A 56,011-nucleotide genomic window follows, 5' to 3' on the forward strand; every position below is an offset into this window, starting at 1 on the left:
GCCGACAACCCTCGAGCAGGTCCAGCGGCTCGAATCCGGTGACCACGATCGGAACGTGGAATTCGTCGACCAGCGGCCCGTATTCGCCGGTGCCCATCACCGTGCAGACGTGTCCGGCAGGCCGTCGACCTCCTGGAGGCGGGCACGCCGCAGCTGCGCAACGCCTACCCGCGTGCGGTCACCGCCGCGGGCAACGCGGTCGCGCAACAGACCCTTGCGGACGTGTTCGTGGTGACCGATCGGCAATGGCGCGGCATCGGCATGATCCCCAAGTCGGGATGGACACTGTCGCCGCGGTACGCACAGTTCGATGCCGAACTGAAGTTCGGGGTGGGGCAGCTGCGGGTGTCCGAATCGGCGGAATGCCACAGCGGGGAAGTGCTGCAGGGACTATTGAAACCCAACGAGTGCCCGGCATTCGGGAAATCCTGCACGCCGCGCACGCCGCTGGGCGCGACCATGGTGTCCAGCGAGGGCGCCTGCGCGGCGTACTACCAATTCCGCCGGTTGGAAGCCGCCGCCCATGCCTGAGTTGCCGGTCGCGATCGACCCGGCCGACTGGGTGTGTCCGCTGCCGCTGCGCGAGACGAAGCGCATCGTGCTGGGCCACGGCGGTGGCGGGGTGCTCTCCGAGGAATTGATCGAGAATCTGTTCCTGCCCGCGTTCGGCGGCGCGGCCGGCGCACCGCGCGATTCCGCGTTGGTCGACATCGCGGGCGGGCGCATAGCGCTGACCACCGATTCCTATGTGGTGCAACCGCTGTTCTTTCCCGGCGGAAACATCGGCGACCTCGCGGTCAACGGCACGATCAACGATCTGGCGTGCAGCGGAGCCCAGCCGGTCGCGCTGACCGCCGGGTTCATCCTGGAAGAAGGACTCGAGCTCGAGGTGCTGGGTGCGGTCGCCGAAACGATGGGCAAGGCGGCCGACAACGTCGGTGTCCGCATCGTCACAGGCGACACCAAGGTGGTCGCGCGCGGCGGTGCCGACCAGCTTTTCGTCAACACCGCCGGGGTGGGGGTGGTGCCCGCGGGCGTGCACATCGGGCCCGAGCGGGTGCGCGCCGGAGACCACATCATCGTGTCGGGCAACCTGGGCGAGCACGGCGTGGCCATCATGAGCGTGCGGGAGGGCATCGACTTCGGCACCGTCGTCACCACCGACAGCGCCCCGCTGCACCGCATGGTCGCGGCCATGCTCGACGCCGCCGGTGCCGCGGTGCACGCGCTGCGTGATCCCACCCGCGGCGGCCTGGTCGCCGCGGTCGTCGAGATCGCCCGCGCGGCAGCGGTGGGCATCGAACTCGATCAGGCGAAAATCCCGATTCCCGAGACGGTTTCGTCGGCCTGTTCGTTCCTCGGGCTGGACCCCCTGCAGGTGGCCAACGAGGGCAAGATGGTGGCGTTCGTCGACCCCGGCCACAGCGAAGCGGTGCTGAACACGATGCGGGCGCGCGCCGAGGGCGCGAACGCCGCGATCATCGGCCGCGTCGTCGCCCAACATCCCGGCATGGTGGTGGGCAGGACGCCCTTCGGCACCACGCAGGTCATCGAACGTCAACTGGGTGAACAACTTCCGCGTATCTGCTAGGAAGCCCACCAGTTCCGGTGGATGGCGCGACAGTCGTCGGCCAGCAGCTGGCCGGGGCTATCGAAGCCGGGCCGCACCGCCGCCGCGCCGGTGAAGTCCTGGCCGACCGTGTAGCCGTTGGTCACCACCAGGGTGGCCAGTCCCGCCGCCCGCGCGGCCCGCAGGCCGATCGCCGAATCCTCCACCGCCAGCGCCGATTCGGCGGGCAACGCAAGCGCATCGAGTGCATTGAGGTAGGCCTCGGGTTCCGGTTTGAGCCGCTCCACATCGTCGCCGGTGACAATCACCTCGGCAACTCCCGTCCCGACGACGTGGCGGACCAAGGGTTCGACCCAGCGCCGGCGACCGGTTGTCGCGATGCCGACGCGAATGCCGGCGGCGGCGAGATCGGCGATGAGCTCGGCGAGCCCGGGCCGTCCGGAGATCTCGCCGTTGAGAATGCGGTCGGTGAACAGTGCCGTCTTGGTTCGGTGGATGTCGTAGGCCAGCCGACCGGCGCGCCCGCCGAAACCTCGCTGCCGCAGGTCATACGCGATGCGGCGCCGGCCGCCCGCAATGGCCAGCAGGCGACCGTACGCCTCGGGCGTCCAGGCGATGTCCAGCCCGTGCCGCGCGAATGCGTCGTTGAATGCCAGCCGGTGCCCGTTCCTCTCGGTGTCGGCCAGCGTGCCGTCGACGTCGAAGATGACCGCCTTCAGCGCCACGAGTCATCCGGATCGCGCGGCGATGCTGCGCAGCGCGGCGTCGAAGACCGCCGTCGCGGTCAGGCCCACCTGTGCTGCCACCGCGGGTCCCGGACCGCTCTCGCCGAAGCGCTCGATGCCGATCACCGCGTCCCCGGGGCGCGCCAGTGCTCGCCAGCCGGTGGTCACGCCGGCCTCGATCCATACCACCGGTAGGTCGGGCAGGGCGGTGCCGTCGGCCACCAGGGGGGCCGAGATGCGTTCGCGCCACATTACCGAGACGACGATCGCGCAGATTCCATGCTCGCTCAACATATCGGCGGCTTCGAGGGCCAAGGCGACCTCCGAGCCGCTGGCCGCCAGCATGACGTGGGCGGTGTCGGCGACCGGTCGCACCACCCGCATGCCGTAATAGCGGATGTCGTCGAGCCCGGCACCGCCGAGTACCGGCAAGTCCTGGCGGCTGAGCACCAAAGCCGTTGGGCCATCGACGTTCTCTATCGCCAGCCGCCAGGCCAACGCCGCCTCGGCGGCATCGCCCGGACGCAGCACGGTCAGACCCGGAATCAGGCGCAGCGACTCCAGCTGTTCGACCGGTTGATGCGTTGGACCGTCCTCACCGACGTGGACCGAGTCATGCGTGAACACGTAGATCACGGGCAGTTTCATCAGGGCCGAGAGCCGCAAGGCCGGGCGCAGGTAGTCGGCGAAGACCAGAAAGGTGCTGCCGAAGGGCCGCAGCCCTCCGTGCAGGGCGATGCCGTTCATCATCGCCGCCATCGCGTGCTCGCGAATGCCGAAATGGATTGTGCGACCGCTGAAGTCGTCTGGCGTGACGTCGCCGCCGGGGATCGCGGTGTTGGTGGAGGCGGCCAGGTCGGCGGATCCGCCGACCAGCCCCGGATAGGCGGCGGCCATCGCTGCCAATGCCGTTCCGGATGCCTTGCGGGTGGCGCACTTTCCGCCCGAAGGCAACTCATCGGCCAGTGGTGTCAGCGCGGACAGGTCGTCGGGGATGGGAACCGAGTCGAGCGGGAAGTCCGCCGAGCTGCGCGGGTGGTCGACCTGCCACGCGGCGTGCGTCTGGGCCCAGAGCGCGTGGGCCGCGGCACCCCGCGCGGCCGCCGCGGCCGCGCTCGCGCTGACCGCGAGCGGCACGTGGAAGCGCTCGTCGGGCCAGTCCAGACGGGCGCGCATGGCGGCGAGCACTTCCGAACCCAGCGGGCTGCCATGGGCTTTGGGCGTCCCTTCGACCCCGGGCGCCCCGAAGCCGATCGTGGTGCCCACCCGGATGAACGTCGGCCGCCCGTCACCGTGGGCCGCCTCGGTAAAGGTGCGGTCGAGAGCGGTCACGTCGTTGCCGTCGGCCACCGCGAGCACTCGCCAGCCGTATGCGGCGAACCGCCCCTCGACGTCGTCTGCACAACTCTGCGATGCCGGTCCGTCGATGGTGATGTCGTTGTCATCGAAGATCACGATCAGCTTGCCCAGCCGCAGCCGGCCGGCCAGCGACGCGGCCTCGTGGCTGATGCCCTCCATCAGGTCGCCGTCCCCGGCCAGGACCCAGGTCCGGTGATCGACGACGGTGTGCTCGTCGGTGTTGCATCGGGCCGCCAACATCCGCTCGGCCAAGGCCATCCCGACGGCGTTGGCAAGTCCTTGTCCCAGTGGGCCCGTGGTGGTTTCGACACCGGGGGTGTGTCCGTGCTCGGGATGCCCGGGGGTCGACGAGCCGAGCTGGCGGAACCGCCGCAGTTCGGCGACAGGCAGGCCGTAACCGAACACGTGCAACAGGGCGTAGAGCAACATCGAGCCGTGGCCCGCCGACAGCACGAAGCGGTCGCGGTCCGGCCAGCGCGGGTCGGCGGGGTCGTGGCGCAGGTGCCGTGACCACAACGTCCAGGCGATGGCGCTGGCGCCCAGCGGCAGCCCGGGGTGTCCGCTGTTGGCGGCTTGCACGCCGTCGGCCGCCAAGAACCGCAGCGTGTTGATCGCAAGATCATCTAAATCATCGGTGCGATAAGGAGTTTCGATGGCGTTGGGTGCGATGCTCACTGTGGCACCAGCCTTCCGTTGGTCTCGCGGATGGCCGCGCGCAATGCGTTCGCCCGGTCGGTCATGTTCGGTCCGGCGAACAACGCCGAACCGGCGCAGAACACGTCGGCCCCGGCCGCCGCGGCACCGGCAATGGTGTGCGGTCCGATCCCGCCGTCCACTTCGAGTTCGACATCCAGTCCGCGCCCGTCGATTTCGGCGCGGGCGGCCGCGATCTTGGACTCCATGCTGGCCAGGTAGCCCTGACCACCGAATCCGGGGTTGACCGTCATGATCAGGAGCAGGTCGGTGATGTCGAGCACGTTGACGACCTCGCTCAGCGGGGTCGCCGGGTTGAGCGCCACGCCGGCGCGGGCGCCGAGTTCGCGGATGCGCGACAGGGTGCGGTGCAGGTGCCGGCACGCCTCGGCATGCACGATGACGATCTCGCAGCCCGCCTCGACCCATCGCGGCAGCATGGGGTCGGGATCCTCGACCATGAGGTGCGCCTCGAAGCCCATCGTGACCCGGCTGCGACAGGAGGCGATCACGTCGGGGCCGAAGGTCAGATTGGGCACGAACCGACCGTCCATGACGTCCCACTGAATGCGATCGATCCTCGCCCGCTCGATCGCCGTGACGTCGCGGCCGAGCTCGGCGAAGTCGGCCGGCAGGACCGACGCGACCAAAACTGGGCTCGTCACTGGGGCTCCTTCCTGCAAGTCGTTGCCGACAGGTTAGGGGGCGCGTCGGAAATGCCGGATCCCCCAAAGCGGGGAAATTCGGGGGGTGAGTGATTGAAAAAGCGGGTGATGGTAATCGCTTTCGCCATTATCGTGTTCGGATGATGCCGGTTACCGCGGCGCCGATTACGGGGCCCGTTCGAGTGGTGTTGGTCGACGACCACGAAATGGTCATCGAGGGGCTCAAGGCAATGCTCGCTGCTTTCAAGAACCGGGTGCGGGTGGTCGGGGAGGCGGTGGGCGCAGAAAACGCGCTGAAGGTGATCGCGAGCCTGCAACCCGACATCGTGCTGTGCGACGTGCGGATGCAGGGCGCGAGCGGACTGGACCTGTGCCGCGACATCCGGGAGCACACCCCGACCAGCAAGGTGATCCTGCTGTCGGTCTACGAGGACGAGCAGTATCTGTTCCAGGCGCTGCGCGTGGGCGCGTCGGGGTATCTGCTCAAAGGCATCAGCAGTGACGAGCTGGTGCGCCAGCTCGAATATGTCCAGGGCGGTTCGACCGCCATCGATGCGGGCCTGGCGGCACGCGCCGCCGATACGGCCGCCCGGCTGCAGCGCGACGAATTTTGGCCGGGTGCCCGGCAGGGTCTGAGCCAACGGGAGAGCGAGATCCTGTCGTTCGTGGTGGCCGGCCTGTCCAATCGCGGCATCGCCAGCAAACTCGTTATCGGCGACGAGACGGTCAAGAGCCACCTGCGCTCGATCTACCGGAAGCTGGGCGTCAACGACCGCACCGCGGCCGTCGCGGTGGCGCTGCGCGAGGGCATCTACCAGTGACCGGATCGGTGCGGGGCCTGGTGGACGCCGACCGTGAGGTGGCTCTGCTGCTCGACATCGTGGCGGCCACCGGCAGCGGTCCGGCGGTCGAGCCGGTGGCCGCGGCCGTCGCCCGGCTGATCACCGCGGCCACCGCCTCCGATGTGTGCTTCGTGCACGTTCTCGACGACTCCGGGGAGTCGCTGACGCTTGCCGGCGCCACGCCGCCCTTCGACGAGTGCATCGGCCAGGTCCAGCTGCGCCTGGGCGAAGGCGTCTCCGGTTGGGTGGCTCAACACCGCGACCCCGTCGTCATCACCAGCGGAAAGGAAGAAGACCCGCGCTACGTCCCGATACCGGCATTGCGCGGGTCGGACTTCACGTCGATGGCGTCGGTGCCGATGGAGACCGGGTTCGGCGGTCTCGTCGGCGTCCTCAACGTGCACACCGTGGCGCGGCGCGACTTCACCGACCGCGACATCCAGCTGTTGCTGGTCATCGGTCGGCTGACCGCCGGCGCGCTGGATCAAGCGCGCGTGCACCGGCAGCTGGCCGCCCGTGAACGCGTGCACGGCAGCTTCGCCGAACAGGTGATCGCCGCTCAGGAATCCGAGCGCAGGCGATTGGCGGGCGACATCCACGACGGAATCTCCCAGCGGCTGGTGAGCCTGAGTTATCGGCTCGATGCCGCCGTCCACGCGGTCGAGGTCGAGGACCGGGCCGAGGCCGCCGAACAGCTCGACAAGGCCCGCGACTTGGTCGATCTCACGCTCGCCGAAGCGCGGTCCGCGATCGGCGGGCTGCGTCCGCCGGTGCTCGACGACCTGGGCCTGGCCGGCGGTCTGGCCAGTCTGGTGTCCACCATCCCGGAGGTAGATCTCGACCTCGAGCTGGCCGACGAGCGCTTGCCCGAACACGTCGAGGTGGCGTTGTACCGCATCGCGCAGGAGTGCCTGCAGAACGTCGTCAAGCATTCTCGCGCGATGACGGCCAAAGTGCGCTTCGCCGTCGAGGCGGGGGTCGCCCGACTTGAAGTCGCCGACGACGGCGTGGGCATCCACGGATTTGACCCGCTCGATTCCGTGCCCGACCGGGCCCTGACCAGCTACGGCATGTTGTCCATGACGGAGCGCGCGGAGCTGGTGGGCGGCCGGTTGACCGTGCGGTCGGTGAACTCCGGGCCGAAGTCTGGCACCACGGTGACGGTGACCGTTCCGCTGGGCGATGGGCGCGGCGCCGGTCAGGCTGACTGAAGCGACGCGCGCAGCTGGAGGGCGGCGGAGTTCGCCACCACGTGCGCGGACAGCGCCTCCTGAGCAGCGGCGACCTTGGTCTCGTCACCCCTCCAGGCCGCCAGCGCCGGCGACACCAGAGCCCGGCCGAAGGAGAACGTCAACGGCCACGGCGTGCGGTGTGCCTGCATGGCCACCAGGTTCGCGGTGGCGCGGCTCGGCGACTGTCCTCCCGAGAGGAATGCGACGCCGGCGAGTTTCGCGGGCCACCCGCGCAGCACCGACACGGTGGCCTCGGCGACCTCTTCCGGGGTCGCCTTGACCGGATGGTCGTCGCCTTCGATGACCATGTTGGGTTTGAGCACGATACCGGCCAGATCCACTTGTAACAGGCCCAGCTGCTGGCGCACGGCGGCGTGCACCTCGGCGGTCACTTCGGCGCACCGGGCAAGGCTGTGGTCGCCCGTCATCAGCACCTCGGGCTCCACGATCGGCACCAAGCCCGCGTCCTGGCAGGCGGCCGCGTAGCGCGCCAACGCATTGGCGTTGCACGCGATGGCCCCCCAGCTGGGCGTGGTTTCGGTGATGGCAAAAACGGCCCGCCACTTGGCGAACGCCGCGCCCATCTCGGTGTAGCGGGACAGCCGGGCGGGGAGCTCGTCCAGCCCCTCGGTCACCGTCTCTCCCGGTAATCCCGGGCAGGGCTTGGCGCCGGTGTCGACCTTGATGCCGGGCAGGATGCCGAGGTCGCGGACGGCCTGTGCGAACGGGCGCCCGTCGCTGAACACCTGGCCCAGGGTTTCTTCGCAGAGGATGATCCCGGACACGCCGTCGGCCAGGCCGGGGGTGGTGGCCAGGATCTCGCGGTAGCTGCGTCTGCTGTCGGCGGTGGCGACGACGCCCGCCTGTTCCAGCCGCGCGGACATGGTCGCAACGCTTTCGTCGGCGGCGAGGATGCCTTTGCCCCGGGCCGTCATGGCCCGGGCGATCTGTGCGCATGTGTTCATCGGCGCTCCCTGTCTCTTCGGTCTGCGGACACGGTAGGAGCAGGCGTGATGGACGGCGTCACCCGAATGGTGGAGCTGGTGGGGGTTATTTAATGCTTAACTATTCACCTAAGTATTAGCCGCCTATTCTCGATAGACAGATTGATTATCGTGTTGGGACCATTCGAGCCATGACTGAGAGATGGAACGCGGGAGTCATCCCGTACGCGGAGATGGGTTACTGGCAGCCGGACTACGTGCCGAAGGACACCGACGTCCTGTGTGCCTTCCGAATCACCCCGCAGGAGGGGGTCCCGCCGGAGGAGGCGGGCGCCGCCGTCGCGGGGGAGTCGAGCACGGCGACGTGGACGGTGGTGTGGACCGACCGGCTCACCACCTTCGAGCATTACCAGGCCAAGTGCTATCGGGTCGACGCGGTGCCCAACGCGGCTGGACAGTGGATCGCCTGGATCGCCTACGACCTCGACCTGTTCGAGGAGGGCTCCATCGCCAACCTCACCAGTTCGATCATCGGCAACGTGTTCGGGTTCAAGCCGCTCAAGGCGCTGCGCCTGGAGGACATGCGGATTCCGACCCACTACGTCAAGACGTTTCAGGGCCCCGCCCACGGGATCGTCACTGAACGCGAACACCTCAACAAGTTCGGTCGGCCGCTGCTGGGCGCCACGACGAAGCCGAAGCTCGGGCTCTCCGCGCGCAACTATGGCCGGGTCGTGTACGAGGCGCTGCGCGGTGGACTGGATTTCACCAAGGACGACGAGAACATCAACTCCCAGCCGTTCATGCGGTGGCGGGACCGCTTCTTGTTCTGCATGGAGGCGGTGAACCGGGCCCAGGCCGCGACCGGGGAGATCAAGGGTCATTACCTCAACGTCACCGCCGGAACCATGGAGGAGATGTACGAGCGGGCGGAGTTCGCCGCCGAACTCGGCTCGGTGATCGTCATGATCGACCTCACCATCGGCTACACCGCGATCCAGTCGATGGCCAAGTGGGCCCGCGACAACAGCGTGCTCCTGCACCTGCATCGCGCCGGGCATGGAACCTACACCCGGCAAAAAAGCCACGGCGTCAGCTTCCGCGTCATCTCGAAGTGGATGCGGCTGGCCGGCGTCGACCACATCCACGCCGGAACCGTGGTCGGCAAGCTTGAGGGCGACCCCAACACCACCGCCGGCTTCTACGACACGCTGCGGCTGAACAGCATCGCCGCCGACCCGGTCAAGGGGCTCTATTTCGACCAGGAGTGGGCATCCATGCCCGGGGTCATGCCGGTCGCATCCGGCGGTATTCACGCCGGTCAGATGCACCAGCTCATCCACTACCTGGGCGAGGACGTCGTGCTGCAGTTCGGCGGCGGCACGATCGGTCACCCGATGGGAATCGCCGCCGGCGCCGAGGCCAACCGCGTCGCGCTGGAGGCGATGATCAAGGCCCGCAACGAGGGCCGTGACTACTACACGGAAGGCCCGGAGATCCTCAAGAAGGCCGCGTCGCGCAATAGGGCGCTGGACACCGCGCTGGCCACCTGGGGCGATATCACCTTCAACTACGAATCCACCGACACTCCCGACGTCGTCGCGACACCGACGCGGGTCTGACCGATCCGAGAGGAGCACGCCATGCGGATCACCCAGGGCACGTTTTCCTACCTGCCCGACTTCACCGACCAGGAGATCACCGCGCAGATCGGCTATGCGCTCGAGCACGGTTGGCCGCTCTCGGTGGAGTTCACCGACGACCCTCATCCGCGCAACACCTACTGGGAGATGTGGGGGCTGCCGATGTTCGACCTGAAGGACGCGGCCGGGGTGCTGCTCGAGGTGAACGCCTGCCGGGCGGCGAATCCCAACAGCTACGTCCGGCTCAACGCCTACGACGCCGGCCTGGGCCGGCAGACCACGGCGTTCTCGTTCATCGTTCACCGGCCCGCCGAGGAGCCGGGGTTCCGCCTGGAGCGCGCCGAGCGAGCCAACCGCCAGATCGGCTACACCACCTACGCGTACGCAACCGCGCGGCCGGTGGGGCAGCGATACGAATCGCCATGACCGCGTTTGGTTTCCGGCCCGGTGAGGTTGCTGAGGAGACCGAACCCGAGGTGCTCGGCGCGGACGCCGTCGTCGACCTGACGGCGGCCCGGGCCACCTCGGGTATCGATGAGGTGCTGTCGGCGCTGGACCGCGAGCTGGTCGGCCTGGAGCCGGTGAAGACCCGTATCGCCGAGATCGCGGCGCTGCTGTTGGTCGACCGCATGCGGGAACGGTTCGGCGTGCAGGCAGCCCAGCCGACTCTGCACATGTGCTTCACGGGCAACCCCGGCACCGGCAAGACCACGGTGGCAACGCGGATGGCCGACCTGCTGCACCGGCTTGGCTACCTGCGCCGCGGCCATCTGGTCAGCGTGACCCGCGACGACCTGGTCGGCGAGTACGTGGGGCACACCGCTCCCAAGACCAAGGACGTCATCAAACGCGCGATGGGCGGGGTGTTGTTCATCGACGAGGCCTACTACCTCTACAAGGCCGAAAACGAGCGCGACTATGGCGGCGAAGCGATCGAAATCCTGCTGCAGGTGATGGAGAACAACCGCGACGACCTGGTGGTGATACTGGCCGGCTACGCGGACAAGATGGACCAGTTCTTCTCGGCCAACCCTGGCATGCAGAGCCGGATCGCCCACCACATCACGTTCCCGGACTACACGGTCGGCGAGCTGGAGGACATCGCGGGGCTGATGATCGCGGGCCTGGGTTATCGGTTCTCCGAAGAGGCGCGCGGCGTGCTGCGCCAGTACCTGCAGCGGCGGCGCGACCAGCCGTGGTTCGCCAACGCGCGCAGCGTCCGCAACGCGCTGGAGCGGGCCCGGCTTCGGCACGCGCGGCGATTGCTGGAGCGGACCGACCCCGACGCTGAAACGAAGGTCGGGTTGCCCGAACTGACCACGATCGAGGCGGTAGATCTGTTGGCCAGTCGGGTGTTCGACGCCGACACACGGGAGAGCGCATGACGACAAACGCGCGCCTGCGGGCGCTGGTCGAAGTGGCCGATACGGGTTCGGTGCGTGGCGCCGCGGAACGCCTGGTGGTCACCGAATCCTCGATCTCGTCGGCACTGCGGGCGCTCAGCAGCGATATCGGCATCACCCTGGTCGACCGGCACGGCCGGGGAGTCCGCCTGACGCCGGCGGGGCTGCGCTACGTGGAGTACGCGCGGCGCATCCTCGGGCTGCACGACGAGGCGATCCTGGCCGCGCGCGGGGAGGCGGATCCCGAGAACGGTTCGATCCGGCTGGCCGCGGTGACGTCGGCCGGGGAGCTGCTGATCCCGGCGGCGCTGGCGTCGTTCCGCGAGCAGCACCCCGGCGTGGTGCTGCACGTCGACGTGGCCGCGCGTGGCCCGCTGTGGCCGATGCTGTCGCGACACGAAGTCGACCTGGTGTTCGCCGGCCGCCCGCCCGAGGACCTACGCACGAAGGTCCGGGTCCGCGCGATCAGCCCCAACACGCTCATCGTCGTGGGCGGGCCGGACATCGCCGAGGACTTCGAGCCGGCGAGGGCCACCTGGTTGTTGCGCGAGCCGGGTTCGGGCACCCGCTCGACGCTGATGACGTTGTTCGAGGAACTCGACGTCGCGCCGCCGCAACTGGTGCTGGGCTCGCACGGAGCCGTGGTATCGGCGGCCGTCGCGGGACTGGGTGTCACGCTGGTGTCGCGCCAGGCCGTGCAGCGCGAACTCGACGCCGGCGCGCTGGTCGAGCTGCCGGTGCCGGGCACCCCGATCAAGCGGCCCTGGCACGTGGTCAGCCAACCCACCCCGCCGATGGCCACCGAACTGCTCATCGGCCACCTGGTGTCGCACCCGGAACTCGGCTGGCGGCAGGTCAGCGCGGTGCGCCGGGCGTCGTAAACGCGCCGGACGCCCGGTCTTTCTGCCGAGAATCACGCTAGCGTGGCTGCCGCCGTCGAACGTTGCACTGGCGTGACGCTCGGCGAGCGACGGTGGCCGTCAGCGCCGCAGCGTGTCGGACGGCGCTTCTCCCCAACGCTTGCGGTACTCCACCGCGAAACTGCCGAGGTGGTTGAAACCCCATCGCTCGGCGACGGCCGTCACGGTGATGCCATCGGTGGGCATCGCGTCCATGAGCTCCTCGTGCACCCGTTCGAGCCGGCGCTCGCGAACGTAGGTCATCGGCGTCATGTTCAGCTCCTCGCGGAAGCCCTGCTGGATCGACCGAACACTCATGTGCACTGCCCTGGCGAGCTCGTCCATCGTGATGCGCTCGGCGAGATGGTCGTCGATGAAGTTCATCGCGTCATGGACCACGGCCCGGCGCGGGTCCGGCTGGGCGGGCTGCAGAAACTCCGCGTAGTAGTTGGATGGCTGCAACTGCAGCAGCGTGCTCATCACCAACTCCTCGATCGCGCCGATGCCCTGGCCGCGCTGAATCAGCGATCCCGGGTGGAACACCTCGGTGTGGATGAGCTGTACCGCGGTGTGCCACCGCATCGCGGCCTCGCTGGCCAGGTCGAAATCCGGCTCGAATTCCAGCGGCTTGGTCAGGCTCTTGCCCAGCAGCCGGGTCAGGTGGGCTGCCATGGCGCGCTGTTCGATCCGGATCAACAGCTGCGGGGAGTCGTGGTCGAACTGGATCCGCAGCGTCTCGCCGGGGCTGGTCACCAGCGCGCGGATCGTGTTGGCCTCGAAGCTGCGGCCGCGGTGTTCGACCAGCGCCCGCCCGTTCATCGGCATATGCACGCCGAAGTATTGGCCGAGTACCGGAATGTCGATGGTGGCCGCGACGTGCACGTCGAGGTACAGCATGCTGACGTTGCGTAGCCGCACGCCGTGCATGGTCGCAGCAAACCCCCCGGCGTCATCCGGACCGACATGCAACGACAGCGGCGCCAACGCCTTGGCCATCAGTCTCATGGCCTCGGTCGGGTTCTCCGTGTAGAAGATCTCGTTGTCGGCCAGCGCGGGCGGGACCCCGCGCGAACGCACCTTTCGCCGAACCGGGTTGGCCGTCCGGCGGACGTCGATGTAGCCCAGTCGGGTTAGCCGCGACACCGCGTATCGCCTGCTCGGTGCCGCGCCGGCGCGCCCCGGAAAGGTGAAGCGTCTAGTAAATAATCGATGGCGATCATGCAAGTCTCCGGCCGACTGAGCGCGCGTCAACGCGCCTAACTCTTCGCAATCCTGACAGCTGCTGCGCGAAAGCGATAGGCAGAACCGGAACGGGCCGCTATTTTTGTGATCGAGACCACAGCCTGCTGTGGCTCTCTCGGTATCGGGACTCAGCCCACCCGATTCCCCAAGGAGGTGCCATGTCGGCAAACGGTCAACTCGTCGAGCTGTCGCCGGCCGACCAACTGCGCGGCCGACTCGACGACCCCGCGGTCGCCGAGTCGCTCAACAACCTGCTTGACCATGCCGATCTCCTGGCGATCCTGCTGAGAGGTCTGGACGGCTTCGTCCGCCGGGGTGACGAGATCAGCGAGACGCTGGCATCGGCGGTCGACGAGCTGCGCGCGGGAGCGTCGAGCGCCAACTTGCCCAGTTTCGACGGTGTGGCATCCGAGCTGCGGTCGGTCGATCTGCAGGCGCTCGCGGCGAGCGTGTCGTCACTGGCCGCGGCGATCGTGACGGCGACTCCGGCCTTGAACAAGATCCTGCAGTCGCCCCTGGTCGATCCCCAAGCGGTCGACGTGCTGGCGGAGTTGAGCCGTGCCCTGGTCGAAGGCAAGGCCGCCGCCGCGGCGGACCCGGGTGGTCCCAAGGGATTGTTCGGGCTGTGGCGGGTGAGCAAGGACAAAGACATCAATCGGGGCGTTGGCTTTCTGGTGCAGGTAGCCCGCGCGTTCGGCAAGCACCTCCCGCAGTAGCAGACCTTCGGCCCACGATTACCAATGCGGTCGCGCCCTCGACCGTTATTTCGAGAGGAGTTTCTATGGCTTCCGTTTTATGGTTTCAAGGCGGGGCATGTAGTGGAAATACCATGTCGTTTCTCAATGCCGAGGAACCGAATGTCGTCGATCTGATCGTCGATTTCGGCCTCGATTTGTTGTGGCACCCGTCGTTGGGGCTGGAACTGGGAAAGAATGCGCAAAAGGTCTTCTGGGACTGCGCCAACGGCGCCCGGCCGCTAGACATTTTCGTGTTCGAGGGCACGGTGATCGAGGCGCCCAACGGCACCGGCCGCATGGACATGTTCGCCGACCGCGCGATGAAGGACTGGGTCACCGACCTCGCGGCCGCCGCGCAGATCGTGGTGGCCATCGGCGACTGTGCGTGCTTCGGCGGCATACCGGCCATGGAGCCAAACCCGTCGGCGTCGACCGGCCTGCAATTCCACAAACGCGACAAGGGCGGGTTCCTCGGCCCGGACTTCCGGTCCAAGATGGGCCTGCCGGTGATCAACATCCCCGGTTGTCCGGCACACCCCGACTGGATCACCCAGATCCTCGTCGCATTGGCCACCGGGCGGGCCGGCGACATCACCCTTGACGAGTTGCACCGGCCGGAGACGTTCTTCAAGACGTTTACCCAAACCGGTTGCACCCGAGTGCAATTCTTTGAGTACAAGCAGTCGACGATGTCGTTCGGTGAGGGTACCCGCACCGGTTGTCTGTTCTACGAATTCGGCTGCCGGGGGCCGATGACGCACTCCCCGTGCAACCGGATCCTGTGGAACCGCCAGTCGTCGAAGACCCGCGCCGGCATGCCGTGCCTGGGCTGCACCGAACCGGAATTCCCGCATTTCGACCTGGCGCCGGGAACCGTGTTCAAGACGCAGAAGGTGAGCGGCATGATCCCGCGGGAGGTCCCCGAGGGCTCGGATCACCTGACCTATATGGCCCATGCCGCGGCCGCCAGGATCGCTGCGCCGCAATGGTCCAAGGAAGACATGTTCGTGGTCTGACGACCCGGCACGCCCAGGTACTGCACCGAATTCAGGAGGACTATTCATGACTGCGCTCGACCTCTATGTCAGCCCGTTGGGCCGCGTCGAGGGGGACCTCGACGTTCGCGTCACTGTTGAGGACGGCGTTGTCACGTCGGCCTGGACCGAGGCCGCGATGTTCCGCGGCTTCGAAATCATCTTGCGGGGCAAGGACCCTCAGGCCGGCCTCATCGTGTGCCCGCGCATCTGCGGCATCTGCGGTGGCAGCCACCTGTACAAGTCGGCGTATGCGTTGGACACCGCGTGGCGAACGCACATGCCGCCCAACGCCACCCTGGTGCGCAATATTTGCCAGGCCTGCGAGACGCTGCAGTCGATCCCGCGCTACTTCTATGCCCTGTTCGCGATCGACTTGACCAACAAGAACTATGCGAAGTCAAAGCTTTACGATGAAGCGGTGCGCCGGTTCGCGCCCTACGTGGGCACGAGTTATCAACCGGGCGTGGTGCTTTCGGCGAAGCCGGTCGAGGTGTACGCGATCTTCGGTGGGCAGTGGCCGCACTCGAGCTTCATGGTTCCCGGCGGGGTGATGTGCGCGCCAACGCTGTCCGACGTCACACGCTCGATCGCGATCCTCGAGCACTGGAAAGACAATTGGCTGGAGGCCCGCTGGCTCGGGTGCACCATCGACCGGTGGCTGGAGAACAAGACCTGGGACGACGTGCTCGCCTGGGTGGACGAGAACGAATCCCATTACAACAGCGACTGCGGCTTTTTCATTCGCTACTGCCTGGACGTCGGCCTGGACAAGTACGGCGCCGGCGTGGGCAACTACATCTCCACCGGCACCTATTTCGACCCGTCGCTGTACGAGAACCCGACCATCGCTGGGCGCAACGCCGCGTTGATCGGCCGCTCGGGTGTGTACGCCAAGGGCCAGTGGTACGAGTTCGACCAGGCCAACGTCCGTGAGGACGTCACGCATTCGTTCTACGAGGGCAGCCGCCCGCTGCACCCGTTCGAAGGAGAGACGATTCCCATCGATCCCGAACAGGGCCGCAAAGAGGGCAAGTACAGCTGGGCCAAGTCGCCCCGCTACGCCGTCGGAAACCTGGGCAACATCCCGCTGGAAGCGGGCCCGTTGGCGCGCCGGATGGCGGCCGGCGGACCCAACGCCGCCGCCCACCAGGACAACGACCCGCTGTTCGTCGACATCATGAACAAGATCGGGCCCAGCGTCATGGTCCGCCAGCTGGCCCGCATGCACGAGGGCCCGAAATACTATAAGTGGACCCGGGAGTGGCTCGACCAGCTCGACCTCAAGGAGAGCTTCTACTCCAAGCCGATCGAACACGCCGAGGGCATGGGCTTCGGTTCCACCGAGGCGGCCCGTGGCGCGTTGTCGGACTGGATTGTCATCGAGGACAACAAGATCAAGAACTACCAGGTGGTCACGCCCACCGCGTGGAACATCGGCCCGCGGGACAGCGGGCAGGTGCTCGGGCCGATCGAGAGCGCGCTGGTCGGCTCGCCCATCGTGGACGCCGAAGACCCGGTCGAGCTGGGCCACGTGGCCCGTAGTTTCGACTCCTGTCTGGTGTGCACGGTGCACGCCTATGACGGCAAGACGGGTAAAGAGCTGTCCCAGTTCGTGATCAACGGGATGGTGTGATTCTGACGTCCTATGATTGCGGCTTGGGCGCCAGAGACGACTTGAACGCCGACATCGACATCGACCCGCCGGGATGCGCGGTGTTGGTGGTCGGCTGCGGCAACCTGTTGCGTGGTGACGACGGTGTCGGACCGGTTCTGGTCCGCCACCTCTGGGAACGCGGAGTCCCCGACGGGGCCCGCCTGGTCGATGGTGGGACCGCGGGCATGGACGTCGCGTTCCAGATGCGTGGCGCCGACAAGGTGGTGATCATCGACGCCGCCGCGACGGGCTCCGCCCCGGGCACCATCTTCAAGGTGCCGGCCACGGAGCTGGCGGCCCTGCCGCCGCTGCAGGGTCTGCACACCCACTCCTTCCGCTGGGACCATGCCATCGCGTTCGCCCGCTGGGCACTTGGCGAGGACTGTCCGACCGACATCACCGTCTACCTCGTCGAGGTGGCGGGCGTGGAGCTCGGCGCGGACCTGTCGCCACGGGTGCGGGCGGCCATGGAGCTGGTCATCGACCGCATCGAGGCCGACCACCTGGCCGCCCTTCGGCCGGCCGCCGCTCCCGAGGTCACCGTGGAATTCACCGCCGACGGTTACTTGCGGCTGGATGCCGCGTTGGCCGCCAGTCGATTTCCCTCCGACGCGGTGGCCGCGGTAATCCGCGACGAGGACCTGTGGCTGATCCCGTTGCGCGGTCCGCGCAGCGGGGGACTGCTGCTCAAGCAGCGCAACCCCGCGGGGGACCGGTCGCTGCTCATCCGCGAGGTGATCGCTGACCGCGCAATGTCGGGCGTCGCTGGTGCATTCTGGGACGATGCAACCAAGTCGCTGCGTATCCCGTTGCAGGGCCGGCGGGAGCCGCCGGGGTGATTCTGATGGCTGAGCGGCCGACGGATGGGGGGCAGCGCGAACGCCCGCCGACGGTGGTGCGCGCCGACAGTTCGGCCGACGAGGCGCTGGACGTGCAGACCGTCGTCGTCGAGGAATGCGGCCGCTGGTTCGTCGAGATCATCGTCGTGTTCGCCGACGGTGTGGTGCGAAAGCGGATCGACGGGCACTCCACCAAGCGCCGCGCGGAGCTGTCGGCCAACCTGATCAAACGCGCCGCCGAGCGCAATATCCGAGGACCGCTCAATGGGTGAACGCCATGACCACGACCGCTGAAGTCGCCCCGGCCGCAGCCCTGGCGGCCCGACCGCAGGCGCTCGGCGCCTTCCCGTTGCCGCTGGGCTATCTGCTGATCCCCGCGGGCACCGAGTACGACGCGGTGCGCTCGGCGCTGTTGAACGGCAACGAACCAGCCGCCTGGCCCGACGGACTGCGAGCACTGCAGCTCGCCCATTCCGGCGATGTCGAGGCGGCATTGGGCCTGTTGACCGGTGGCGATCCGGTGACCCGCTACAACCGGTTCGTGCTGGCACCCGACGGTGTCGACACCGACAGGCTGCGTGCCGATCTCGGTGAATTCGGAATCTTGGTCGATTTGGTGCTGTTCACGGTCGGGCAGCGCGACACTCCGCCCGAGGTCGAGGGCAGCACCGGTGAACTGGCCGCCGTCGCGTTGTCCGCTCAGGCCAGTCATGCTCTTGCGCAAGGGGATTCGGTGGGCGCGGTCGCGCTGCTGGAGCGCGCCGCCCAGCTCGCCGCCGAGGTGTCGCCCGCCCTGGAAGGCATGCTGACCGGCGCGGCCGGATCCATCAGCCGCGACATCGATGAACCATCGGCCCAGCCCCGCCTGGAACGGGCGTTGCGCCTGCTCGACGGCGCCGACGGTCTGCGCATAGCCCGTGCGGAACTGCATCTCACCGTCGCGGGGCTGATACACGAACGCGCCCAAGACAATCCGGGGCTGCTGGCTCAGGCGATACCGCACTACCACTCCACGCTGCAGCTGGTGTTGCGCGAGGAGGCGCCGCTGCTGTGGGCCTCGGCGCACGCGAACCTGGCGACCGCGTACCTGACCATGCCGATGGTGGAGGCGTCCGGCCAGCTGCGTCTCGGGGTGGCGGCGCAGTCGCTGCGCTCCGCGCTGAAGGTCTACACCCCCGAGAGCTACCCCGAGCAGTGGGCGAGCGTGCAGCTGAACCTGGCCAATTCGCTGGTGTACACGCCGTCCAAGCACCAGGCCGACAACCTCGCCGAGGCGGTCGAACTCTACGAGGCCGTGCTCGCCGCCCGCGACCGCGACACCGACCCGCTGGGCCGGGCGAGGGTGCTGGCCAACCAGGGCAACGCCCTGGCCCACCTCGGGATGTTCGACCAGGCCAAGGCCAAGCTCTACGAGGCCCGCTTCCTCTTCGAGGAGCAGCAAGACCACGATTCCGTGCGCGCGGTGCGCGGCGTGCTGGACGAGATCGCCAGGCAGAAGGCACTTCTGCGTTCCGGGGACGTCACATGACGGTGGTGTCCAAGGCTTCGGAGCCCCGCCTCGAAGAGCTGGCCAAGCGAGTCGACGACGCGGTCTCGGCCTTAGCCGGCCTCGACCCGAAGGCCCGCGCCGTGGCCGAGGAACTCAAGGACGCCCTCGAGGCCGTGCACCGCGCGGGACTGGCCACCATGGTGCGCCGGATGCGCGCGGACGACGCCGCCCGCGCGGTGCTCTTCGAGCTGGTCGACGACCCGGTGGTGCATCTGCTGCTCTCGCTGCACGGGATCATCCGGCCCGACCCGCTCACCCACGCCAACCGGGTGCTGGAATCCGTGCGACCCCAGTTGCAGAGCCACGGCGGTGATGTCGCCCTGGTCCGCGTCGAGGACGGCACCGCCTACGTGCGGCTGGAGGGAGCCTGCAACGGTTGCTCGATGTCGTCGGTAACCCTGCGCAATCTCGTCGAGGAGGCGTTGGTGCAGGGCGTGCCCGCCATCTCGGCCGTCGAGGTACTGCCCAACGAGCCGTCGCCGACCCTGATACCGATCGAGGCGCTCCGCATCGGTCCGGCCTCCGGCCGCGACGGCTGGGCCAAGGTCGGCCCCGCCGCGGGCCTGGCCGACGGCGACGTGACGGCATGCACTCTGACGGCGGATTCGGGGGAGCGGGCCGCGGTGATCGTCGTCAGCGTCGACCATCGGTTGTCCGCGTATCGCAACGAGTGCGCGCACGAGGCAATGCCGTTGGACAACGCGATCCTCGACGTGGAAAACGGCACGCTCACCTGCCCGTGGCACGGCTTCTGCTACGACGCATCCTCGGGTGAATGCCTCAGTGCGCCCGGGGCGCAACTCGAACAGTTGCCGCTGCGCGTCGACAACGGAGACGTTTGGGTCCGAGTGCGCGGATGAGCCGCTACACGGTCCGGCGCAACATCACCGCCCTGCCCCCCCGGGTCGACCCGGTGACCGACCTCGACCTCACCGGCGGGTGGTCACCGGATGTCTGGCTGGGCGCGCCGGCCCCGGGCGGCCTCGCGCTGCCGCCGGCGAAACCCACCATGGCGTGGATGTATTCGCCGCGCGGCGTGTTCTTGGGGGACGACCTCCTGGTGACCGCCGACTCCGGCAACCATCGAATCCTGCTGTGGCACGGCGTCCCAACGGTCGACGAGCAACCGGCCGATGTCGTGTTGGGTCAGCCGGACGGCTCGACGGAGGGGCGCGCGGCCGGCGGGCGGGGACCGGAACGGGGGATGAACCTGCCCACCGGGGTGCTGGTGCATGACGGTCGGCTCGTCGTCGCCGACGCCTGGCATCACCGCATCCTGATCTGGGACACCGTCCCGCAGCGCAGCGACGTCGCCCCGGACCTCGTGCTCGGACAGCCCGACGCATCGTCGGTGGAACCCAACGGCGGCGCCGAATGCGGGGCCGGCTCCTTCTACTGGCCGTTCGGGATCGCGGTGGTCGGCGGAGCGTTCTGGGTGGCCGATACCGGCAATCGCCGTGTCCTGGGGTGGCGGAAGGGAATTCCCGCCCCCGGCCAACCCGCCGACATGGTGCTCGGCCAACCGAGCGCGGCGCACCGCGAGGAGAACCGGGGCGAAAGCGCCGGCCCGGCGAGCTTTCGCTGGCCACACGACATCGCCGGCCGCGACGACCTGCTGCTGATCGCCGACGCGGGCAACCACCGCATCCTGGGCTGGTCGCCCCCTCCGGATGGCGACCGACCCGCCGATGTCTTGATCGGCCAGCCGGACTTCGGCAGTTCGCAGGAATGGCCGTACGGTCCGCACACCGGTGATCGGTTCCGGTTTCCCTACGCGCTCGGCCTGGCGGATGATCGGCTGGCCGTGGCGGACACCGCGAACAACCGAATCTTGTTGTGGGACAGCGTCCCGACGCAGGGCCGCCCGGCCGACCATGTACTGGCCCAGCCGCACTTCGGCGCCAACGGCGAGAATCGCTGGACGTCGGTGCAGCGCGACACCCTATGCTGGCCGTACGGGCTGTCACTGCGCGGGGACCGACTCGCGGTTGCGGACTCGGGCAACAATCGCGTCGTGATCTGGCGGCGGCGGTGAGGCCGCGGATCGTCCAGGCCGACGGGCAGATCGGGTTCTATTGGGCCACCGCGGCCGGCGCGCCGACCTCGCTGCAGCGGCTGGTGGCCTACGACGGCGAGGCGGATCGCCTGGTGGCCACGCACTTGGAAGCTCTCGACGACGCGTTGATCGCTGCTGCCGAGCGGTTCGGCGAAATACTCGGCGGTGGGCGGGCACCCGCCGATGCCACCGAGCGCGACGAACTGCTGGATCTGCACCGCGCGCTGGACCGGCTGTGCCTCGAGTACGCGGAATCCACCGAGTCCGTCGGGGTTACACCTGACTTGCGTGCCGGCAAGATCATCGGAACGGCGGCGTTGTTCTCGATCTGCGCCCGGCGGCCGCTGGGGCTGCTGGGCCCGGCGCCGCTGGACGGCCAACTCGACCAACCGGCCCTCGGCGTCGTGGGCGGCTTCGGAGAGATGCAGCACGTGGATCCTGCGCGGCCCTGGATGGGCGGCCGCTGGGTCGTGCGCACCGAGGCGGGGCAACGGTTTCCGCTGACATTGTCGATGCTGATGTTCGACAGTTCCGGGGTCAACAAGGACGCCGCTCGCCGTGAGCACCTGGACATGCTCAGCGCCGTGACCGCGGGATCGCGCAGCGCCGACGCCGACCCGCTCGCCGTCACGTGCGCCCTGGACTGGTTGCTCTATGACTGGTTGATGGCGCACCGCGACGGGGACGACAGCGCCGAGATCGTCTTTCCCAAAGGGTACGAAGCCGACGCCGGCGTGATCGTCGACGCGGCGGCCGCATCGGTGGTGGCCAGGGCGACATTCGACCCGGGGCTGGTCGGAATCACCTGAGTTATCCCCCAATTCGGGGTTCACCGGGAGCGGGCCCGCGACCAAACTAGCGGGCGTGGACACCCATCTTCTGCTCATGGTCGGGGCGGCCGTCGCACTGGCGGCCGGCTGCGAGGTCATGGTCGAGCTGGCCATCACCATGATTTTTGACCGCACCCACCCCAGGCGCTGAGGCACGGCGCCGATGCTGTGGCTACCGATTGCGCTGCCGTTGGCCGGGGCGGTGGTGCTGCTGCTGGGCGGCAGGCGCGCCGACCCGTGGGGCCATCTCGCCGGGTGCGCCACGGTGCTGGGCTCGTTCGCCTACGGCGTTTGGTTGTTCGCCGACCTGTTACCGCACGCGGCGTCCGATCGCGTACTGCACGAAACGCTGGGCACCTGGGTGAAGGTGGCCTCACTGACGGTCGGGTTCGGGCTGCAACTGGATGCCCTGAGTGTGTGCTTCGTGCTGTTGATCACCGGCGTCGGGGCGTTGATCCACCTGTATTCGATCGGCTATATGCGCGACGACCCGGCGCGCCGGAGGTTCTTCGGTTACCTCAACCTGTTTGTCGCGGCGATGCTGCTACTGGTACTGGCCGACAACTATCTCGGGCTGTACTTCGGTTGGGAGGGAGTCGGTTTGGCGTCCTACCTGCTCATCGGGTTTTGGTCGCACAAGCCGGCCGCCGCAACCGCGGCCAAAAAAGCGTTCATCGTCAACCGCGTCGGCGACGTGGGACTTGCGCTGGCGCTGATGATGATGTTCGTACACCTCGGAACCGTCTCCTACGCGGGAGTATTCGCCAAGGTGCCGACCGCCGCGCAACACACCCTGACCCTGATCGGCTTGATGTTGCTGCTGGGCGCCTGCGGCAAGTCCGCACAGGTCCCGCTGCAGTCGTGGCTGGGCGACGCGATGGAAGGGCCGACGCCGGTCAGCGCGCTGATCCACGCCGCGACGATGGTCACCGCCGGGGTGTATCTAATCGTGCGCTCGGGCCCGGTGTTCGATGCGGCGCCCGCCGCCCGCACCGCCGTGACGATCGTCGGCGCGGTCACGCTGTTGTTCGGAGCGATCATCGGCTGCGCCAAGGATGACATCAAGAAGGCCCTCGCCGCATCCACGATGTCCCAGATCGGATATATGGTGCTGGCGGCCGGCCTGGGACCGGCCGGCTACCCGGTGGCGATCATGCATCTGCTCACCCACGGCTTCTTCAAAGCCGGCCTGTTCTTGGGCGCCGGATCGGTGATGCACGGCATGAACGACGAGACCGACATGCGGCGCTACGGCGGACTGCGCGGGGCGATGCCGATCACCTTCGCCACCTTCGGGCTGGGCTACCTCGCCATCATCGGGGTTCCGCCGCTGGCAGGGTTCTTCTCCAAGGACGCGATCATCGAAACCGCCTATGCGGCGGGCGGTCTGCGCGGCGCGACACTGGGCACCGCGGCACTGCTGGGCGCCGGCATCACGGCGTTCTACATGACCCGGGTCATGGCCATGACCTTCTTCGGCCGACCGCGCTGGAAGCCCGGTGCGTGCCCGCACGAATCGCCCGCCATCATGACCGGACCGATGATCATGCTGGCAATCGGATCCGTGGGCGGCGGCGCCGCGCTCGCCGTCGGCGGCTCCTTGGTGCGCTGGCTGCGGCCGGTGACCAACCCGGGCGATTCGGCCGAGCCGGTCCTTGCCGCGCCCGGCTGGGTGCTCACGGTCATCACGGTGGCGGTGGTCGCCATCGGCGTGGCGGTCGGGTATCGCAACTACGCGGCGCAACCGGTGAAACCCGTTTCCTCCGAATGGGTGTCGACCGCCGCGGCCGCCGCTCGTCGCGATCTCTTCGGCGACAGCCTCAACGAGGCGGCGTTCCTGCGGCCCGGCCTGCGACTGTCGCACACACTGGTCGACGTGGAACATCGGCGCATCGACGCCGCGATCGAAGGGGTGGCCCGATTGATTGCGGCTGCCTCAACACATTCCCGAAGGCTGCAAACCGGCTTCGCACGGTCCTACGCGCTGGTGATCTTCATCGGCGCCACAGGGTTGCTGGCGGGTTTCTTTGCGGCGGGGCTGTCGTGACGCAACTTCCGCTGATCAGCGCGTTGTGGCTGACACCACTGGTGGGGGCGTGCGTCCTGCCGGCAATGCCTGCCCGCCGGAAGACCGCGGTGAAATACGCCGCGGTCGGCATTTCGACAATTGTCCTGGCACTTGCCGGTTTGCTGCTTTTGCGCTTCGACCCGACCGGTCCGCAATACCAGTTCGTCGAAAGTCATTCCTGGATAAGCACGTTCGGTGCGGGGTATGTCGTTGGCGTTGACCGGGTCGCTGTCGTCCTGGTGGCTCTGACCGCGGTGCTGATGCCGCTGTTGCTGATCGCCGGCTGGAACGATGCCCAACGGCCGCACCGCTACCTGGCGTTGATGCTCGCGGTCGAGTCGATGATGCTGATCTCCCTGGCGGCGTTGGACGTCCTGTTGTTCTTTGTGTTCTTCGAAGCGATGCTGATTCCGATGTTCTTCCTCGTCGGCAGATACGGGGGACCGGGGGCTCCGCGGGCTGCGCTGAAGTTCCTGCTCTACAGCCTGTTTGGTGGTCTGCTCATGCTGGCCGCATTGATCGGACTCAACCTGGCGACCGGGGGAACGTTCGACTTTCGGGCGATCGTCGCGGCGATGTCCTCGGGCGCGGCGGGCGTGAATCCGGTGTTGCTGCATCTGTTGTTTCTCGGCTTCATGCTGGCTTTCGCCATCAAGGCGCCGATGTGGCCGCTGCACACGTGGCTGCCCGGGGTGGCCGCCGAGGCCACGCCGGTGACAGCGGTGTTGATGATGGCGGTGGTCGACAAGATCGGGACGTTCGGCATGCTGCGCTATTGCCTGCGGCTGTTTCCCGACAGCGCGGTCCTGTTCCGGCCGTTCGTCGTCACGCTGGCGGTCATCGCGATCATCTACGGCGCGCTGGTCGCCATCGGACAGGGCGACATCATGCGGGTGATCGCCTACACGTCGATCAGCCACTTCGGCTTCATCGTCCTCGGGATCTTCGCGATGACGGGTGAAGGCCAAGCCGGTGCGACGCTGTACATGGTGAACCACGGTCTGGCGACCGCCGCACTCTTTCTGATCGCCGGATCTCTGGTGTCCCGCAAGGGCACCCGCAGCATCGCCGATTACTGCGGGATACAACGGGTGGCTCCCGTGCTGGCCGGAACGTTCCTGGTTGCCGGCCTGGCCGCACTGGCGCTGCCGGGCCTGGCCCCGTTCATCAGCGAATTCCTGGTGCTGATCGGCACGTTCGCCCGGTACCCCGTGGCCGCCGCGGTCGCCGCAACGGGGCTCGTGCTGTCGGCGATCTACATCCTGTGGCTATACCAGCGACTGATGACAGGACCCGGTAAGGAGCGCGACGCCAAGCTGCGTGACCTGGGGCCGCGCGAACTGGCCGTTATCGTGCCGCTGTTGGCTCTGCTCGTCGCGTTCGGGGTATATCCCCAGCCGGTGCTAGACGTCATCGATCCGGCGACCCGCCTCTCCGTCGGTGGACCGGCATCGGCCGGGTGATCAGCGCCCCGCGGCCAGCTCCAACTTGCGCCGATCCCACAGCCGAAGCACCATCGGTGTGAAGATCAACTGCATGGCCAGATCCATCTTGCCGCCGGGACAGACGATCGTGTTGGGTCGGGACATGAACGAATCGTGCAGCATGGCAAGCAAATACGGAAAGTCGATACCGTGCGGGTCACGGAATCGGATGATCAGCATCGACTCATCGGCGGTCGGGATCGACCGGGCGATGAAGGGGTTGGATGTGTCGACGACCGGCACTCGCTGGAAATTCACATCGGTGTGCGAGAACTGGGTGCACATGTAGTTCAGATAGTCGGGCATGCGCCGCAGAATGGTGTCGGTCACGGCTTCCGAGGTGTACCCGCGGGTCGCCTTGTCGCGGTGCAACTTCTGGATCCATTCGAGGTTGATCACCGGGACCACGCCGATCCGCAGGTCGGCGTGCGCGGCGACGTCCACCTCGTCGGTGACGATGGCGCCGTGCAGGCCCTCGTAGAAGAGCATGTCGGTGTTTTCCGGGATCTCCTCCCACGGCGTGAAGGTGCCCGGCTCCTGCCCGTAGGGTTCGGCCTCCTGCTCGTCGTGCAGGTAGCGGCGCACCTTGCCGGTGCCGGTCTCACCGTAGGTCGCAAACAGGTCCCGCAGTTCGTCGAAGAGGTTGGCCTCCGGACCGAAGTGGCTGAAAGAGTGGTCACCGCGCGCATGGGCATCGGCGATCGCCGCTTTCATCGCGACCCGGTCGTAGCGGTGAAAGCTGTCGCCTTCGACAAACGCGACGTCGATGCCCTCACGGCGGAAGATCTGCTCGAACGTCCGCATCACGGAGGTGGTTCCGGCCCCGGATGAGCCGGTGACCGAGATGATCGGGTGCAGGCGCGACATGTGATTACTCCAGGAAGGGTGGGTGAGTCAGCCGATACCGACGCGGTACAGGCCTCGGATGCCATACAACGGGGACGAGGAAGGTCTTACGTAGTCCTTGCGGTGGTAGTCCTCGATCAGCTCGACCTCGTCGGCCGCACCGAATATCAGTGGCACGCGCTGATGGAGGCTGGTCGGGACGGCATCCAGCAGGCGTCCGCGACCGGTGCTGGCCGCGCCGCCGGCCTGCTCGATCAAGAAGGCGATCGGACTGGCCTCGTACAGCAGCCGCAGTCGGCCCGGCTTCTCCGGGTCCTTGCCGTCGCGCGGGTAAAGGAACACCCCGCCGCGGCCCAGGATGCGATGTGTCTCGGCCACCAGTGAGGCGACCCAGCGCATGTTGAAGTCCTTGCCGCGAGGACCCGTCCGGCCCGCCAGGCATTCGTCGATGTAGCGCTGCACCGCCGGTTCCCAGAACCGCCGGTTGGAGGCGTTGATCGCGAATTCGTTGGTGCACGTGGGGATTTGGATCGACGGTCGAGTGAGCACGAATTCCCCGAGCGCCGGGTCCAGGGTGAAGGCGTGTACACCGGTGCCGACGGTCAGTACCAGCATCGTGGATGGACCATAGATGGCGTAACCGGCGCAGACCTGTTGCGAACCGGGCTGCAGGAAGTCTTCGGGCGCCGGGTCTTCGCCCGGGTTGGCGGCGCGCAGAATCGAAAAGATGCTTCCCACGGAAACATTGACGTCGATGTTCGACGAGCCGTCGAGCGGATCGAAAACCAGCAAGTACTTGCCGCGGGGGTATTGCGGCGGCAGGAGATAGGGCTCGGCCAGTTCCTCGGAGGCCATTCCGGCCACCTGGCCTCCCCATTCGTTGGTGCGCAGGAAGTAGTCGTTGGCCAGCACGTCGAGTTTCTGTTGCACCTCGCCCTGCACGTTGACCGCATCGGCGGCACCGAGAACGCCGCCGAGCTCGCCCTCGGCCACCCGCGTCGAGATGGCCTTGCATGCCAGCGCGACATCGAGGATCAGCGAGTTCAGTTCGCCACTGGCGTCCGGGTGGCGGCGACGCTCCTCGATGAGAAACTTGACGAGTGTGGTGTGGCGGGTCAGCATCAGGGGGCCTCCGGCGGGCAGCAGAATACCTACCGACATCGTCGGGTCCGTGCGCCGTCGCTTCATCCCCCTATCGGGTGGTCGGCTGGGGGTTGCCGGTCATAGCGGAGATTCGCGTGGTCGTCGTGATGGATTGCGCGCAGGTCCGTGGCGATGTACGTCGGCCGCTGCGCCGGCTGCGCACGGATCGCGTCGGCCGTGGTGGTCACCCCGGTGAGCACCAACAGGCTGGGCAGCCCGGCGTGGTTCGCCCCGGCGATGTCCGTGTCCAGCCGATCACCGATCACCAGTGGCCGTCGGAAGTCGCCGCGCGACAGCGCCTCCTGGAAGATGACACCGTGCGGCTTGCCGACCACCCGTGGCTGCGCCCCGGTCGCTGCGTGCAGCGCGGCCACCAGGGCACCGTTTCCGGGCACGAGGCCGCATTCGGACGGCAACGTGAGGTCGGGATTGGTCGCCGTCCATGGTGTCCCGGCGCCGATCGCCAGCGCCGCCTCGGCCAGTTCGCGCCAGCCGACGTCTGGCGAGAACCCCTGCAACACTGCGACCGGGCCGTCGCTCCACCGCCGGACGGGCTTCAGGCCAACGTCATAGACCTCGGCCGCCAATGCGGCCGAGCCCACGACCAGCACCGGGGAGGCGGGCGGCAATTCGGCCCGCAGCAGCAGCGCCGCGCATCGGCCGCTGGTGACGACGTCATCCGGGCGCGCGTCAAAGCCCAACTCGCGCAGGTGGTGTGCGACCTCGGCCGCGCTGCGTGAGGCGTTGTTCGTCAAATAGAGATTGCGGGATGTCGCCATGGAAAGCGCTTCAGCGGCGCCGTCGACGGCACGTGTTCCGCGAAATAACGTGCCGTCGAGGTCGAGCAGCAGGCAGTCGTGCAACGTTGCCAGTGAGGCCATGGTCGTCACCGCTGCTGCAGTGATGGCCATTTCTGTTCGACGCGGCCATAACGCCACACGAGGAGCGCGACCATCCAGGTGAGCATGACGATGCCAACGACGAGGAAGCCGACGGTGTTCAGGTCGATGTCGCCAAGCCAGTCCCAGAAGGGGCCGTGCCACTGGAGTTGGCCTGCAAACAGGTCGAGCAGTTCGATGCTGCCGATCAGCAGCGCGACCGCGACCGACAACCCGGTGATCGTGATGTTGTAGTAGATCTTGCGGATCGGATTGGAGAAGGCCCAGCCGTAGACGAAGTTCATGAACGAGCCGTCGATGGTGTCCAGCAGGCACATGCCGGCGGCGAACAACACGGGCAGGCACAGAATGGCGTACCACGGCAGCCCCGCGGCGGCGCTGGTGCCGGCTAACACCAGCAGGGCGACCTCGGTGGCGGTGTCGAATCCCAGGCCGAACAACAATCCGATCGGGTACATGTGCCAGGACCTGGAGATGGACTGCGTGCAGCGGCCCAGGATGCGGTTGAGAAACCCGCGGTTGGCGAGTTGCCGTTCCAGCTCGGCGTCGTCGAATCCGCCGTGCCGTAACCGCAGAAACGCCCGCAGGAGTCCGGCCAGCACCATCAGATTGAGGATGGCGATCAGATAGAGGAACGCGCCGGAGATGGCGGTCCCGATCAGGGTGCCGTAGTGATGAAGCGCCGAGGAATGGTTTTCGACCGGCCCGACGATGGCCTTCGCGCCGACCGCCAGCAGCAGCGCGAGCCCGAACACCACTGTGGAGTGGCCCAGGGAAAAGAAGAACCCGACGGCCAGCGGGCGCTGCCCCTCGCTCATGAGCTTGCGGGTGGTGTTGTCGATGGCGGCGATGTGGTCGGCGTCGAAAGCGTGCCGCAGACCCAAAGCGTATGCCGTAACGCCAACACCCACGCCAAACGCCTTGCCGCCCACGGTGATGCGCGCAGGGTCGACGATCAGCAGCACGGTGATCCAGCCGATGAGGTGCAACGCGGCGATCAGCGCCAGCATCGCGCAAACACGCCGCCACTCCGGCCGCGTCAAACCGAAGCGCGACGCAAGGCGCACCGGGTAGCCACATTCACCGACACCACCAACCACCAAGCGGCTCCTTCGGTGCGGCTTACAACCCGGTCATGCGAAAGCTAGCGCCGATGTGGAACTTGTTGCAGGCGATTCGCAGGAATCGCCGCGTGGTTTTACGGCCGAACCATCAACCGATTTGTACATCGACCGCGCGGCGCGGCGTTCCGGCCTTCCGTGAAGTCCGCGCGCCGGTGCCGGCCGTTCCGTCAACCGATTTCGGCGAGCCGGGGGATCACCTCGTCGCCGAGGCGGCGGATGAAGCCCACGGGATCGGGGTTGCCGGGGAAGGGGCCGGCGTTGACCAGCTCGACGCCCAGTTCGGCGAAGGCCTCCACCGTCCCGAAGTACCCGTCGAGGTCATCGAACGGATTGACGAAGAGGCCCACGGTCTTTCGGATTTCGGCCCGGTCGCGGCCGACGGTGTCGCAGTGCCGGTTCAGCACCTCGATCTTGTGCTTGAGCTGGTCGGGCTCGGTCACCGTGCTGTTCCAGATGTCGGCGTACTGCGCGACCAGTCGTAGCGTCTTCTTCTCGCCGTCACCGCCGATCAGGATCGGCGGGCGGCGAATTGGTTGCGGCTCACAGATCGTCTCGGCCAACTGGTAGTGCTTGCCCCGGTAGGGGCCGTCGTTCTCGCTCCACATCTGAAGGCAGATCTGCAGCGTCTCCTCGAGCATTTCGAAGCGCTGGCTGACGGGCGGATAGGGGAAGCCGAGGGCGACGTGTTCACGGTCGTACCAGGCCGCGCCGAGCCCCAGCGCCGAGCGACCCTGCGACAGCACGTCCAATGTGGTGACCGCCTTGGCCAGCAATCCCGGATAGCGGTAGGTGACGCCCGTGACCAGCAGGCTCAGGTCGATCTTGGTCGTCTGTCCGGCCAGAAAGCCCAGCGATGTGTAGCCCTCGAGGAACGGGTCCTCCGCGCGTCCCATGGCTTCCATCTGAAAGAAGTGGTCGGCCAGTGTGAACAGCGTTGCGCCGCCTTGTTCGGCGGCCTTTGCCGCATCGGCCAACGTCGGACCCAGCGCCGCCGGGTCGCCGGGCAGAAAATCGATGAAGTGCACTCCTAGTTCCATTGCAGCCCTTGCCCTTTCATTACTCGGTCAAGCGCTCGAGCAGCGCCAGCGCATCGAGGATGACGCGACGCTCGCGTTCCGAATACCGCTCGTGGATGGCGCACGCCAGCCACTCCTCACGGACCTGTCGATTGCTCTCGGCGCGTCGCCGGCCCGCCGCCGTCAACGAAATCAGTTGCCGACGGCCGTCTTCCGGGTCGGGCGTGCGCTCGATGAGCCCCCGCTGCTCGAGGGCGGCCACTATCGTGGCCATGGATTGTGGACGCACCCCTTCGGCCGAAGCCAGGACACTCGCCGATGAGGCCCCCTCTTTCCAGAGCCGGTTCAGCACCGCGGTCTGCGATGGGGTCAGGTCGTCGTCGGTGGCGAGGTCCCTCAACTGACGCCGCAGCCGGCTGAACAGCACCCGCAGGTCGCGGGCGGCCGCAGCCGCGGACTCGGTGATGCCGTCCACACCGCCAGTCTAAACTGAACAGTCCAGGCTGTCTAATTTCTCCCGAGCAACTGCAGGGCGGCGTCGACCGCCAGCGCCGCCACGTTGAGCGTCTTGGACCGCAGATCGTGTCGGGCCCCGGCGATCTCGACGACGGCTGTGGTGCCGGTGACCAGCGCGGCGGCGGCGCGCAACTCGTCGGGCGTGCCGAAGGGGTCCGACGTGCCGTGCGTGAACACGGTCGGCACCCGGATGTCGGGCAGGTGCTCGGTGCGGGCGCGCTCCGGCTTCCCCGGCGGATGAACCGGATACGAGAAGAGGGTGAGCATGTCCACCGGCGCTTCGCGGGCTGCCACCACCATGGACGTCTGCCGGCCGCCGTAGGAGTGCCCGCCGGCGATCAGCGGGCCGTCGGCGAGGCCGCGGCACACCGTGATCGCCTCGACGATTCCGGCGCGGTCGGTGGCCGCCGAGCCGGACGGCGGCCCGCTGGGCCGACGCCGCCGGTAGGGCAGGTTGTATCGGACGGCGAGCCAGCCGCGCCGCGCCCACTCGTCGCAAACCTGTTGCAGCAGAGGCGAATCCCGGTTGCCGCCGGCGCCGTGGGTTAATACCACCACCCCGGCGGGCGGCCGAGCGGGTTCGTGCGCCACACCGGCGATCTGATCCAGGTTCACAGGAGCCTGAACAAGGGTGAGACGGGGCCGTGCCCGTGGCCCAGCGGATAGGAGGCGCGCAGGCACTCGGTGACCCACCGCTTCCCGAAGCCGACCGCGTCGGGGACGGTGTAGCCGTGCGCCAGAGCGCAGGCGATCGCGGTGGCCAGCGTGTCGCCACCGCCGTGGTCGTTGCCGCCGGGCAGCCGCTCGGCATCGAACTCGTACCAGGACGCACCGTCGTAGAGCAGGTCGCAACTGCGATCCGACGACCGCAGGTGGCCGCCCTTGACCAGCGCCCACCGCGGCCCCAGCGCGTGCAGCGCCTTGGCCGCTTCGCGCTGGGACCCCACGTCCACGACGTCGATGCCCACCAGCAGCCGCACCTCGTCGAGGTTCGGCGTCACCAGCGTGGCCAACGGAAACAGTTGGCCACGAAGCGAATCCAGGGCTGACGCCTCGAGTAGCGCGTCGCCGTGCATGGACGCACACACCGGATCGACGACGAGCGGCACCGTCGATGCCAGCCCCCGCCAGGTGGCGGCCACCGCGGCGATGATGCCCGACGAGGCCAGCATCCCGGTCTTGGCGGCCTGGACGCCGATGTCGGTGACCACCGCTTCGATCTGCGCGGCCACGACGTCGTCGGGCACCTCGTGAAAACCCTTGACGCCCACGGTGTTCTGCACGGTGACCGCGGAGACGGCGATGCAGGCGTGCACGCCCAGCAGCGCCATCGTGCGCATGTCGGCCTGAATCCCGGCGCCGCCCCCCGAGTCGGACCCGGCGACGGACAGCACGCGCAGCGGGGTCGTGCCCGGCGGCGGGAGTGGCAGCGTCGGAACCGACGAACTCAAGGCTGCGTGATCGGCAGATACACCCGGTTGCCGTGCTCGGCGAACTCGCGTGACTTCTCGGCCATGCCCTCGTTCATGACCGCCTCGATCGCCTCCTCGCTGTCGAGCCCGTGCTCGGCGGCGTAGGCCCGAACGTCGGCGGTGATCCGCATCGAGCAGAACTTGGGCCCGCACATCGAACAGAAGTGCGCCGTCTTGGCGGGCTCGGCCGGCAGCGTCTCGTCGTGGAATTCCCTTGCGGTGTCGGGGTCCAACGACAGCGCGAACTGGTCGTTCCAGCGGAACTCGAAACGTGCCGTGCTCAACGCGTCGTCGCGCTCCTGGGCCCGCGGATGACCCTTGGCCAGGTCGGCGGAGTGGGCGGCGATCTTGTACGCGATCACGCCGTCCTTGACGTCCTTGCGGTCCGGCAGCCCCAGGTGTTCCTTGGGGGTCACGTAGCACAGCATCGCGGTGCCGGCCTGCGCGATGATCGCCGCGCCGATCGCCGACGTGATGTGGTCATACGCCGGCGCGATGTCGGTGGCCAGCGGCCCCAGCGTGTAGAACGGGGCCTCCTCGCACAGCTCCTCTTCCAGCCGCACGTTCTCGACGATCTTGTGCATCGGGACGTGCCCCGGGCCCTCGATCATCACCTGCGCGCCATGGGCTTTGGCGATCTTGGTCAGCTCGCCCAGGGTGCGCAGCTCGGCGAACTGCGCGGCGTCGTTGGCGTCGGCGATCGAGCCCGGCCGCAGTCCGTCACCGAGGGAGAAGGTGACGTCGTAACGGGCGAAGATGTCGCACAGCTCCTCGAAGTTGGTGTAGAGGAACGATTCCCGATGATGGGCCAGGCACCAGGCCGCCATGATCGAGCCGCCGCGGGACACGATTCCGGTGACCCGTTTGGCGGTCAGCGGCACGTACCGCAGCAGCACGCCGGCGTGCACGGTCATGTAGTCCACGCCCTGCTCGCACTGTTCGATCACGGTGTCGCGGTAGATCTCCCACGTCAGCTCGGTCGGGTCGCCCTTGACCTTCTCCAGCGCCTGGTAGATCGGCACGGTGCCGACCGGGACGGGGGAGTTGCGCAGGATCCACTCGCGGGTCTCGTGGATGTTCTTGCCGGTGGACAGGTCCATGATGGTGTCCGCGCCCCAGCGGCTGGCCCACACCATCTTGTCGACCTCCTCGGCGATCGACGACGTCACCGCGGAGTTGCCGATGTTGGCGTTCACCTTCACCGCGAAGGCCTTGCCGATGATCATCGGCTCGCTCTCGGGGTGGTTGTGGTTGGCCGGGATCACCGCGCGGCCCCGGGCGACCTCGTCGCGCACCAGCTCGGCGGGCATGTCCTCGCGGGCGGCGATGTATGCCATCTCGGCGGTGATTTCGCCGGCCCGGGCGCGCTGCAACTGGGTGCCGCGGTCGCGGACCACCCCGGGCCGCGGCGGCAGCCCGGCCGTCACGTCGATCACCGCGTCCGGGTCGGTGTAGGGACCGGAGGTGTCGTAGAGGTCGAAGTGATCCCCGGTGGACAGGTGCACGCGCCGGAACGGCACGCGCGCGCCGCCGTCCAGTTCGCGGTAGACCTTGCTGCTGCCCGCGATGGGTCCGGTGGTTACGGACGGCTCGATAGTGGTGGTCATTCTCATCTCCCTACGCCGGCATTACCCGGTCAGGTTCGTACGGTCGACGGCCGCAAGCCGTCCTCTCAGCGCATTCGACGTGCGCTCCCGCGTATTCGGATGTTTCCGCAAGCGACGTTACCCCCACCCCGGGCCACTCGGCAGGTGGGCGGCCAACCTGCCGGGGTAGCCCGGTGTTTCCGCTGAATGGAAAAATGCAGACGTGTACGAACAAGGGGAGCCCGACGGGTCGATACCCGCCGGTGCCCGCGGCCAACAGTTGAGCCCGGTTGAGGCGGTCGCCCGCTATCTCAACGTCGGCGCCTTCCGGTTCTGGTTCATCGGCGAGCGCTGGGAGTGGTCCGACGAGGTCGCCAGGATGCACGGCTACGAACCGGGAACCGTCGAGCCGACGACGAAATTGCTGTTATCGCACAAGCACCCCGACGACCGTCGGCACGTCCAGGAGGTGCTCGACTACGCCCTCGAGTCCGCGGAGTCGTTCTCCAGCCGGCACCGGTTCCTCGACACAGCCGGCAACGTGCACGACGCGATCGTGGTGGCCGACCGCATGCACGACGAGTCGGGCGCCGTGGTCGGCACAGCCGGGTACTACATCGACCTCACCAACACCTTGGACGAAACCCGGCAGGAGGTGCTCGACGAGGCGCTGCCCGATCTGTTGGAAAGCCGCGCGGCGATCGAGCAGGCGAAGGGCGTGCTGATGTACGTGTATCGGGTCAATGCCGAGCAGGCCTTTCGCGTGCTGCAGTGGCGGTCGCAGGAGACCAATGTGAAGCTTCGGGCGCTGGCCCGGCAACTACTCGCCGAGGTGACCACGTCGGACGGCGCCACATCCGCGCTGCAGAGTCAGTTTGATCACGTGCTGCTGACAGTGCACGAACGGATATCCGACGAGTCCTCTGGGTAACCAGCAAAATACGCGAACGCGGCAGCCCGCAAACAGTCAGTGTTCCTAGACACTGCGAGCGGTGCGCGCCGCGTCCGGACCGGCGGCGAAAGGCACGGAACGGTGTTGGCGGTGGAACACGAGGCCCTCGACGATGCGATATTGGTGCGCGTCAAGGGCAGCGTCGACTCCAGCACCGTCGACGAGGTCACCGCTCACCTGAACGCCGCGCTCAAGCTGGCCGAGACGCATCCGGCTCGGCTGGTCGTCGTTGACCTGCAAGCGGTCGACTTCTTCGGAAGCGCCGCGCTGAACGCGATGCTCGAATGTCACTACGCCGGGAAGGAAGCGGGTACGTCGGTCCGGCTGGTCGCCGACCACGACCACGTGCTTCGCCCGATCCAGGTGACCGAGCTGGACCGCGTCGTCGACATCTACCCCACGCTGTCCGCGGCGCTGCAACACAAGCGACAGCAATGAACCCGGCGCCGCCGGCCGATCTGGCGGCTGCGGTCGCTTTGGGGCCGACCGGTTAGGCCTCCTCCATCGCCTCGCCGAGCTCCTCCAGGAGCTTGTTGTGGTGGTTGGCCGCCAGGAAGTGTCCGGCCGCGATGACCACGGCGACCGGCCAGTCGATGAGTTCGAACGCCGCTAGGGCGGCCAGCCCCCCGAAATAGGCCAATTGCTCCGGCCGCGGAATCTCCATCTGGCCGACAACCGGAAGGTTGACGAGGAACGTCTCGCCGTGGCGGATCTTTTCTACCGCCTCGCGCTGCGACGTCCCCCTGCGCGACTTCTTTTCCGCCATCATTTGCCTTTCAGTAACGAAGGGTTTGCCGCCTCGCCGGGTGCGGCGACCACCGTCGGGCCTATGTCGACGATGACTGACGCCGGGGGCGATCCGCTAGTTTCCTCTATTGCTCGGGTGCTGAAGGTGCCGTTACAGGAACTCTATGCGCTGCTGTGGCGGGCCGGGGTGGTAGAGGTTCACCCACCTCAGCGGGGGCCGCGGCAGATTTGTCCGGATCCGTCAGCGCACGATTCGCAATCCCGATCGCCGCGGTCGCCGCGGCGGCGGATCCCAGACCCTGCGCCCAGCCGACGGGACCCAGCGGTGTGCATCCCAGCAGTTGGCTGACCACGGGGATGCTGATCAGCGTTCCCATCGCGGCCAGCGACCCCACCGCGGTGAACACCACCAGCGGGGCGTGTGAATCCAGCAGCGTTTGACCCAGCTCGGCACCCACCAGGGCGACCAGCGCCACCGTGGACGCGCGCTGCGGGCGGCCGGTGACGCTCGCCATCGCCCACGCCGCCGTCGTCGCGACGCCCGTGGTGACCCCGCGGATGGCGACGGCACGCCACAACGCGGGCTGATCCGGGCCCCGGATGCCCGGGTCGACCGGGCCGCTGGGCTTGCTCACTGCCAGGGCCGCGGCCGGCAGTGCGTCGGTCATCATGTTCACCAAGAGCAGCTGCCGCGTGTTCAGCGGTGAGGTCCCGGTGATCGCGCTGCCGATGATGGCGAACAACACCTCGCCGGCGTTGCCGCCGAGCAGCACGGACACCGCGGCCTGCACGCGTTGCCAGAGTTGGCGTCCCTCTTGGATGGCGTGCAGCAGGCCCTCGATGCGGGCGTCCACCAGCACCACGTCGGCGGCCATGTGCGCCGGGTCGCTGCCGCCGGCGACGACGCCGATCCCGACCGTGGCGGCGCGGATGGCGGCGGCGTCGTTGGCCCCGTCTCCGACCATCGCGGTGCGCACACCCGCGTTCTCGAGGGTCTGAACGACCTGGACCTTGTTCTCGGGTGTCATCCGGGCGAAGATCACCCGCTCGGTCACGACGCGTTCTTGATCCTTGCGCGACAACGCATCCCATTCGGCGCCGCTGATCACCTGCTCGGCGGTCACGCTCAGCCCGAGCTCCTCGGCGATCGCCTTGGCAGTGATCGGGTGGTCGCCGGTGATCAGCTTGACACCCACCGAAAGCCGGCGCAGATCCGCGAGCAGGTTCGCCGCCTCGGCGCGCGGGGTGTCGGACAGGCCCAGGAACCCGGTCAGCGTCAGGCCGTCGCGGGCGAAGTCGGCGATGTCGTCGGGTTCGTGCCGAATGGCTTGGGCCTGAGCGGGATTCAGCTGCCGTCGCGCCACCGCGATCACGCGCAGGCCGCGGCCGGCCATCCGGGCGACCGTCTCCTCCAAGTCCGGGCTCACGTCCGCGCAGGCGGCCAGCACTACCTCGGGGGCGCCCTTGATGGCCAGCTCGGTGTCCGTCACGGAGGCAGAGAACGACCGGCCGGACCGGAACGGCAGGTGCGCGACGGGTGCGCTCGAGCCGTGGCCGTTGACGGACGCGGCGGCCTCGACGATCGCGACATCGGTGGCGTGCGCGTGCGGGCCGCCGTTGGACGGCGGCGCGGCGTGGGCGGCGCAGTGCAACACCTCCTCGCGTGAAGTGCCTTGTACCGCCACAACTTCGGCCACTCGCAGCCGGTTCTGGCTGAGTGTCCCGGTCTTGTCGAAGCAGACCACGTCGATGCGGCCGAGCGCCTCCACCGAACGTGGGACGCGCACCAGCGCACCGAACTTGGTGAGCCGCCGCGCCGACGCCGCCTGCGCCAGGGTCGCCACCAACGGCATGCCCTCCGGCACCGCCGCGACGGCGATGGCGATCCCGCTGGCCACCGCCTGGCGTAGGACCGAGCCCCGTACCAGCGCGAGCGCGCTGACCAGTGCGCCGCCGGTCATGCTGACCGGGAAGGCGCGGTTGGTGAGCTGGCTGAGCTGGTGCTGCAGGCCGATGTCCGACGAGAGGTCGCCGGATACCAACTCGGCGGCGCGGCGCTCCTGGGTGTCGGCCCCGACCGCGGTCACCACCGCGACCGCGGTGCCCGCCACCACGGTCGTCCCCGCGTACAGCATGCAGCGGCGTTCGGCGAGCGCGGCACCCGGCGTCGGCTCCATCTGTTTTTCCACCGACAGCGACTCGCCGGTCAGCGTCGACTCGTCGACCTCGACGTCGATCTCCTCGATGATCCGGGCGTCGGCGGGCACCACCTCGTGGGTGCGGACCTCGATGACGTCGCCGGGCTGTAGTTGCGCCGCGATGACGTCGGCGTACACCCGCTCCCCGTCTGCGTCGGAGAGCACCTTGCGGGCCGGCGGGATCTGTTGTGCCAGCAGATGATTCAACCGGTTTTCGGCGCGGAGCCGTTGGCTGGCCGCCAGCATGGAGTTCCCGGCCAGCACCGAGAAGACCAGCACGGCGTCGACCGGCGAGCCGAGCACCGCGCTGGCCGCCGAGCCGAGCGCCAGCACCGGGGTCAGCGGGTCGGTCAGCTCGGCGCGGACGGCGGCCACGAACTGCAGGAAGGCGTGTGCGCGCGTCTCGGGCTGCGGTGCGCCCACCGCGGCCAGCGCCAGGCGCCTCGGGTCGCCGGCCGGCTGGAAGTCGGGCGCCGGCAGCGCCCGACGGACCTGCTCGACGGCCATCGCATGCCACTCATGGACGGGCGCCGGGCGGGGGGTGTCCGCCCCGATGACGCCGCGCGCCAACAGGTATCCCGACAGCGCACCAGCCGCCGCGCCGCTGGTCACCGGCCCGCGCCCGATGCCGCGGACACCGGGAATCATCAGCAGCGAGCCCATCGCCGTTGCGCCGGCCGAGATCGCGACGCCGCGTTGGGCGGCGGCCCGAGCCGCCGGCAGCGCGTGCAGCACGCGCCAGGCCGCCCCCAGGTCGGGCAGCAAAAGGTCGGCGTACCAGGGCGGGGGACCGTCGCCGGCCTCGGGCATCATGCCAAGCGCCACGTCCGACGACCAAATCGCTTGCGCCCCAGGCGATGACAGCACAGCGACGGTGCGGCCCGCCTCCTGCAGGTCCGCCACGGCGCTGGCCAGCGCGTCGTCGATGGAACCCCGCCCCAGCGGCCTGATCTCGTCGAACGCGGGCCGCAGTTCGCCCAGCGAATCGTCCTCGACCGACACCAATTCCGATCCCGTCCGGTGCGCCTCTGCGACGACGGCCGAAGCCAGCGGATCGTGCGTGAAGCAGAACAGCGCCTCGACTTGCGTGTTCGCCTTGCGGGGCGCTATCGCGGGCACCGGATGCCAGCCCGGGCGTAACCGATTCTTCTCCAGCATCAGCTGGGCGCGCGACCACGCGGCGGGCAGCTCGGCTTCGGAGGCGCCGCGAATCAGCGACACCCGCAAGCTCTTGGTGCACAGCACCCGGGGATCGATGACGATCGCGTCGACGCGGTCCAGGCGGCGCAGCGCCTCCGGGCGCAGCGACAGGACCGCGTGCCGGTCGGCCAGCCCGCGGCCCAGCGCCGCGGCGAAGGCCTCCGGCGTGGTGCGGTTGGCTGCGGGCGTGGTCACCAGGACGGCCAGGGCCGCCTGGTTGAGGTTGCCGGTGGTGGCGCCGACGATCCCGGCGCCGACGGCCTGGACGAGCGCGAACCGGTCGGCGTGGCGGTCGTTCGGCCGGCCGCGTGGCGGCTTGGCCGCCGCCGACGGGTCAGCGCGCGGATGGTCGGCGTGGCCGGCCAGCTGCGGTTCGTGGCGGACCCAGGCGCGCGCCTCCGCGCGGCATTCGGCGGCCTTCAGCGACTGCATCAGCAGGCCCACGGACAACGAGGCGGGGGACTGGGTAACGGTTTCCGCGGCCGTAACGGCCAGGGTCAGCACGGTGTCGGTCGCGGGCCGCCCGATGCGGTCCTCGAGCAGGCGGCGCAGCCACGGTTGGTAGTCGACGGCGACCACGCCCGCCAGGACACCGATGGGCATCCGCGGCCAGCGCAGCGCGCGGCCGGTCAGCGCGATGCCGAGCCCGGCCGCGCTGGCGGCAGCGGTAGCGGCCCGGGTTGCCAGCACCACGCCGTCGCCCGGCAGGCTGGTCGGGGGCGCCAGCGGTCGGGCGGCTTCGTTCGGCGCGCAACGTTTCTCGGCGGCATCGACGATGCGGCACAGGTCGCGCAGCGAGGTGTCCGCGTCGGCGATGGCGACCACCACCCGCGACAACGGGTAGTTCAGGCCGGCGGAGGAGACGCCGGGATGGGCCAGCAGCGCGTCAAGCACCGAGCGCCCGCGTTCGTCACCCGAAGCGCCGTCTAGCCCCCGCACCTCGATCCAGGCGCGTTCGGCGCTGCGCCAGCACCGTCGGCTCAGTGGTGGTGCCGGGCCGCTCCCCTGGGGCAGCTCGCCCGCGATCGCCCGGGCGCCCTCGCGCAGCGGAATCGCCGCGATGGTGATCCCGGCCTCGACGAGCGAGGTGGTGGCCTGGATACTCGTCGCGACGGCGCGCAACGGCATAGATCGTTGTATCGCGGTCGCAATGCTCAAAAGCGGCTTCGGGCAGTCCCGTTAGTTGGTGCTACGCAGCGCGGTGCCGCCGGCCCGGCGCCCGGTGGCCTTCTTGGCCGTCGACTTGCCCGCCGCCTTCTGCGGCGCGGATTTCCGCGGCGCCGGCTTCTGCTCCGCCGGTTCCGCGGGCACGGCCTTGAGGCTGGCCTTCGACGGAGCGGAAGACCCGTTGCGGTGGCTCAGCCGTTGCAGCAATAGGGCGCCGCCGCCGACCGCCAGCAGCACCGGCCACTCGACCAGCCCTGCGACGCCCAGCGCGCCGATGGCCACCGCGGCCGCGGGCGTCGAGTGGCTGCCGCTGCTCATTCCCTTTTTGACGCCGTCGGCGGCCCCGGTGACGCCGCCGATGACTCCGTTCACCGCCGCGCCACCCACGGCGCCCGCGGCCGCGGTGGTCGCGCTTGCCGCGCGATTCACCGCTTGACCCACCCCTCGGACTGCCCCGCCGATGACACTCATTATGACTCCTTGGCTTTCCTGCCCTTGCCGCGAACGCGCGTCACCGCTGAGCTATACCCCGCTGAACGCATCGTTAACAGCAAAAAAACACTGTTTGACACTTCTAACAAAATCAAAGCCTGCCACCTTGCAAACGCGCAGACAACGAGCGGTGGCATTTAATTTGCCTGAGCTTAACCTGGTTAGAGGCGGGGTGCGACGAGGCGAACGCATTTCTAGCCTTGCCTTACGTCGATTTGCACCGGTGCGTGATCGCTGGCGGCCTTGCCCTTGCGCTCCTCGCGGACGATCTCGGCGCCGATCACGCGGGCCGCCAACTCCGGTGACGCGAGGATGAAATCGATGCGCATGCCTTGCCGTTTCGGGAATCGCAGCTGGGTGTAGTCCCAGTAGGTGTACACACCCGGCCCGGGCGCGAAAGGCCTTACCACGTCGGTGAATTGGGCGTCGACGATGGCGCCAAAAGCCCGGCGCTCCGGCTCGGAGACGTGGGTGGCGCCGGCGTAGAAATCGGTGCTCCAGACGTCGTCGTCGGTCGGGGCGATGTTCCAGTCGCCGGAGAGGGCGATCTGCGCGGTGGGGTCGTGGCGCAGCCAGCCGGCCGCCGTATCACGCAGCGCGGCAAGCCATTCCAGCTTGTAGGTGTAGTGCGGATCGCCCAGCGCGCGGCCGTTGGGCACATACAGGCTCCAGACCCGGATACCGCCGCAGGTGGCGCCCAGCGCGCGGGCCTCGGCCGTCGCGGCCAGCTCCGGCTTGCTGCTCCAGCTGGGCTGGCCGTCGAAGCCGATCTGCACGTCGTCGAGGCCCACGCGTGAGGCGATCGCGACGCCGTTCCATTGATTGAAGCCGACGTGCGCCACCTCGTAGCCGAGCTCGAAAAACGGCAGGGCGGGAAATTGGCTGTCGGAACACTTGGTCTCCTGCATGGCCAGCACGTCGACGTCGGCGCGGGCCAGCCAGTCGAGGACGCGGGGCAGGCGGCTGCGAATCGAGTTCACGTTCCAGGTGGCCAGCCGAAGCGGCGATCGCGAGCGCGGCGAAGCCGGGCGCTGCGGGTCGCCGCCATCAGGAAGCGGCGATCGCGAGCGCGGTGAAGCCGGGCGCTGCGGGTCGCCGCCATCAAGCATGGCTAGACGGTATCCCAGGCCGGGGAGCGGGCCGGGAAGTAGCGGCGGCTGTGGTGCGCCCGGAAGCCCAGCGCGTCGGCGAGCGGCAGCAGGCCGGTGCCGTCGCCCGCGACAACCAGATAGGCGCGAGTCGCACCGCGCGCCGCGGCGCGGGCGATGAGCGCTTCACACGCACCCGCGGTTGGGGGGTGGTGCCCGGCCGCCGACAGACCCACCCAGCGCGTGCCGTCGGGCGCGTCGGTCACGGCCGCGCGCGCGAGCGCCTCGGCGTCCGGGTCGGCTGCCGCCGGCGACGAGGCCGAGACGTCGCGCACCATAACGCGTTCCGTGCGTTCGGCGCTCAGCCCCGACGGCAGCGGCAACAAGCGATCGGGAATCGCCAGCCGCGGCGTGCGGCCGCGGCGCTCATACCAGTCGACGATCGCCGCGATGGTGCCCGCCCGGGCCGAAACATCCAGCGGCACAGCGAAATCGACTCCATGTCCGGCCCGCAGCAGCCAGCCCTCGAGCCACGCCTGGTCCGCGCCGGGGGACGCCGCGGCGGCCGCATGCTCGAGCGCCCGGATTTCGGAGGTGCGCACGGGTGCGTCGGTCAGCACCCGAAGCGCGACCACGTCGTGGGGCAACACTTCGGCGACCGCGCCCGTCTTGGTCCGGACCCGCACCACCGGGTCGACCGCCAGCAGGTGTCCCACCGCGTCGGTCAGGGGCGGGACCGAGCCGGGGGGCCGCCGGTAGCGCAACGTCACCCGCGTGCCCAATTCCGGCCACGAGAACATCAGTGACCGAAGGGGTCCGGCCCCTCGCCCGGCAGCCACGACAGCCCGGGCACGCCCCAGCCGTGCGCCTTGACGGCGCGCTTGGCGCTGCGGGCGTGGCGACCGATCAGCCGGTCCAGATAGAGGAAGCCATCCAGGTGCCCGGTCTCGTGCTGCAGCATGCGCGCGAACAGGCCGGTGCCCTCGATCTCGACCGGGTTGCCGTCGGCGTCGAGGCCGGTGACCCGCGCCCAGGTGGCGCGGCCGGTGGGAAACGACTCGCCGGGGACCGAGAGGCAGCCCTCGTCGTCGTTGTCCGGGTCGGGCATGGTCTCCGGTATCTCGGAGGTCTCCAGCACCGGGTTGACGACCACGCCGCGGCGCCGGTCGGTGCGGCCCCGGTCGTCGGCGCAGTCGTAGACGAAGACGCGCAAGCCGACGCCGATCTGGTTGGCGGCCAGGCCGACTCCGTGCGCAGCGTCCATGGTTTCGTACATGTTGGCGACCAGCTCCGCCAGGTCCGCCGGCAGCGAGCCGTCGGCGCCGACGGGCACCGGCTGCGTCGGGGTGTGCAAGACCGGATCCCCCACGATCCGGATCGGTACGACTGCCATGGTCGGCTAAGCTACCGCACGCCCGTCCGGGCAGACGCCGGCCATGTTCTCGGGCAATCTGAGCCAATCGGCCGACTCGCGGGTCTGGATCACGGCTTGAGGGTTTGCGCCGTGGTTCAATATTCGCCGAAACACGCCCTCAGGTAAGTCAAGTCATCTACAGCAGCCGAGAATCGCCGGAAGGGTCCAGGGGAAGCTATATGGACAGCGCCATGGCGCGGGCAAATCGATCGGGGGACGATGCCGAGATCGCAGATGGCCTCACCCGCCGCGAACACGACATCCTCGCCTTCGAACGTCAGTGGTGGAAATTCGCGGGCGTAAAAGAAGAAGCGATCAAAGAATTGTTCTCGATGTCGGCGACGCGCTACTACCAGGTGCTCAACGCGCTCGTCGACCGGCCGGAGGCGCTGGCCGCCGACCCGATGCTGGTGAAGCGGTTGCGCCGGCTGCGTGCCAGCCGGCAGAAGGCGCGGGCGGCGCGGCGGCTCGGCTTCGAGGTGACCTGACTCGCTACAGTGGGCTCGATGAAAGAGCGAGTCCCCGACTCCACGGGGCTGCCCCTGCGGGCGATGGTGATGGTGCTGTTGTTCTTAGGCGTCATTTTCCTGCTGCTCGGCTGGCAGGCGCTGGGGTCGTCCGGCAGCTCCGACGACGACTCGGCGTCGGCGGTCTCCACGTCTTCCGCCACCAGCACCTCTGCCACGCCGACGAGCCCTAAGCCCGCGGGCAACCGGTCCGAGGTGCAGGTGTACAACATCTCGACCAAAGAGGGCGTCGCCTCCCGCACCAAGGATCAGCTGACGGCCGGCGGTTTCAATGTCACCAAAGTCGACAACCTGACCGTGCCCGACGTCGCGGCCACCACGGTGTATTACACCGACGCCGACGACGAGCACGCCACCGCCGACGCGGTCGGCAAAATCCTGGGCGCCCCGGTCGAAGTCCGCATCCCGGCCCTGAGCGGGCAACCGCCCGGGGTGATCGTCCTCGTTACGGGCTGACCCGTCAGCGGCTAGGCTTCCGCTATGCCTTCGATCGCTGGTTACCGCACCGCCGCCGTCACCGTTTCCGCGCTCGCCGCAGCAACTTCGGTCGCCCTGCTCGGCGCGTGCTCGTCGCCGCAGCACGCCTCCACGTCCCCGGGCACCACACCGGCGGTGTGGACCGGTTCGCCGGCACCGGCGGGAACCGGGACGCCGGAGGGCGGGGCCGTCACCGCGCCGTCGGGGCCGAGCGTCGTCACCCACCTGAAGGCGCCCGACGGTACCCAGGTCGCCACAGCCACGTTCCAGTTCAACAACGGCTACGCCACGGTCACCATCGAGACGACCGCCAACGGCGTGCTCTCGCCCGGCTTCCACGGGGTGCACATCCACAAGGTCGGCAAGTGCGAGCCCAACTCCGTCGCCCCGACCGGCGGCGCGCCGGGCGATTTCCTGTCCGCCGGCGGGCACTTCCAGGCGCCCGGACACGCCGCCGAACCCGCCAGTGGTGACCTGACCTCGCTTCAGGTGCGCAAGGACGGGTCCGGGATGCTGATGACCACGACGGACGCCTTTGCCATGGACGACCTGCTCAGCGGCCAGAAGACGGCGATCATCATCCACGCCGGCGCCGACAACTTCGCCAACATCCCCTCCGAGCGCTACAACCAGGCCAATGGCACCCCGGGCCCCGACCAGATGACGATGAGCACCGGTGACGCCGGCAAGCGGGTCGCGTGCGGTGTGATCGGTGCCGGTTAACCGGGCCCAGGCGCGCATCGATTTCGCCCGGTCACCGAGGCCGACCCTCGGCGTGGAGTGGGAGTTCGCGCTCGTCGACGCGCAGACCCGCGACCTGAGCAACGAGGCGACCGCGGTGATCGCCGAAATCGGTGAAAACCCGCGCGTACACAAGGAGTTGCTGCGCAACACGGTCGAGGTCGTCAGCGGTGTCTGCAGATCCGCCCCCGAGGCGATGGAGGATCTGCGCGAAACCCTCGCCCCGGCGCAGCGAATCGTCCGCGACCGGGGCATGGAGTTCTTCAGCGCCGGCGCGCACCCGTTCGCGCAGTGGTCCACCCAGAAGCTCACCGACGCGCCCCGCTACGCCGAACTGATCAAGCGCACGCAGTGGTGGGGCCGGCAGATGTTGATCTGGGGCGTGCACGTGCACGTCGGAATCTCCTCGGCGCACAAGGTGATGCCGATCATGACGTCCCTGCTCAAGTACTACCCGCACCTGTTGGCGCTCTCGGCGTCCTCACCGTGGTGGAGCGGCGTGGACACCGGGTACGCCAGCAACCGCGCGATGATGTTCCAGCAGTTGCCGACCGCCGGCCTGCCGTTTCAGTTCCAGACCTGGTCGGAGTTCGAGGGGTTCGTCTACGACCAGAAGAAGACCGGCATCATCGATCACGTCGACGAAGTCCGTTGGGACATCCGGCCTTCGCCGCACCTGGGCACCGTGGAGGTACGGATCTGCGACGGCGTGTCCAACCTGCGCGAGCTGGGCGCGTTGGTGGCGCTGACGCACTGCCTGGTGGTGGACCTGGACCGCAGGCTGGAAGCCGACGAGACGCTGCCGACCATGCCGCCGTGGCACAACCAGGAGAACAAGTGGCGCGCCGCCCGCTACGGGCTGGACGCCATCATCATCCAGGACGCCGACAGCAACGAGCGGCTCGTCACCGAGGACCTCGACGACGTGCTGAATCGGCTTGAGCCCGTGGCGAAATCGTTGAACTGCGTCGACGAGCTTGCCGCGGTGGCCGAGATCCCCAGGCTGGGCGCCTCTTATCAACGGCAGCGCCGGGTGGCCGAGGAACACGACGGCGACCTGCGGGCGGTGGTCGACGCGCTGGTTGCCGAGCTGGAGATCTGATGGAGCTGGCGATGTTCCCGCTGGAGTCGGCGGTGCTGCCCGACCAGGACCTGCCGTTGCGGATTTTCGAGCCGCGCTACGGCGCGCTGGTCCGGCATTGCCTGGACACCGGTGACCCGTTCGGCGTGGTGCTGATCTCGCGGGGACGCGAGGTCGGCGGCGGGGACGCGCGTTGCGACGTCGGGGTGTTGGCTGCGATCACCGAATGCGTCGACCACGGCGCCGGCCGGTATTCCCTGCGGTGCCGGACCGGGGAGCGGATCCGGGTGACCGAATGGTTGCCCGATGATCCGTACCCGCGGGCGAGCGTGACCCGGTGGCCCGACCAACCGAGCGCGCCGGTCACGCCCGCCCAGCTGGTCGAGGTCGAGGACAAGGTGATGGCCCTGTTCGAGCGGATCGCCGACGCGCGCGGCGTGACGCTGCCGGACCGCGCGGTACTGCTGGGGCAGGGCCCGGCCACCGACTCGGGACAACGCCTGTACGCGTTGGCCTCGCGCCTCCCCATCGGCTCGGCCGACCTCTACACGGTGCTGTCGGCGCCGTCGGCCGGCGAGCGCCTGGCGGCGCTGCGCGAGGCGGTCGAGGCGCTCGCTGAGGTGGTGGAGTTCCAGCTTTCCGAATAGTTCGACAGGGGACCTCAACGCCCTGTCCAAGCAAGGCCGTTTCCCCGAGATGCGCCGGTTGATCACCGACGAGATGGTGGCCCGGATCGGAATCGTCGGCACCCCGAGGAATGCGCGCGGCAGATCGCCGCCCGGTTCGGCGAGCAGGCAGCCGAGGAGTGCTGCTATTTCCCAGGCTGCCCGCCGGCGGCCGCGGACATTGCGGACCTGATCGGCGCGCTGCACCGCGGCCCGGCGCTGCGATGAACCCCGACCTCACCGTGGACGTCGACAGCGGCGTGGCGGTGCTCACGCTCAATCGCCCCGAACGGCTCAACGCGTACACCGCCGAGATGGGCAGCGCCGACGCGCGCGAAGGGGTCGCCGCGTTCCTCGAGCGGCGGCCGCCGTCCTTCACCGCGCGGCTGTCCCGCGAGTGGGAGCCGCCTGGCCAGCCGTGAGAATCCGGCGAAACCTATGCGCAGACCCAAATGCGTGGGCGCACGCCGGAACTCAGGCGCGGTCGCAACACATTCCGGAGACCTCCCACCACCGGGCCGCGCTCCCAGCGCGGCCGGATGCTCGGTCATGCCGCTATAGGCTGCCACACCGCCGCGCGTGCCATCAGCCTCGGCGCCACCACCCGATGCAGCGGGCCGACGACCGCCCAGACGGCCCGCGCCCTGAGCCTGCGGCAATAGCGCACGCGGGTGGTGAGGGTGGCGCGCCGATTGTCGCGGCGTCGCAGCGTCAGCTCGCCGCGCATGAGCGGCCCGCGCGCCCTCAGCACCAGCTCGTCGTGATCCGACCGCACGATGGTCCAGCCGATGAGGTGATCCGGCGACGACACCGGCCCGAGGTCAAACCCCAGGACGTGGCGGTGGATCCACAAGATGGCGCCGCCGCCCGATCCCCGCCCGACGCCGTCGCGGAACGTCTCCTCGGCGCTACGCGAATCCCCCTGCGGGAGTGGCACTTCGAAGACATCGGTGTAGTCGGCCTGTTCGGCGGCCCGCGCGATCCGGTGCAGCGCCCACCGGACGGCGACGCGGTGCCCGCCGGTGCCGATGACCAGCCCCCGGTAGACCTTGCCGTGCACGCCCGGGAAGGCGGCCCAGGTCGCCGAGCGCACGCGGGTGCGGTCGCCGGCTACGGGCTCCAATTCGAACACCCACCGGTACACCGCGAATGGATGCCGGCCCGTCAGCGCGAACCGGTCCGGGGCCCGCGCCTCGTCCAGGGTGAAGCCGGATGGCACGGTCGACGGGTCGGCGGAGTCCCGGCACATCACCCGCAGCAGCGCGGACCACGTGTCCGCGCGCCCCGCGTCGACGGTTATGGCATGCTCATCGATATAGGGTAATCGTTCCATATAGAAGGACCATACTAGATCGTGGCACCTCCGCGGAAGCATGAAACCGATGTGATCCTCGACGCCGCCCGGGCGCTGGTGCTCGACGGCGGGCCGCGCGCGGCCAGCGTCGCGGCGATCGCCAAGGCCAGCGGCGCGCCCGCGGGCACCCTGTATCACCGGTTCGGCAACCGCGACGGCATCCTGACGGCGGCGTGGCTGCGGGCGCTCGAACGCTTCCAGGCCCGCGCCCTGGCCGCGGACGGCCAGACGCCCACCGACACCGCCGTCGCGATGGCGGTGGCCGCCGTGGGCTTCGCGCGCGAGTTACCCGACGACGCCCGGTTGCTGCTGACGATCCGGCCGGGCGACCTGCTCGACGACGAGCCCGACGCCGCGTTCCGCGAGACGCTGGCCGCGATGAACGCGCCGCTGACCGAGCGGATCGCAGTGTTGGCCCGGCAGCTGTACGGCAACGCCAGGCCACGGTCCGTCGACGCCGTCGCGCGGGCTGTCGCGGACCTTCCCTATGCCGTGGTCCGCCGGCACGCGAACGACGACCCGATGCCGCGCTGGCTCGAGGACGACGTCGCGGCCTCGGCGCTGGCCGTGCTACGGAGCTTTGGCGAAGTCCCGTAGCGCCTCCACCTGAGCGGGATCCAGTGAAGGACGCACGATTTGGCGCGCCGCCGCGATATCGGCGGCCGTCACGTCGGTGGCATCGATCGATCGGCGCATCGCGGTCAGCGCCGCCTCGCGCAACAGCGCCACGCAGTCGGCGGCGCTGTAGCCGTCGAGCCCGGCGGCCACCTCATCGAGGTCGACGTCGTCGCTCAGCGGGACGGATTTTCCTGCGGTGCGAAGGATTTCGCAGCGGGCGGCGGCGTCGGGCGGTTCGATGAAGACGTGCCGCTCCAGCCGGCCCGGGCGCAGCAGCGCAGGGTCGATCAGGTCGGGCCGGTTGGTGGCCCCCAGCACGACGACGTCGCGCAGCGGGTTGACGCCGTCGAGTTCGGTCAGCAGCGCGGCCACCACCCGGTCGGTCACGCCCGAGTCGAAGCTCTGCCCGCGCCGCGGCGCCAGCGCGTCGATCTCGTCGAGGAACACCAACGACGGGGCGGAGTCGCGGGCGCGCCGAAACAGTTCGCGGACAGCCTTTTCCGAGCTGCCCACCCACTTGTCCATCAACTCGGAGCCCTTGACCGAATGCACGGACAGCTGCCCGGTGCTGGCCAGCGCGCGCACGACGAAGGTCTTGCCGCAGCCGGGCGGCCCGTACAGCAGCACGCCGCGGGGCGGTTCCACGCCCAACCGGGCGAAGGTATCGGGGTGCTGCAGCGGCCACAGCACGGCCTCGGTCAGCGCCTGCCGGGCCTCGGCCATGTCGCCGACATCGTTGAGCGTCACGTTGCCGACGGTCACTTCCTCGCTGGCCGAACGAGACAGCGGCCGGATGACCGTCAGCGCGCCGAGAAGGTCCTCCTGGTTCAGCTCGGGCGGGAGCCCGTCGATGCTGGCGCGGGCCGCGGCCCGCAGCGCCGCCTCCCGCAGCAGCGCGGCCAGGTCGGCGACCACGAAACCTGGTGTGCGAGAGGCGATCTCGTCCAGGTTGAGGGTGTCCGCCGGCACGGATTTGAGCAGCGACTCCAGCAGCGCCTTGCGGGTGCCGGCGTCGGGCAGCGGCAGGCTGAGCTCCCGGTCGCACAGGTCCGGCGCGCGCAGCCGGGCGTCGAGCTGGTCGGGCCGGGCCGAGGTGGCGATCAGCGCAACGCCCTCGGTCGCCACGGCGGTGCGCAGTTCGCCCAGGATCAGGGCGGCCACCGGCTCGGGGGTGGCCGGCAGCAGGGCGTCGACATCGGTGATCAGCAGGACACCGCCGCCGTTGCGGACCGCGTGCACCGCCGAGCTCACGGTCTTGAGCCGGTCCTCCGGGGTCAGGGCGCCCACCTCGGGGCCGTCCAGCTTGACCAGCCTGCGGCCGTCGCACACCGCGCGCACCAGCGTCACCTTGCCCACCCCGGCCGGGCCGGACACCAGCACGCCCAGGTTCGCGCCCGCGCCCAAAGTCTTGAGCAGGTGCGGCTCGTCGAGCGCAAGCTTGAGCCATTCGGTGAGTTTGGCGGCCTGCGGCTGCGAGCCCTTGAGTTCCTCGAGGATCGTCTCCGGGCTGGCGACGTCGACCAGGTCGGTGGACAGTGTCGGGCCGCCGGAGGGCACGCCCACGCCCCAGGTGACCAGCGAGTTGGGCTGCACGCTGACCGGCCCCCGCGGGTCCACGCCGGTGACGGTCAGCAGTTCCGAGGTCCAGCTGATGCCGACCGAGGCCGCCAGTGCCCGGGTGGCCGCCGAGGTGGAGGTGCCCGGCCCCAGGTCGCGGGGCAGCAGCGACACGGCGTCGCCGACGGTCAGCACCTTGCCGAGTAGGGCCTGCCGCAGGGTCACCGGCGAAATGGACTGGCTGGCCAGCGACGAGCCGGACAGCGTCACGGACCGGGCACCGTAGACGGTGACCGCCCCGACGATCACCGCGGTGCCCTCGCGCAGGCCCGCGTTGGACAGCGTCACGTCGTCGAGCAGCGCGGTGCCGACCGGGGTGTCCGGCCCAGCCAGGCCCGCCACCGCCGCCGTGGTCCGCGAGCCGGTCAGCGCCACCGCGTCCCATTCCCGAATGCCAAGCGCGGCAACCACGCTCGGGTGCAGCCGGACGACGCCGCGGCGCGAGTCGACGGCGGAGGTGTTCAACCGCGCGGTGAGCGTGAGCTGACGGGGCGCATCCTCGCCCGGCCGGCTCATGGCAGGCGCCCACCCGGCTTGCGCAGCCCGAGCCGCGCCATCGACCGGCGGTGCGGCTGCGCCCGGCGGATCGCGCGGCGCGCGGCGCGGCGCTGCTTGGGTTCGTCGGCCCACGCTTCGGGATGCGCGGCCAGCCAGCGCTGGTTGCGGATGGCGAACGGGACGTGGCACAGGTAGGCGACGATGATGACCCAGATCAGGACGTAGGGGGCCAGCACCGCCGCGGCCGCGCAGATTGCCAACAGCGCCAGCAGCGGGGCCGCCCAGCTGGGGGGCACCGCCGCGGCGTGCATTTTGCGCATCGGGATCTTGCTGATCATCAGCATCGACGTCCCGGTGATCCAGATGCACAGGAACGTCGTCGACGTCCACCAGCCCTCACCGAACTGCAGCTTGAGCCCGATCAGTCCGATCATCGACACCGCGCCCGCGGGCGCCGGCATGCCGACGAAGAACTCGTGCGTGTAGGCGGGCTGGCTGCCGTCGCTTTGCAGCGCGTTGTACCGTGCCAGCCGCAGCACGACGCACACCGCGTAGAGCAGGATCACCACCCAGCCGGCCGGCGACTTGGTCAGCATGGTCACGTAGAGCACGATCGCCGGTGTCACCCCGAAGTTCACCGCGTCGGCAAGCGAGTCGATCTCCTCGCCCATGCGCGACTGGGCGTCCAGGATGCGGGCCACCCGGCCGTCGAGCCCGTCCAGGATGGCGGCCGCGGCGATCAAGGCCATCGCGGCCTTGGGCTGGTGTTCGAGGGCGAACCGGATCGAGGTCAGGCCCGCGCAGATCGACAGCACCGTCATCGCGCTGGGCAGGATCTGCAGGTTGACCGACGGCCTGCCGCGAGGCTTGCTGATCATCACAGCTCGGCCAGCACGGTTTCGCCGGCGATCGCGCGCTGGCCCTCGCGGACCAGCGGTTCGGCGCCCGCCGGCAGATAGGTGTCCAGCCGGGAGCCGAACCGGATCAGGCCGTAGGTGTCGCCGATCGTCAGCTTGTCGCCGACGCGCGCGTCGCAGATGATGCGCCGGGCCAGCAGCCCGGCGACCTGCACCGCCACCACCTCCGCGCCGGTGGGCGTCCGGATCCGCAGGCTGGTGCGCTCGTTCTCGGTGCTGGCCGCGGCCAGATCGGCCGAGCCGAACCGGCCGGGCCGGTGCTGCATGGCGATCACCTCGCCGCTCACCGGGGCGCGCTGCACGTGGGCGTCCAGCAGCGACAGGAAGATGCTGACCCGGGGCAGCGGGGCGTCGCCCATCCCGAGTTCGGCCGGCGGGGCGGCGGCGTCGACCACGCACACCAACCCGTCGGCGGGCGCGACGACGGCGCCCGGCCTGGCCGGCGGCACCCGGGGCGGGTGGCGGAAGAATCCGGCGCAGGCGCCCGCCGCCAGCAGACCGGCCCGTCGGATCCACCGATGCCTGCGGCCGGCCAGCGCCACCGCCAGGCCGCCCGCGATGAAGGGGCGGCCGGCCGGGTGTACCGGCGGAATGGTCGAGCGCACCAACTCCAACGCGTGTTGCGGGCGAAACGCTGGATCCTCGGCCGTAGGGCCGACGGGGCGGGGGCGGCGTGCCACGCGGCCATCTTACGGAGCGCGGCTCAGCTCAGGTCCCAGACCTGCAGCTCGGTCCCCTCGGCCACCTCCACCACGTCCTCCGGGATGTCCAGCAGCGCGTTCGCCGACGCCAGCCATCGCAGATGGTGCGAGGCCGGCGGCCCATAACTGGTGACGGTGGCCGTGTCGCGGTCCAGCACGGCGCGGCGGAACTGCCGCTTGCCGCGCGGCGAGGTCAACGATTCGGTGAGCACGGCCGCCCGGTGCGGGCGCTCCGCGTCGGGCAGACCCATGGCCCTGCGCAGCGCGGGGCGGATAAACACCTCGAAGGACACCAGGGCGCTGACCGGGTTGCCGGGCAGGGTGACGATCGTCGCGCCGGCCACCCGGCCGATGCCCTGCGGCATGCCGGGCTGCATCGCCACCTTGACGAACTCGACTCCCTGGTCGCCCTCGCGGCCGAAGGCGTCCTTGACCACCTCGTAGGCGCCGGCGCTGACCCCGCCGCTGGTGATGATCAGGTCGCAGTCGGCGGCGTAGCGATCGAGGATCGAACTGAACTGCGCCACATCGTCTTCCGCGGTCGCCACCGCGATCACGTCGGCACCGGCGTCGCGGACGGCCCCGGCCAGCATGATCGAATTCGACTCGTAGATCTGCCCCGGCCGCAGCCGATTGCCGGGCGCCACCAGCTCCGACCCGGTCGACAGCACCAGCACCCGCTGACGCGGCAGCACCGGCAGCTCGGCCATGCCCAACGCCGCGGCCAGGCCGAGCGCGGCCGGCGTCACCACCTGGCCGCGCCGCAACACCGTCGTGCCCGGGGCCACGTCCTCGCCCGCGCGCCGGATGTGCTTGCCCGCCTCGCGGGGTGCGCGGATCGACACGACGTCCACGCCGCCGTCGGTGTCCTCGACCGGCACGACCGCCGTCGCCCCGGCGGGCAGCGGTGCGCCGGTCATGATGCGGTGCGCGGTGTTGGGTTGCAGCGTCAGCTTGTCGGTGCGTCCGGCGGGAATGTCCTCGGCGACCTCGAGCGCCACCGGGTGCTCGGGCGTGGCGCCGGACGTGTCCTCGGCGCGCACCGCGTAGCCGTCCATCGCGGAGTTGTCGAAGACCGGCAGCGCCAGGCCCGCGATCACGTCCTCGGCCAGCACCAGACCCTGCGCCTCGGCCAGCGCGGCCGTGGCGGCCGGGCGGGGACGGATCAGTTCGGCTACGACGCGCTGATGTTCTTGGACCGACCGCACCGGGCCATTATCGGCCGGTCGGATTCCGCGGCTGACCCCGGTGAGCCCTTCGGGCCGACTACCGCTGGGGCCGGTGACCGGCCGGGGTTTTGCGTCCTCGCCCGCGGAGCCGGGCGGACGCGGCCGGCACGGGCTTGAGACCCGGGCGCCTCGGTCGCTTGACCCGCTCAGCGGTCCTGATCGGCGCGCTGAACGCCGTCTCGACCTTCATCCGCAACCACGCCGCGGCGCGCTTCGACCTCACCTGCACCGCCAAACCCTACGTCGGGCGCGCGCCGCGTATCGGCGCACAGCGCCGAAAGTTCGCTTACCGTTAACCGGCTACTGCACCCAATAGTTGTCGTGGCGGATGAACCACTCCCGGCGTTCGTCGTCGGTCATATCGGCGAGCGCCGCGAAGCCCTCGAAGTAGGCCTCCCGCGGCGCGCCCGGTGCGAAGAGCATCAGGATCGACGCCGGCTCGTCGGCCCCGTTGCGGAAGCCGTGCACGCCGCCCGGCGGCACATAGAGGAAGTCGCCCTGCCTGCCGTCGGTCCACTGGGTGCCGTCGTAGAGCTTCATCGTCCCGGACAGCACGAAGAACGCCTCGGACATGGCCCGGTGAAAGTGCGGTCCTGGGCCGCCGCCGGAGGCGGGGATGTCGACCCGGTAGAGCCCGTAGTCGCCGTCGGTGGCCTGCTGGTTGGCCAGGTAGTGGTACTTGACGCCCCCGGTCTGGTAGTCGGGCGGGGAGTCGGCCCGCTTGAGCCAGGCGCTGACCCGGGGCTCGTCTTCGGTGTATCGGGGCGGGGGATAGGGCGGCACGACGAGCGACATGCATTCCAGCCTGCCAGTTAGCATCGCGAGAGTGGAGGCTCCGGAGGACGTGCGCGCGCAGCGGCTGCTCGACGCCCAGGCGAAGGCGGCGCAGTTGTTCGACGAGGTCGAGCGGCGCGACATCATCCGCCCCGGCGTCTCGGAAAAGCAGTTGTCCGACGAAATCGACCAGCTCGCCGCGGAAATGTTCGGGGTGTCCCGGCACTGGCATCGGCGCATCGTGCGGGCCGGCGAGAACACGCTGCAACCCTTCAGCGAGCGCCCGCCGGACCGGCTGGTCGCCGACGGCGACATCGTCTTCCTCGATTTCGGGCCCATCTTCGCGGAGTGGGAGGCCGACTTCGGCCGCACCTTCGTGCTCGGCGACGATCCGGCCAAGGCGGCCCTGCGCGACGCGCTGCCCCGGGTGTGGCGGGCCGGCCGCGAATACTTCGACGCCCGCCCGGATGTCACCGGCGCCGAGATGTACGACTTCGTCGTCGGCCTGGCCCACGCCGAGGGTTTCGAGTTCGCCAGTTCTATCGCCGGTCACCTGGTGGGGGAGTTCCCCCACAAGAAGATCGCCGGTCCCGGCGTCCAGTGGTACATCACGCCCGGATCGAACAAGCCGATGCGGCGCACGGACCCGGTCGGCCGCGCCTGCCACTGGATCCTGGAGATCCACCTGGCCGACCGGGCCCGCGGCTTCGGGGGCTTCTACGAGCAGTTGCTCGACCTGCCCTGAGCGGACTCCTCGGAAAGTCGTTTGGCGCCGCCGGACCTGCGGGCCACCTGGCCGTTGATGTGGTCTTCGACGCAGCCGATGAAGGCCTGTGATGCCGCGGATCGGAGGTTGCTGCTCGGCGCGACGAGGTTTACCTGGCGGTACAGGGCCGCGCCGGCGACGGGGCGCAGCGCCAACTTCGGGTCGTCGCCCGCGCGTGAGACGGCGACGGACTCGGGTAGCAGCGCCACACCGAGATCCTTGCTCACGAAATGGACCACCTCATCCACGCGCGTGACTTCGAAGGCGACCCGTCGGTTCACGCCGGCGAACCCGCGGTCGGTTTCGTGACGCAGACCGTATCCGGGTGGAAAGTCGATGAAGGGCAAGGCCGCCAACTGATCGAGAAGGACCGAATCCCTTTCGGCCAACTCGTGCGAAGAAGGCAGCACCGCCACCAGGGGCTCGGTGAACAGTGGGGTGAAGGTGAGCCGCCCGGTCGCGGGCGGCACATTGGATCCGACGACCGCGACATCAAGCTTGCGGTCGCGCACCGCCTCGATCAGCAGGTTGCTGCCACCGCTGCGCAGCGTCACGCCGACCTCGGGATAACACGCGTGGAAGGTGGCCATCAGCGCCGCGACGTCGAGGCTCTCCGAGGGCACCTCCATCATTCCGACCGTCAGACGACCGGCGATGGTGCCGCTGAGCGCCTGCGCGTCGAACTTGATCTGGTCGACGCCGGCCAAAACCCGAT

General features: G+C 69.0%; 54 protein-coding genes, 6 pseudogenes and 1 riboswitch (1 of these 61 cut by a window edge). Of the genes and pseudogenes, 32 read left to right on the forward strand and 28 right to left on the reverse strand.

The genetic code is table 11. From position 1 onward, the window contains the following. A pseudogene (locus A5695_RS27660) lies at positions 1-118 on the reverse strand (hydrogenase formation protein HypD); the annotation flags it as partial. Here A5695_RS27660 and A5695_RS14930 point away from each other — a divergent pair. After that, positions 112-531 (forward strand): annotated as a pseudogene (locus A5695_RS14930) (hydrogenase formation protein HypD); the annotation flags it as partial. The pseudogenes A5695_RS27660 and A5695_RS14930 sit on opposite strands and share 7 nt — an antisense overlap. Next, entirely contained in the window at positions 524-1,591 is a 1,068-nt protein-coding gene (hypE, locus tag A5695_RS14935) for a hydrogenase expression/formation protein HypE (RefSeq protein ID WP_068083247.1), read from the forward strand. The pseudogene A5695_RS14930 and the gene hypE, both read left to right, overlap by 8 nt. Here hypE and A5695_RS14940 read toward each other — a convergent pair. Genes A5695_RS14940 through rpe form a run of 3 tightly spaced genes read right to left on the reverse strand, consistent with a single transcriptional unit; the run spans position 1,588 to position 5,012 of the window. Next, on the reverse strand, positions 1,588-2,295 hold the full coding sequence (locus A5695_RS14940; RefSeq protein ID WP_082946109.1) for an HAD-IA family hydrolase: 708 nt from the start codon (positions 2,293-2,295) through the stop codon (positions 1,588-1,590). The genes hypE and A5695_RS14940 overlap by 4 nt on opposite strands. A gap of 3 nt (positions 2,296-2,298) precedes the next feature. Then, a complete protein-coding gene (gene tkt / locus A5695_RS14945; protein WP_082946110.1) occupies positions 2,299-4,329 on the reverse strand; it encodes a transketolase in 2,031 nt (676 codons plus the stop codon). Then, the gene (gene rpe / locus A5695_RS14950; protein WP_082946111.1) at positions 4,326-5,012 is read right to left on the reverse strand and encodes a ribulose-phosphate 3-epimerase; all 687 of its coding nucleotides are present in this window, start codon (positions 5,010-5,012) and stop codon (positions 4,326-4,328) included. Before rpe ends, tkt begins: the two co-directional genes overlap by 4 nt. 143 nt (positions 5,013-5,155) lie before the next feature. On the opposite strand from rpe, the gene A5695_RS14955 reads away from it, so the two are divergent. Further along, positions 5,156-5,833 (forward strand): response regulator, encoded by a 678-nt coding sequence (locus A5695_RS14955; RefSeq protein ID WP_369830192.1) that lies wholly within the window; start codon positions 5,156-5,158, stop codon positions 5,831-5,833. Then, entirely contained in the window at positions 5,830-7,065 is a 1,236-nt protein-coding gene (locus A5695_RS14960) for a GAF domain-containing sensor histidine kinase (RefSeq protein WP_068083252.1), read from the forward strand. The genes A5695_RS14955 and A5695_RS14960 overlap by 4 nt, the downstream gene beginning before the upstream one ends. Here the strand turns inward: A5695_RS14960 and A5695_RS14965 are convergent. Next, on the reverse strand, positions 7,053-8,051 hold the full coding sequence (locus A5695_RS14965; protein ID WP_068083255.1) for a class I fructose-bisphosphate aldolase: 999 nt from the start codon (positions 8,049-8,051) through the stop codon (positions 7,053-7,055). The genes A5695_RS14960 and A5695_RS14965 overlap by 13 nt on opposite strands. 170 nt (positions 8,052-8,221) lie before the next feature. On the opposite strand from A5695_RS14965, the gene A5695_RS14970 reads away from it, so the two are divergent. The 4 genes from A5695_RS14970 to A5695_RS14985 are packed head-to-tail and all read left to right on the forward strand — an operon-like array spanning position 8,222 to position 11,957. After that, positions 8,222-9,652 (forward strand): form I ribulose bisphosphate carboxylase large subunit, encoded by a 1,431-nt coding sequence (locus A5695_RS14970; RefSeq protein ID WP_068083258.1) that lies wholly within the window; start codon positions 8,222-8,224, stop codon positions 9,650-9,652. 21 nt (positions 9,653-9,673) lie between these two features. Next, complete coding sequence (locus A5695_RS14975; RefSeq protein WP_068083261.1) at positions 9,674-10,099, forward strand: ribulose bisphosphate carboxylase small subunit; 426 nt, start codon at positions 9,674-9,676, stop codon at positions 10,097-10,099. Next, the gene (gene cbbX, locus A5695_RS14980; RefSeq protein ID WP_068083263.1) at positions 10,096-11,058 is read left to right on the forward strand and encodes a CbbX protein; all 963 of its coding nucleotides are present in this window, start codon (positions 10,096-10,098) and stop codon (positions 11,056-11,058) included. Before A5695_RS14975 ends, cbbX begins: the two co-directional genes overlap by 4 nt. Further along, positions 11,055-11,957, forward strand: a complete 903-nt coding sequence (locus A5695_RS14985; RefSeq protein WP_068083267.1) for a LysR family transcriptional regulator — start codon at positions 11,055-11,057, stop codon at positions 11,955-11,957. The genes cbbX and A5695_RS14985 overlap by 4 nt, the downstream gene beginning before the upstream one ends. A gap of 99 nt (positions 11,958-12,056) precedes the next feature. On the opposite strand, the gene A5695_RS14990 is transcribed toward A5695_RS14985, so the two are convergent. Then, positions 12,057-13,118: an AraC family transcriptional regulator gene (locus tag A5695_RS14990; protein ID WP_068083270.1), complete on the reverse strand. Its 1,062-nt coding sequence runs from the start codon at positions 13,116-13,118 to the stop codon at positions 12,057-12,059. A gap of 257 nt (positions 13,119-13,375) precedes the next feature. On the opposite strand from A5695_RS14990, the gene A5695_RS14995 reads away from it, so the two are divergent. From A5695_RS14995 to A5695_RS15045, 11 genes are all read left to right on the forward strand, one after another. After that, positions 13,376-13,933: a DUF1641 domain-containing protein gene (locus A5695_RS14995; RefSeq protein ID WP_068083273.1), complete on the forward strand. Its 558-nt coding sequence runs from the start codon at positions 13,376-13,378 to the stop codon at positions 13,931-13,933. Positions 13,934-13,998: 65 nt separating this feature from the next. Continuing rightward, positions 13,999-14,970 (forward strand): hydrogenase, encoded by a 972-nt coding sequence (locus A5695_RS15000; protein WP_068083276.1) that lies wholly within the window; start codon positions 13,999-14,001, stop codon positions 14,968-14,970. A 46-nt stretch (positions 14,971-15,016) separates the two neighbouring features. Beyond that, positions 15,017-16,624: a nickel-dependent hydrogenase large subunit gene (locus A5695_RS15005; protein WP_068083279.1), complete on the forward strand. Its 1,608-nt coding sequence runs from the start codon at positions 15,017-15,019 to the stop codon at positions 16,622-16,624. Between the two features lie 86 nt (positions 16,625-16,710). Next, positions 16,711-17,484, forward strand: coding sequence for a hydrogenase maturation protease (locus tag A5695_RS15010; protein WP_068083457.1), 774 nt, complete (start codon positions 16,711-16,713; stop codon positions 17,482-17,484). 5 nt (positions 17,485-17,489) lie between these two features. Continuing rightward, the gene (locus A5695_RS15015; protein WP_068083463.1) at positions 17,490-17,756 is read left to right on the forward strand and encodes a hypothetical protein; all 267 of its coding nucleotides are present in this window, start codon (positions 17,490-17,492) and stop codon (positions 17,754-17,756) included. A 5-nt stretch (positions 17,757-17,761) separates the two neighbouring features. Beyond that, positions 17,762-19,012: a hypothetical protein gene (locus A5695_RS15020; RefSeq protein WP_068083460.1), complete on the forward strand. Its 1,251-nt coding sequence runs from the start codon at positions 17,762-17,764 to the stop codon at positions 19,010-19,012. Then, a complete protein-coding gene (locus tag A5695_RS15025) occupies positions 19,009-19,893 on the forward strand; it encodes a NifU family protein (protein WP_068083282.1) in 885 nt (294 codons plus the stop codon). Before A5695_RS15020 ends, A5695_RS15025 begins: the two co-directional genes overlap by 4 nt. Continuing rightward, on the forward strand, positions 19,890-21,068 hold the full coding sequence (locus tag A5695_RS15030) for an NHL repeat-containing protein (protein WP_068083285.1): 1,179 nt from the start codon (positions 19,890-19,892) through the stop codon (positions 21,066-21,068). The genes A5695_RS15025 and A5695_RS15030 overlap by 4 nt, the downstream gene beginning before the upstream one ends. Beyond that, positions 21,065-21,898: a hypothetical protein gene (locus tag A5695_RS15035; RefSeq protein WP_068083287.1), complete on the forward strand. Its 834-nt coding sequence runs from the start codon at positions 21,065-21,067 to the stop codon at positions 21,896-21,898. The genes A5695_RS15030 and A5695_RS15035 overlap by 4 nt, the downstream gene beginning before the upstream one ends. Positions 21,899-22,082: 184 nt before the next feature. Next, entirely contained in the window at positions 22,083-23,966 is a 1,884-nt protein-coding gene (gene nuoL / locus A5695_RS15040) for an NADH-quinone oxidoreductase subunit L (protein WP_068083291.1), read from the forward strand. Further along, on the forward strand, positions 23,963-25,450 hold the full coding sequence (locus tag A5695_RS15045; RefSeq protein WP_082946112.1) for an NADH-quinone oxidoreductase subunit M: 1,488 nt from the start codon (positions 23,963-23,965) through the stop codon (positions 25,448-25,450). The genes nuoL and A5695_RS15045 overlap by 4 nt, the downstream gene beginning before the upstream one ends. Here the strand turns inward: A5695_RS15045 and A5695_RS15050 are convergent, their stop codons facing one another. From A5695_RS15050 to thiC, 9 genes and pseudogenes are all read right to left on the reverse strand, one after another. Beyond that, the gene (locus A5695_RS15050; RefSeq protein ID WP_068083294.1) at positions 25,451-26,338 is read right to left on the reverse strand and encodes a phosphoribulokinase; all 888 of its coding nucleotides are present in this window, start codon (positions 26,336-26,338) and stop codon (positions 25,451-25,453) included. A 27-nt stretch (positions 26,339-26,365) separates the two neighbouring features. After that, positions 26,366-27,478, reverse strand: coding sequence for a class 1 fructose-bisphosphatase (locus A5695_RS15055; protein ID WP_231974844.1), 1,113 nt, complete (start codon positions 27,476-27,478; stop codon positions 26,366-26,368). 83 nt (positions 27,479-27,561) lie between these two features. Continuing rightward, positions 27,562-28,341: pseudogene (locus A5695_RS15060) on the reverse strand (HAD-IIA family hydrolase); the annotation flags it as partial. A gap of 5 nt (positions 28,342-28,346) precedes the next feature. Continuing rightward, positions 28,347-29,459, reverse strand: coding sequence for a HoxN/HupN/NixA family nickel/cobalt transporter (locus tag A5695_RS15065; RefSeq protein ID WP_068083466.1), 1,113 nt, complete (start codon positions 29,457-29,459; stop codon positions 28,347-28,349). Positions 29,460-29,650: 191 nt separating this feature from the next. Beyond that, entirely contained in the window at positions 29,651-30,520 is an 870-nt protein-coding gene (locus A5695_RS15070; RefSeq protein ID WP_068083303.1) for an LLM class F420-dependent oxidoreductase, read from the reverse strand. A gap of 19 nt (positions 30,521-30,539) precedes the next feature. After that, the gene (locus A5695_RS15075; RefSeq protein WP_068083306.1) at positions 30,540-30,974 is read right to left on the reverse strand and encodes a MarR family winged helix-turn-helix transcriptional regulator; all 435 of its coding nucleotides are present in this window, start codon (positions 30,972-30,974) and stop codon (positions 30,540-30,542) included. A 32-nt stretch (positions 30,975-31,006) separates the two neighbouring features. Next, positions 31,007-31,630: an alpha/beta family hydrolase gene (locus tag A5695_RS15080; protein ID WP_068083309.1), complete on the reverse strand. Its 624-nt coding sequence runs from the start codon at positions 31,628-31,630 to the stop codon at positions 31,007-31,009. Continuing rightward, on the reverse strand, positions 31,627-32,466 hold the full coding sequence (gene thiD / locus A5695_RS15085; protein ID WP_068083312.1) for a bifunctional hydroxymethylpyrimidine kinase/phosphomethylpyrimidine kinase: 840 nt from the start codon (positions 32,464-32,466) through the stop codon (positions 31,627-31,629). The genes A5695_RS15080 and thiD overlap by 4 nt, the downstream gene beginning before the upstream one ends. Continuing rightward, positions 32,463-34,094: a phosphomethylpyrimidine synthase ThiC gene (gene thiC, locus A5695_RS15090; RefSeq protein WP_068083316.1), complete on the reverse strand. Its 1,632-nt coding sequence runs from the start codon at positions 34,092-34,094 to the stop codon at positions 32,463-32,465. The genes thiD and thiC overlap by 4 nt, the downstream gene beginning before the upstream one ends. Further along, positions 34,085-34,195, reverse strand: a riboswitch (TPP riboswitch). Its footprint overlaps the gene before it by 10 nt. Before the next feature lie 158 nt (positions 34,196-34,353). On the opposite strand from thiC, the gene A5695_RS15095 reads away from it, so the two are divergent. Next, entirely contained in the window at positions 34,354-35,004 is a 651-nt protein-coding gene (locus tag A5695_RS15095; protein WP_231974849.1) for a PAS and ANTAR domain-containing protein, read from the forward strand. A gap of 102 nt (positions 35,005-35,106) precedes the next feature. Beyond that, the gene (locus A5695_RS15100) at positions 35,107-35,463 is read left to right on the forward strand and encodes an STAS domain-containing protein (protein WP_068083319.1); all 357 of its coding nucleotides are present in this window, start codon (positions 35,107-35,109) and stop codon (positions 35,461-35,463) included. Between the two features lie 52 nt (positions 35,464-35,515). Here the strand turns inward: A5695_RS15100 and A5695_RS15105 are convergent, their stop codons facing one another. Further along, on the reverse strand, positions 35,516-35,791 hold the full coding sequence (locus A5695_RS15105; protein ID WP_156749670.1) for a hypothetical protein: 276 nt from the start codon (positions 35,789-35,791) through the stop codon (positions 35,516-35,518). 63 nt (positions 35,792-35,854) lie between these two features. Here A5695_RS15105 and A5695_RS30045 point away from each other — a divergent pair. Then, positions 35,855-35,932, forward strand: a pseudogene (locus tag A5695_RS30045) (hypothetical protein); the annotation flags it as partial. Here A5695_RS30045 and A5695_RS15110 read toward each other — a convergent pair. From A5695_RS15110 to A5695_RS15130, 5 genes are all read right to left on the reverse strand, one after another. After that, complete coding sequence (locus tag A5695_RS15110) at positions 35,898-40,298, reverse strand: cation-translocating P-type ATPase (RefSeq protein WP_156749664.1); 4,401 nt, start codon at positions 40,296-40,298, stop codon at positions 35,898-35,900. The pseudogene A5695_RS30045 and the gene A5695_RS15110 overlap by 35 nt on opposite strands. A 51-nt stretch (positions 40,299-40,349) precedes the next feature. Further along, a complete protein-coding gene (locus tag A5695_RS15115; protein ID WP_068083329.1) occupies positions 40,350-40,808 on the reverse strand; it encodes a hypothetical protein in 459 nt (152 codons plus the stop codon). Positions 40,809-41,023: 215 nt separating this feature from the next. Further along, on the reverse strand, positions 41,024-41,938 hold the full coding sequence (locus tag A5695_RS15120) for an exodeoxyribonuclease III (protein ID WP_156749665.1): 915 nt from the start codon (positions 41,936-41,938) through the stop codon (positions 41,024-41,026). 2 nt (positions 41,939-41,940) lie between these two features. Continuing rightward, positions 41,941-42,717, reverse strand: a complete 777-nt coding sequence (locus A5695_RS15125; protein WP_068083333.1) for a GCN5 family acetyltransferase — start codon at positions 42,715-42,717, stop codon at positions 41,941-41,943. Beyond that, positions 42,717-43,310 (reverse strand): peptide deformylase, encoded by a 594-nt coding sequence (locus A5695_RS15130; RefSeq protein ID WP_068083335.1) that lies wholly within the window; start codon positions 43,308-43,310, stop codon positions 42,717-42,719. Before A5695_RS15130 ends, A5695_RS15125 begins: the two co-directional genes overlap by 1 nt. A gap of 200 nt (positions 43,311-43,510) precedes the next feature. On the opposite strand from A5695_RS15130, the gene A5695_RS15135 reads away from it, so the two are divergent. From A5695_RS15135 to A5695_RS30305, 7 genes and pseudogenes are all read left to right on the forward strand, one after another. Continuing rightward, positions 43,511-43,819, forward strand: coding sequence for a DUF3263 domain-containing protein (locus A5695_RS15135; RefSeq protein WP_007167558.1), 309 nt, complete (start codon positions 43,511-43,513; stop codon positions 43,817-43,819). A gap of 18 nt (positions 43,820-43,837) precedes the next feature. Next, a complete protein-coding gene (locus tag A5695_RS15140; RefSeq protein WP_068083338.1) occupies positions 43,838-44,314 on the forward strand; it encodes a LytR C-terminal domain-containing protein in 477 nt (158 codons plus the stop codon). 24 nt (positions 44,315-44,338) lie between these two features. Next, positions 44,339-45,058 carry a superoxide dismutase family protein gene (locus tag A5695_RS15145; protein WP_068083342.1) on the forward strand — a complete coding sequence of 240 codons (720 nt, stop codon included), beginning with the start codon at positions 44,339-44,341 and terminating at the stop codon, positions 45,056-45,058. Further along, complete coding sequence (locus A5695_RS15150) at positions 45,048-46,178, forward strand: glutamate--cysteine ligase (protein ID WP_068083345.1); 1,131 nt, start codon at positions 45,048-45,050, stop codon at positions 46,176-46,178. Before A5695_RS15145 ends, A5695_RS15150 begins: the two co-directional genes overlap by 11 nt. After that, complete coding sequence (locus A5695_RS15155; protein WP_068083348.1) at positions 46,178-46,804, forward strand: LON peptidase substrate-binding domain-containing protein; 627 nt, start codon at positions 46,178-46,180, stop codon at positions 46,802-46,804. Before A5695_RS15150 ends, A5695_RS15155 begins: the two co-directional genes overlap by 1 nt. A 10-nt stretch (positions 46,805-46,814) precedes the next feature. After that, positions 46,815-47,050 (forward strand): annotated as a pseudogene (locus tag A5695_RS27665) (LLM class F420-dependent oxidoreductase); the annotation flags it as partial. Further along, positions 47,047-47,142, forward strand: a pseudogene (locus A5695_RS30305) (crotonase); the annotation flags it as partial. The pseudogenes A5695_RS27665 and A5695_RS30305, both read left to right, overlap by 4 nt. 227 nt (positions 47,143-47,369) lie before the next feature. Here A5695_RS30305 and A5695_RS15165 read toward each other — a convergent pair. Next, positions 47,370-48,155 carry a DUF2867 domain-containing protein gene (locus A5695_RS15165; protein ID WP_068083354.1) on the reverse strand — a complete coding sequence of 262 codons (786 nt, stop codon included), beginning with the start codon at positions 48,153-48,155 and terminating at the stop codon, positions 47,370-47,372. A gap of 21 nt (positions 48,156-48,176) precedes the next feature. Between A5695_RS15165 and A5695_RS15170 the strand changes: the two genes are divergently transcribed. Further along, a complete protein-coding gene (locus tag A5695_RS15170) occupies positions 48,177-48,773 on the forward strand; it encodes a TetR/AcrR family transcriptional regulator (RefSeq protein WP_068083357.1) in 597 nt (198 codons plus the stop codon). Here A5695_RS15170 and A5695_RS15175 read toward each other — a convergent pair. From A5695_RS15175 to glp, 4 genes are read right to left on the reverse strand one after another with little or no spacing between them, the layout of a single operon-like run. After that, positions 48,747-50,927, reverse strand: a complete 2,181-nt coding sequence (locus A5695_RS15175) for an AAA family ATPase (protein WP_068083360.1) — start codon at positions 50,925-50,927, stop codon at positions 48,747-48,749. The two genes, A5695_RS15170 and A5695_RS15175, sit on opposite strands and share 27 nt — an antisense overlap. Continuing rightward, the gene (gene pssA / locus A5695_RS15180; protein WP_068083363.1) at positions 50,924-51,787 is read right to left on the reverse strand and encodes a CDP-diacylglycerol--serine O-phosphatidyltransferase; all 864 of its coding nucleotides are present in this window, start codon (positions 51,785-51,787) and stop codon (positions 50,924-50,926) included. Before pssA ends, A5695_RS15175 begins: the two co-directional genes overlap by 4 nt. Continuing rightward, positions 51,787-52,506, reverse strand: a complete 720-nt coding sequence (locus A5695_RS15185; protein WP_068083366.1) for a phosphatidylserine decarboxylase — start codon at positions 52,504-52,506, stop codon at positions 51,787-51,789. Before A5695_RS15185 ends, pssA begins: the two co-directional genes overlap by 1 nt. A 23-nt stretch (positions 52,507-52,529) precedes the next feature. Next, positions 52,530-53,735 carry a gephyrin-like molybdotransferase Glp gene (gene glp / locus A5695_RS15190; protein WP_068083368.1) on the reverse strand — a complete coding sequence of 402 codons (1,206 nt, stop codon included), beginning with the start codon at positions 53,733-53,735 and terminating at the stop codon, positions 52,530-52,532. Between the two features lie 158 nt (positions 53,736-53,893). On the opposite strand from glp, the gene A5695_RS28590 reads away from it, so the two are divergent. Then, positions 53,894-54,052, forward strand: coding sequence for a hypothetical protein (locus A5695_RS28590; RefSeq protein WP_156749666.1), 159 nt, complete (start codon positions 53,894-53,896; stop codon positions 54,050-54,052). A 4-nt stretch (positions 54,053-54,056) separates the two neighbouring features. Here A5695_RS28590 and A5695_RS15195 read toward each other — a convergent pair whose 3' ends face one another. After that, positions 54,057-54,551, reverse strand: coding sequence for a cupin domain-containing protein (locus A5695_RS15195; RefSeq protein WP_068083371.1), 495 nt, complete (start codon positions 54,549-54,551; stop codon positions 54,057-54,059). Between the two features lie 31 nt (positions 54,552-54,582). On the opposite strand from A5695_RS15195, the gene A5695_RS15200 reads away from it, so the two are divergent. Further along, positions 54,583-55,275: a M24 family metallopeptidase gene (locus tag A5695_RS15200; protein ID WP_068083374.1), complete on the forward strand. Its 693-nt coding sequence runs from the start codon at positions 54,583-54,585 to the stop codon at positions 55,273-55,275. Here the strand turns inward: A5695_RS15200 and A5695_RS15205 are convergent. Then, positions 55,248-56,011: the 3' portion of a LysR family transcriptional regulator gene (locus A5695_RS15205; RefSeq protein WP_068083377.1), read on the reverse strand. The gene runs 205 nt beyond the window's last position; only the last 764 of its 969 coding nucleotides appear in the window; its start codon lies beyond the right edge, outside the window; the stop codon is at positions 55,248-55,250. The two genes, A5695_RS15200 and A5695_RS15205, sit on opposite strands and share 28 nt — an antisense overlap.

Origin of the sequence: Mycobacterium sp. E1747, from assembly GCF_001667775.1 — a bacterium.
GTDB lineage: Bacteria > Actinomycetota > Actinomycetes > Mycobacteriales > Mycobacteriaceae > Mycobacterium.

What these genes read in the sequence shown, in the direction of transcription:
- hypE (WP_068083247.1), top strand. Translation starts at nt 524, where the DNA reads ATGCCTGAGTTGCCGGTCGCGATCGACCCGGCCGACTGGGTGTGTCCG.
- A5695_RS14955 (WP_369830192.1), top strand. Translation starts at nt 5,156, where the DNA reads ATGCCGGTTACCGCGGCGCCGATTACGGGGCCCGTTCGAGTGGTGTTG.
- A5695_RS14965 (WP_068083255.1), bottom strand. Translation starts at nt 8,051, where the DNA reads ATGAACACATGCGCACAGATCGCCCGGGCCATGACGGCCCGGGGCAAA.
- A5695_RS14970 (WP_068083258.1), top strand. Translation starts at nt 8,222, where the DNA reads ATGACTGAGAGATGGAACGCGGGAGTCATCCCGTACGCGGAGATGGGT.
- A5695_RS14975 (WP_068083261.1), top strand. Translation starts at nt 9,674, where the DNA reads ATGCGGATCACCCAGGGCACGTTTTCCTACCTGCCCGACTTCACCGAC.
- cbbX (WP_068083263.1), top strand. Translation starts at nt 10,096, where the DNA reads ATGACCGCGTTTGGTTTCCGGCCCGGTGAGGTTGCTGAGGAGACCGAA.
- A5695_RS14985 (WP_068083267.1), top strand. Translation starts at nt 11,055, where the DNA reads ATGACGACAAACGCGCGCCTGCGGGCGCTGGTCGAAGTGGCCGATACG.
- A5695_RS14995 (WP_068083273.1), top strand. Translation starts at nt 13,376, where the DNA reads ATGTCGGCAAACGGTCAACTCGTCGAGCTGTCGCCGGCCGACCAACTG.
- A5695_RS15000 (WP_068083276.1), top strand. Translation starts at nt 13,999, where the DNA reads ATGGCTTCCGTTTTATGGTTTCAAGGCGGGGCATGTAGTGGAAATACC.
- A5695_RS15005 (WP_068083279.1), top strand. Translation starts at nt 15,017, where the DNA reads ATGACTGCGCTCGACCTCTATGTCAGCCCGTTGGGCCGCGTCGAGGGG.
- A5695_RS15015 (WP_068083463.1), top strand. Translation starts at nt 17,490, where the DNA reads ATGGCTGAGCGGCCGACGGATGGGGGGCAGCGCGAACGCCCGCCGACG.
- A5695_RS15020 (WP_068083460.1), top strand. Translation starts at nt 17,762, where the DNA reads ATGACCACGACCGCTGAAGTCGCCCCGGCCGCAGCCCTGGCGGCCCGA.
- A5695_RS15025 (WP_068083282.1), top strand. Translation starts at nt 19,009, where the DNA reads ATGACGGTGGTGTCCAAGGCTTCGGAGCCCCGCCTCGAAGAGCTGGCC.
- A5695_RS15030 (WP_068083285.1), top strand. Translation starts at nt 19,890, where the DNA reads ATGAGCCGCTACACGGTCCGGCGCAACATCACCGCCCTGCCCCCCCGG.
- nuoL (WP_068083291.1), top strand. Translation starts at nt 22,083, where the DNA reads ATGCTGTGGCTACCGATTGCGCTGCCGTTGGCCGGGGCGGTGGTGCTG.
- A5695_RS15050 (WP_068083294.1), bottom strand. Translation starts at nt 26,338, where the DNA reads ATGTCGCGCCTGCACCCGATCATCTCGGTCACCGGCTCATCCGGGGCC.
- A5695_RS15055 (WP_231974844.1), bottom strand. Translation starts at nt 27,478, where the DNA reads ATGTCGGTAGGTATTCTGCTGCCCGCCGGAGGCCCCCTGATGCTGACC.
- A5695_RS15070 (WP_068083303.1), bottom strand. Translation starts at nt 30,520, where the DNA reads ATGGAACTAGGAGTGCACTTCATCGATTTTCTGCCCGGCGACCCGGCG.
- thiC (WP_068083316.1), bottom strand. Translation starts at nt 34,094, where the DNA reads ATGACCACCACTATCGAGCCGTCCGTAACCACCGGACCCATCGCGGGC.
- A5695_RS15105 (WP_156749670.1), bottom strand. Translation starts at nt 35,791, where the DNA reads ATGGCGGAAAAGAAGTCGCGCAGGGGGACGTCGCAGCGCGAGGCGGTA.
- A5695_RS15110 (WP_156749664.1), bottom strand. Translation starts at nt 40,298, where the DNA reads ATGCCGTTGCGCGCCGTCGCGACGAGTATCCAGGCCACCACCTCGCTC.
- A5695_RS15115 (WP_068083329.1), bottom strand. Translation starts at nt 40,808, where the DNA reads ATGAGTGTCATCGGCGGGGCAGTCCGAGGGGTGGGTCAAGCGGTGAAT.
- A5695_RS15120 (WP_156749665.1), bottom strand. Translation starts at nt 41,938, where the DNA reads ATGCTTGATGGCGGCGACCCGCAGCGCCCGGCTTCACCGCGCTCGCGA.
- A5695_RS15125 (WP_068083333.1), bottom strand. Translation starts at nt 42,717, where the DNA reads ATGTTCTCGTGGCCGGAATTGGGCACGCGGGTGACGTTGCGCTACCGG.
- A5695_RS15130 (WP_068083335.1), bottom strand. Translation starts at nt 43,310, where the DNA reads ATGGCAGTCGTACCGATCCGGATCGTGGGGGATCCGGTCTTGCACACC.
- A5695_RS15135 (WP_007167558.1), top strand. Translation starts at nt 43,511, where the DNA reads ATGGACAGCGCCATGGCGCGGGCAAATCGATCGGGGGACGATGCCGAG.
- A5695_RS15140 (WP_068083338.1), top strand. Translation starts at nt 43,838, where the DNA reads ATGAAAGAGCGAGTCCCCGACTCCACGGGGCTGCCCCTGCGGGCGATG.
- A5695_RS15145 (WP_068083342.1), top strand. Translation starts at nt 44,339, where the DNA reads ATGCCTTCGATCGCTGGTTACCGCACCGCCGCCGTCACCGTTTCCGCG.
- A5695_RS15155 (WP_068083348.1), top strand. Translation starts at nt 46,178, where the DNA reads ATGGAGCTGGCGATGTTCCCGCTGGAGTCGGCGGTGCTGCCCGACCAG.
- A5695_RS15165 (WP_068083354.1), bottom strand. Translation starts at nt 48,155, where the DNA reads ATGGAACGATTACCCTATATCGATGAGCATGCCATAACCGTCGACGCG.
- A5695_RS15175 (WP_068083360.1), bottom strand. Translation starts at nt 50,927, where the DNA reads ATGAGCCGGCCGGGCGAGGATGCGCCCCGTCAGCTCACGCTCACCGCG.
- pssA (WP_068083363.1), bottom strand. Translation starts at nt 51,787, where the DNA reads ATGATCAGCAAGCCTCGCGGCAGGCCGTCGGTCAACCTGCAGATCCTG.
- A5695_RS15195 (WP_068083371.1), bottom strand. Translation starts at nt 54,551, where the DNA reads ATGTCGCTCGTCGTGCCGCCCTATCCCCCGCCCCGATACACCGAAGAC.